A 53,888-nucleotide genomic window follows, 5' to 3' on the forward strand; every position below is an offset into this window, starting at 1 on the left:
ACTTCTAGCAATGCACGAGCGATACCATGACGGATAGCTCCTGATTGTCCAGCGTAGCCTCCACCGTTTACGTTAACAAATACGTCATAAGCGCCTTTTGTTTCAGTAACAGCGAAAGGTTGATTGATTACTTCACGCAAGTCAGCATGTGGAATGTATTCTTCAACATCTTTTTTGTTTACAGTAATTTTACCAGTTCCTGGTACTAAACGTACACGAGCAACTGCATTTTTACGACGGCCTGTGCCGATATATTGAACTTGTGCCAATGAAATTCCCTCCTATTAGATTAAGTTTGTAATGTCTAAAACTTCTGGTTGTTGTGCTGCATGTGGATGCTCAGCTCCAGCGTATACATTCAATTTTGTAAATTGTTTGCGGCCTAAAGTATTTTTAGGAAGCATTCCTTTTACAGAAGTTTCGATCAAACGACGAGAATTTTTAGCACGCAATTCACCAGCAGTGATTGATTTCAATCCTCCTGGGTAGTTGCTGTGACGGTAATAAATTTTATCAGTCGCTTTTTTACCTGTTAATTTCACTTTATCTGCATTGATTACGATGACGAAATCGCCAGTGTCCAAATGAGGTGTGAAAGTTGGTTTATTTTTACCACGTAGTACAGATGCAACAACTGTTGAAAGACGTCCCAATGGAACATCAGTTGCGTCTACTACATACCATTTACGTTCTACTTCGCCTGGTTTGGCCATATATGTTGTACGCACGTTAGTTTCCTCCAATTTAAGTTCTGATGTTTGACATACACTTCGAGTTTCCGGGGCTCTTTGTGGGGCAAACAATACCATTTAACATATTACCTGCTAATCCCCTTAATGTCAACGTTTTTTCTTAGCAATCCAAAACTTTCGTTTTTATTGCCCGTATCCTTGTGATGCACTCATTCTTTTTTAGAACGAAGAACGTTTCTTTCTCTTCTAAAATAAAAACTGCAAGGAAAATAACTTCCCTCGCAGTTTTTCTACTATTATATAATATCATCAGCTGATGATCATTTTACGCATCGATTTCTGGAGCTTTTCCTAAATGAGCTTGAATCATCCAGATTCGTTTTTCAGTCGCTGTTTTAAATTCGATAAAAATATCTTGTGTTGGGTCGTCGCCTTCCTCGCCAGCTACTTCAATTCCTTTTTGGTAAAGGTCTGCCAAATAGCGGTAGCCTTTCACAAGAATTTCCAAGCGTTCTGGAATAGTCCGATCCCAATTGCCTACTTCGTCAGGAATATTGGTGTTGTCTGCAAATTCACGTAAGGTTGAATAAGGAGAACCATCTAGTGTGATCAAACGCTCTGAGATTTCATCTAATTGTTCATTCAAGTCATCCATAAATTCATCCATCATTGGGTGCAATGTCAAGAAACCTGGTCCACGCATATACCAATGTGTTTGGTGAACAACAACAGACATTTGACTCAAGTCTGCAACTAATTGATTTAATACTTCTTTTGTTTGTGGAAATTTCATTTTCTTTTCTCCTCCTAACTTTTGTCTACAATAAAAGCATAGTAAACTTTGAGACAAAAGTACAATAAAACCAATTAGTTGAGAACGATTTTCATCCTATCATTTCTTAGAAAAGACTTTCTATTGCTTTAGTCGTTTTTTCTAGTTCTTACACTATTCCTCTCTTATTCCGTCATTCTACTTTTTCATCCTATTTTTCATCCATAGTACTTAAAGTTTGACGTAAATGTGCTAAAGGCTGATAAGTTGCCGCTACTTGTTTTTGTGTTTCAACAAAAATCGGAAAGATTTTTTGATATGTCTCTTTGACCGTTTGTTGAACTGGTACTTGTGAAGCAAGCTGTACTTTTTCTATAGCTTCGCTTAAGTCAGTGATCTTCCCGATACTTTGCCACCCTAAGAAAACGGCTCCTAAAGCGGAGGCTTCAGACACCGCCGGGAAAATGAGCGGATACCCCAAAACGTCAGCCATTAATTGGCGAAAGACAGGCGATTGTGAGAATCCGCCTGTAGCTCTGATTTCTGTTAATTGATCTTCTGAACAAACTCCTGTCAAAATCCTTTTTAAATTGAAACAAATTCCTTCTAGAATAGCTCGCATCATTTCTTTTTCCGTGTGGTCTCTTTGCAAACCTAAAAAACTCCCAGAAGCTTCTGCCTCCCATAGAGGAGCTCGTTCTCCTAATAAATAGGGCTGAAAGAGTAATCCGTTCGCTCCTGGTGGGACAAACGTAATTGCTGAGAAAAGGGCATCGTAAGGATTTTCACCTTGGTCAATAGCTGCTTGTGTTACTTCTTGCATCAAAGTTTGACTTGCCCAATCAAAAATCCCCGCACCATTACTTGTTGCGCCACCGACTACCCAGTGTGTACGATCCAGTACATAACAGAAGGTTTCCATCTCGGGATGTAGTTGTGGTTTGTCTGTAATAAATCTTAATGCCCCACTGGTACCGACTGTTAACGCAGCTATCTTTTCTCCAAATGCTCCCAGTCCTAAATTAGATAGCGGTCCATCTGCACCACCTAAAACAAATGATATATCATTTTCTAATCCTAGGATTTCTTGCATTTCTTTTGATAATCCATTGAGTATCGTGGTTGACGGCATCACTTCAGGTAGTTGTTCTTGAGTGATTGATAAGTAAATTAACGCTTCTTCTGCCCATTTGAATTGATGGATATCAAAATAACCTGTGCCTGAAGCTGTACTGTAGTCACAGACTAGTTGCCCAAACAAACGGTAAAAGATATATTCTTTTATGCTAACATAGTATGCCACTTGCTTCGTTAGTTCTGGTTGGGTTTCGTTTAACCAATGGATTTTAACTAGTGGCGTCATTGGATGGATCGGCGTGCCTGTCTGTTGATAAAAGTGAAACCCTAGTTGGCTGTTTTTTAGTTTTTCAGCCTGTACCTTCGCACGATTATCTGCCCAAGTGATCATACGGGTCAAAGGGTGTTTATTATCATCTAACAGAATCAAACTGTGCATCGCTGATGAAAATGCAATCACTTCTATAGTTATCGACTTAGGTAACTGTTTGACGACTTCTTTGATTACTGTACATACACCGTGGAAGATCAATTCTGGGTCTTGTTCTGCCATTCCTGGTGCTTCTTGGATCATCGGATTAAGGAAATAAGCTGAAGCGATGACTTCAGCTTGTTCGTTGAATGCCACTGCTTTTGTTTGTGTCGTACCGATATCGACTCCGATCGAAATCTTCATTTTGTCACCTCTACTAAAAATAAATAAAATGGTTGTTATTGGCGTATCTTTCTTTAAAAGGAGGCCCTCGCTATGTTTCTCTATTTTATCATTGGTTGTTGCATTGGTTCGTTCTTATGCTTAATGGCACAACGCCTGCCACAAGGACACTCTATTATTTACCCACGTTCTCATTGTGTCAACTGTCAGCATGTATTGGCTTGGTATGAATTGGTCCCATTGCTTTCCATCTGTTACCAACGTTTTCGTTGTCGAAACTGTCGTTGCAAGCTTTCGCCGATTTATTTTATAGCAGAATGTATCGGTGGTTGTTTATCTGTTTGGCTATTTTATTTTTCACAGCGCCCAGACGGGTTACTTGTTTTTTGGTTTTTGTCAGCCTTTTTACTATCGTTAATGGATAGTTTTTATTTGATGATCGAGGGAAGAACACTTTATTTTATCTGGTTTATCTTATGGATGACTTGGTTGATCAAAGGAGAGTTTCAATGGCTTAGTTTTGCTGTTTTATTCTTGATCAGTTTTTTCCTTACTCGTTACGGGAGTGAATTTTTAGGTTTAGGTGATGTTTTATTACTTTTAAGCTGGAGTGGCGGTCTAACTCTCAATCAACTGATGCAACTCCTCTTTCTTGCTAGTTTATTGGGATTACTTTTTTTCTTTATTTTTCTCTCTCACGATAAAAAATCTAAAAGAGTACCTTTTGTGCCTTTTTTGAGTGTCGCACTTTTTCTCCTTCATGTGTGGTAATTTAGTTGTCTATTTATTGGTTATCAACGATGCGAGCCTTTTAGCTGATGATGATTAATGACTTGACGGGCTTCGCTTATTTGCACATCATTACGTACGCTTTTGATAGCTTAGTATCTTTTTCTGCTTGCTGTCATTCAACAAACGATAATGAACCTTGATTTATAAAAAAATGGATCAACCAGATGGCCGATCCATTGACACTTAGATAACTTTACCTAAAAATTATAAAAACCACTAAATTCACAGCAAGCCAAAGCATGACCAGCTTTTATCCCTAACTGAAATTCTTCAAAATGCAATGTGTCTTATTTTCCAGACCAATGTTTACGTAAAAAACTCCCTCGTCCAGAGCCTTCTCGGTAAAGATTATAGTGGATTTTATTCTTCTTATAATAGTCTTGATGATACTCCTCAGCGGGATAAAACTCACTTCGGGGTTCGATTTTTGTGACAATCGGACGATCGAATCGACCACTTTCTTGTAGTTGTTTCTTTGATGCTTCAGCGATTTCACGTTCTTCTTCATTGCTATAATAAATGACCGGTCGATAAGAGTCTCCGCGATCAGCAAATTGACCGAAAGCATCCGTTGGGTCTGTTTGTTGCCAGTAGATTTCGACTAACTGTTTATAAGAAATAAGAGACGGATCATACTCGATTTCTACCGCTTCCGTATGGCCTGTCGTACCCGTGGTTACTTGTTCATAGGTAGGATTTGGGACATGTCCCCCCGTATAGCCAGAGGTTACCGCTATGATTCCTGGCTGTGTTTCAAAAGGTTTGACCATGCACCAAAAACAACCACCTGCAAAAACTGCTTTTTTCGTCATATAAAATCCTCCTTTGTCTTTCATCATACCTTGATTTATAAAAGGGTGATACTGTTTTGCTTACCTTCGAAACGAATAAACAAAGAATCGATATTCCTATACTTACCTGCTTGCTTTATTAAGATAGAGTATTGCAGCATTTTCTTTTTTACTAATCTTTTCATTGATTTGATTTTTTTATCCATCTATTTAAAAGTATATACAATACTCCTAAGACTTAAACCTAAACATCATTTATTGTTCTCACATTTTTTACATTTATTGAAAGAAACACTCATTTTACCCCCTCCCGGTATTTTTATCAATTTTTCCTATTTCCATTCTATTTTGTGGATAACTTTCTTTTTTCTCTCAACTATTTTTTCCACAGGAGAGAATAAACGATTTTTCTTTTTCCTTGTGGATAGTTCTTTTATATTATACTTTTCCACAGATTTTGAATTAACAACCGCTAAAATTTTTAACTTCATGGGGACACGTTATGCCAAAAAACTAATTTCACTGATAAAATTCAACAAATTTTACCAAGTAAGTCAGTAAAGAATTCAGATACGCTAGTAGATCAAGACAACCCAAAAAATCTACTTGAAAAATTGATTCTCAATACCACACATCCTTCGTCCTCACATTCCCAACTACAAGAAGAAGTTTTTATACTTCAAGCTCAACAAGCACTCGCATCACTTACTGAAACGTTTGGTTCAAACTCGATCATGTATCGTTTATTATCTGAAAAAATCTCAACCCATCCGCTCCTACATAGCAGTTTCACCTGAACGATGAACAAACCTGATCTAGCATAGCAACCTTTAGCAAGTTTTGCTAAGCAATTCAATGATTCATGGACCTATTTTTCTAGAAGTACAAAAATAAGAAAAAATGCTCGTCCGTAATGAACAAATTCTCAAATTCGTTTGTTTCTATCAACTTTAGTACGACAAAAAAAAACAGAGCTAAGATGTTCATCTTAGCTCTGTTTGGTGTCACATTATTTTGTTTGTTCATTCATTGCATCTTCTGCAGCCATTTGTGCTTCGATGTCTGAAATGCTATAAACATTTTCACTTGCAACACCGACTTCTTTTGGTTCCATGTTACGGTAACGTGCCATACCAGTACCAGCTGGGATGATTTTACCGATGATAACATTTTCTTTCAAACCAAGAAGTGGATCTTTTTTGCCTCGGATCGCAGCATCAGTCAAGACACGAGTTGTTTCTTGGAAGGATGCAGCAGATAAGAAGCTGTTTGTTTCTAATGATGCTTTGGTAATACCTAGTAGGACTGGGCGAGATGTTGCAGGTACGCCTCCAGCTACCAATGTATTGTAGTTTTGGTCTTTGAAGTCAGCAATATCCATCAATGTACCTGGTAAGATATCTGTATCACCTGGATCCATTACACGGACTTTACGTAACATTTGTCGAACCATTACTTCGATATGTTTATCGCCGATTTCTACCCCTTGCATACGGTATACACGTTGTACTTCACGCAGCAAGTAGTTTTCAACTGATAATACATCACGAACTTGTAACAATTGTTTAGGATCGATTGAACCTTCCGTTAATGGCGCACCACGGTGGATCATATCGCCTTCAGCGACTTTCATACGTGCTGTATAAGGAACAGTATACGTACGTGTATCGGTTTTCCCTTTGATTGTTACTTCTTTTGTACGAGTTGAAGCATCTTCTGAGATATCGATAACGTCACCAGTTACTTCAGTGATCACTGCTTGCCCTTTAGGATTACGTGCTTCAAAAATTTCTTGGACACGAGGAAGACCTTGAGTGATATCGTCTCCGGCTACCCCACCGGTATGGAAGGTACGCATTGTCAACTGAGTACCTGGTTCTCCGATTGATTGAGCGGCGATCGTACCAACTGCTTCACCAACTTCAACGTCAGATCCAGTTGCCAAGTTACGTCCATAACAGTGTTTGCAGACACCATGTTTCGTGTTACATGTGAAGACAGAACGGATCGTTACAGTTTCCACACCTGCATCCACGATTTGTTTTGCAATATCTTCTGAAATCAATTGGTTACCAGCGATGATCAATTCGTTCGTTTCTGGATCACGTACTTCTTTACGTGTGTAACGACCGATCAAACGATCTTCTAATGATTCAATGATTTCGTTTCCTTCACGAATCGCTTGGATTTCAAGACCGCGGTCTGTTCCACAATCTTCTTCACGAATAATAACGTCTTGGGCAACGTCAACCAAACGACGAGTCAAGTAACCTGAATCGGCTGTCTTCAAGGCAGTATCGGTCATCCCTTTACGAGCCCCGTGAGTAGAGATAAACATTTCTAAGACAGAAAGTCCTTCACGGAAGTTTGAGATGATCGGTAATTCCATGATTCGACCATTCGGAGCAGCCATCAGTCCACGCATACCAGCAAGCTGAGTAAAGTTGGAGATGTTACCACGGGCTCCAGAGTCAGACATCATGAAGATTGGGTTTTTCGCTTCTAACCCTTCCATCAGTTTTTGTTGGATGCTATCTTTAGCAGCATTCCAAACAGCGATTACTCGTTCATAACGTTCGTCATCAGTAATCAATCCACGACGGAATTGTTTTGTAATTGTTTCAACTTGTTTATGGGCATTTTCAATGATTCCTTGTTTTTCATTCAGTACACTGATATCTGCGATACCTACTGTGATACCAGCATGTGTAGAATGTTTATACCCTAAGTCTTTCATTCGGTCAAGCATCTTAGAAGTTTCAGTTACTTTGAAACGTTTGAAGACTTCCGCAATGATATTTCCTAGATTTTTCTTCTTGAATGGTAGGACTAATTCTTGCTCTTTGATATGCGCAGGAATATCTGTACCTGCTTCAACAAAATATTTATCCGGTGTTTGTACCGTTAAGTTGAAGTCTGTTGGTTCATTCAAGTAAGGGAACTCTGGAGGCATGATCTCATTAAAGATGATCTTACCAACAGTTGTAATCATCGTACGTTCTTTTTGCCAGTCAGTAAATGGTTTTTCACCTAATGAATTAGGGTTCACACCGATACGTGAGTGTAAATGAACGTAGCCGTTACGCCATGCGATCACAGCTTCGTTTTGGTCACGGAAGACCATTCCTTCGCCTTCACGACCTTCTTCTTCCATTGTTAGGTAGTAGTTACCTAAAACCATATCTTGGGAAGGTGTTACAACTGGTTTACCGTCTTTTGGATTCAAGATGTTTTGAGCAGCTAGCATCAACATACGAGCTTCCGCTTGTGCTTCTTCGTTCAATGGTACGTGAACGGCCATTTGGTCTCCATCAAAGTCGGCATTATAAGCTTCACATACAAGTGGGTGTAAACGAATCGCACGACCTTGTACTAAAACAGGTTCAAATGCTTGGATACCAAGTCTGTGTAGCGTAGGTGCCCGGTTAAGTAATACTGGGTGTTCTTTGATTACGTCTTCCAAGACATCCCAAACTTCGTCTTCTTGACGTTCGATTTTACGTTTCGCATTTTTGATGTTAGAAGCTAGTTCACGTTGAACCAATTCACGCATCACAAATGGTTTAAATAGTTCGATCGCCATTTCTTTTGGCAATCCACATTGATACATTTTCAAGAAAGGTCCTACAACGATAACGGAACGGCCTGAATAGTCAACACGTTTACCAAGTAAGTTTTGACGGAAACGACCTTGTTTCCCTTTCAACATGTGAGAAAGAGATTTCAATGGACGGTTACCTGGTCCAGTAACTGGACGGCCACGACGACCATTATCGATCAACGCATCAACAGCTTCTTGTAACATCCGTTTTTCATTTTGGACGATGATTCCTGGAGCATTCAAATCTAACAAGCGTTTCAAACGGTTATTACGGTTGATTACTCGACGATAAAGATCATTCAAGTCACTTGTTGCAAAACGTCCACCTTCTAATTGCACCATTGGTCGTAAATCTGGTGGAATAACTGGAATAACGTCCATAACCATCCAACTTGGTTCATTTCCTGAAGCACGGAAAGCTTCTAAAATGTCCAAACGGCGGATCGCACGAGTCCGTTTTTGCCCTTGGGCAGATTTCAATTCTTCTTTCAATTCAGCTGCTTCAGCATCTAAATCAACACTATCTAGTAATTGTTTGATTGCTTCTGCACCCATTGCTGCTTGGAATTCTTGTCCATATTGTTCACGTTTTTCGCGGTATTCACGTTCTGTCAACAATTGTTTTTTCTCTAAGTTGGTATTTCCTGGTTCGATAACCACATATGAAGCAAAATAAATGATTTCTTCTAAGGCACGAGGACTCATGTCTAAAACAAGTCCCATACGAGAAGGAATTCCTTTAAAGTACCAGATATGTGAAACAGGTGCTGCTAATTCAATGTGACCCATACGTTCGCGACGAACTTTTGAACGTGTCACTTCAACACCGCATCGGTCACAAACGATTCCTTTATAACGGATACGTTTGTATTTTCCGCAGGCACATTCCCAGTCTTTCGTAGGACCAAAAATCCGCTCACAGAACAACCCTTCGCGTTCAGGTTTTAAGGTACGATAGTTAATCGTCTCAGGTTTTTTTACTTCACCATAAGACCAGCTTCTGATTTTTTCGGGAGAAGCCAAACCTATTTGCATACTTTCGAATTTATTTACATCGATCAAAAGGGGTTCCCTCCATTTCGTTTAATGGCAAAACCGCAAGGCGGCTGATCATCGACCGCCTTACAGCTCATAGACCGGATTAGTCTAAGTTATCTTCTGCGGTTTCAAAGTTTTGGATGATATCTTGTCTTTCATCTTCCACTTGTTCAGCAGCTTTCTTTTCTAATTCTTTGGCTGTTTGCTGTTCAGCAAATTTTGTCAAAGCATCTACAGTGATCAAATCATCATCTTCGTCATCCATATCACGGAGTTCGATTTCAGAATCTTTGATATCCAAGACACGCATGTCTAATCCTAGTGATTGTAATTCTTTTACTAATACTCGGAATGATTCTGGTACACCTGGTTTTGGAATTGGTTCGCCTTTGACGATCGCTTCATAAGTTTTCACACGACCAACTACATCATCTGATTTGTATGTCAAGATTTCTTGTAAGGTATAAGCGGCACCGTAAGCTTCCAAAGCCCAAACTTCCATTTCCCCAAAACGTTGTCCACCAAATTGTGCTTTACCACCCAATGGTTGTTGTGTAACCAATGAGTAAGGTCCGATTGAACGAGCATGCAATTTATCATCAACCATGTGAGCAAGTTTGATCATGTACATGACACCGACAGACACTCGGCCGTCAAATGGTTCACCTGTACGTCCGTCATAAAGGATGGTTTTCGCATCGCTGGCCATACCAGCTTCACGAACCGTTTCCCAAACGTCCTCATCACTTGCACCATCAAATACTGGTGTTGCAACATGGATACCTAACTGACGAGCAGCCATCCCTAAATGCAATTCCAATACTTGTCCGATATTCATCCGTGATGGCACCCCTAAAGGATTCAACATGATATCGATTGGTGTTCCATCTGGTAAGAATGGCATATCTTCTTCCGGCATGATACGGGATACAACCCCTTTATTACCATGACGTCCGGCCATCTTATCTCCTTCATGGATTTTACGTTTTTGAACGATATACACACGTACAAGCATGTTTACGCCTGGTGATAATTCATCGCCGGCTTCACGAGTAAAGATTTTTACGTCGTGGACGATCCCGCCACCACCGTGTGGTACACGTAATGAAGTATCACGGACTTCACGAGCTTTTTCACCAAAGATCGCATGTAAAAGACGTTCTTCAGCTGATAACTCGGTTACCCCTTTTGGTGTTACTTTACCAACTAGCAAGTCACCATCTTGGACTTCCGCACCGATACGGATAATACCCATCTCGTCTAGATCTTTCAAAGCATCTTCCCCAACGTTAGGGATTTCACGAGTGATTTCTTCAGGTCCTAATTTTGTATCACGAGCTTCTGATTCATATTCTTCGATGTGGATCGAAGTATAGACATCGTCTTTCACAAGACGACGGCTCATGATGATCGCATCTTCATAGTTGTAACCTTCCCAAGTCATGAAACCAACTAAAACGTTTTGTCCTAGCGCCATTTCACCTTGTTCCATTGAAGGTCCATCTGCTAAAGTATCGCCTTTTTCAACTTTTTCGCCTAAATGAACGATTGGGCGTTGGTTGTAGCTTGTTCCTGAGTTTGAACGACGGAATTTTGTTACAGCGTATTTATCTAATGCACCGTTGTCACGACGAACACGAATCTCAGAGGCATCCACAAATTCAACGACACCATCATGTTTACATAGCAAAGCAGCTCCTGAGTCATGAGCTGATTTATATTCCATACCAGTACCAACCCATGGTGCTTGTGGATTGATCAATGGCACTGCTTGACGCTGCATGTTGGCACCCATCAAGGCACGGTTGGAGTCATCGTTTTCCAAGAAAGGAATACATGCTGTCGCTACCGCAACTACTTGTTTAGGTGATACGTCCATATAATCGACTTTATCGATTGAAACTTCTAAGTTTTCACTTTGCGCACGAGCCATAACCACGTCTTGTGCAAAAGTACCATCTTCATTTAATGGGCTATTTGCTTGGGCAACGATGTAGTGGTCTTCGATGTCAGCTGTTAGATAGTCGATTTGATCCGTTACACGACCAGTTTCACGATCAACACGACGGTAAGGAGTTTCGATAAATCCAAATTTATTAACTTTCGCATAGCTAGATAAACTATTGATCAACCCGATATTTGGTCCTTCAGGCGTTTCAATCGGACACATACGGCCATAGTGAGAATAGTGAACGTCACGAACTTCATAACCAGCTCGGTCACGAGTCAAACCACCAGGTCCTAAGGCTGAAAGACGACGTTTGTGTGTCAATTCCCCAAGTGGGTTCGTTTGATCCATGAACTGAGACAACTGAGAAGAACCAAAGAATTCTTTGATACTTGCAACCACTGGACGGATATTGATCAATTGTTGTGGTGTCAAAGTTTCTGTATCTTGGATCGACATTCTTTCACGTACGACACGTTCCATCCGAGCTAAACCGATACGGAATTGGTTTTGCAGTAATTCACCGACTGAACGGATACGACGATTTCCTAAGTGGTCGATATCGTCCACGTTGCCGATCCCTTCCATCAAGTTTAAGAAATAACTCATTGATGCGATGATGTCTGCCGGACGAACAGTTTTCACAGCTGATTCAGGATAACCGTTACCGATCACATTCACTTCACGTTCTGGATCTTTTGGTGAAAAGACTTTGATCACTTGAACAGTCATTGGATCAGTCACAACACCATCTTCTGATGGATAGTAAGTCACTGAATTCAATCCATTATCAATGAAAGGTGCTAATGTTTCCATCACTTGGTGAGTCAACACAGTTCCTTTTTCAACGATGATTTCACCAGTTTCTGGATCAACCAATGTTTCTGCTAATGTTAAGTTCAATAGACGTGTTTTCAAGTCTAATTTTTTATTTACTTTATAACGACCAACGTTGGCTAAGTCGTAGCGTTTTGGATCGAAGAAACGAGCATTCAATAAGTTCCGAGAACTATCGGCTGTCTTAGGCTCGCCTGGACGTAGACGTTCGTAAACGTCTTTTAATCCTTCTTCTGTTCTTGAATCACTTGCATTTTTGTGCAAGTCTTTTTCAACTGTATTACGTAACGTTTCACTGTCACCAAAGATTTCAAAGATGGTATCATCCGATCCAAACCCTAGGGCACGAACTAACACAGTCAAAGGAATCTTACGGGTACGATCAATACGTACGTAAGAAATATCTTTTGCATCAGTTTCCATTTCTAACCATGCACCACGGTTCGGGATCACAGTTGAACCGAAACCTTCTTTTCCGTTTTTGTCTACTTTTCCATGGAAGTACACACCAGGTGAACGCACTAACTGAGAAACGATTACTCGTTCTGCTCCGTTGATAATGAATGTTCCTTGTTCAGTCATTAATGGGAAATCACCGAAGAAGACTTCTTGCGCTTTGATTTCACCTGTCTCACGGTTTGTTAGACGTAACGTTACATGTAATGGTGCAGAGTAATTTGCATCATGTGCGCGTGCTTCTGCTACCGTATACTTAGGTTCTTTCAATTCATAATCCACAAATTCCAAAGATAGATTGCCATTGAAGTCATCAATTGGCAAAATGTCTTCAAACATTTCTCTTAGTCCTTCATCTAGGAACCATTGGTAAGAGTCTGTTTGAATTTCGATCAAATTTGGTAATTCCAACACTTCACTGATTCGTGCGAAACTTCTACGTTCGCGATGTTTTCCGTACTTTACTACGTGTCCAGCCAAGCTCTTCACCCCTCTAAAATGTCATTCAAAAAGACTACCCGATCAATTGTTACAATAATATTAAAAATATTATATTTAGATAACAATAGACATTTTTTGCGGCTTTTAGGCAAAAAAAAACCAAAAATAGAGCATTCTTTTGAAACCATTTCTTCATGCGCTTCTATTTTTGTTTCCTTATTATAAAGCCGAAACGGACAATATTTCGTTTCTGCCTTTACTTCATCAGATAGTTTTTGCAACTTCATATATTACACTCTTTTTTCATAAAAGTCAACACTTCCTGGCGTTTCCCTCCTCTTTTCATCATCTTTTCTTAAACTTTTCTTACTATAATATATCGAATAAACATTCACGGATTTTGAGAATTTTCTGAATGTTCGTCTTGACAATCCCCTTACATCTCCGCTATACTTAGGAAAATTTATTATTTGTGGAGGATTTATTTATGCAAAAACCGAATATACAACTTATCCCGACACAATTGAATAACTTTTACTTTAGCTACTTTAGATAGGTTTGTATTCATGAATTATGGATACAAACACCAAACAACTGGTTTGTATCTATGATGGCTAAAGAACTTTGTATTACGCAAAAGCCACGTAGACATTACGTTAAGTGGCTAAGCGAAAAGTACAAAGTAATCACGATTTCTTACTTACATACTCTTTCGATACTCAATCCATTTAGACGTTTTGTCTAAATGGATTTTTTGTTTTCAAAATTGAAGGAGGAAAAAGAAATGAAAAAAAATTTATTGATCGGATTAGGCGCAACATTATTACTAGCACTTGGTGGATGTGGAACTGCAAATAGTTCCGCAGCAAAATCGGATGACTCGAAAACAATCGGTGTTTTACAACTGGTTCAACACAATTCATTAGATGCTACATATAAAGGGTTCAAAGAAGGGCTAGCAGAAAATGGCTATAAAGAAGGCGACAATTTAACAATCAACTATCAAAATGCGCAAAACAATCAAGACAATCTAAAAAGCATGAGTGAAAAATTAGTGAAAGACCAACCCGACTTATTATTAGGGATTGCAACTCCAGCTGCGCAATCACTCCTTAATGAAACAACTACGATTCCTATTACAGTGACAGCAGTTACCGACTTAGAAAAAGCACACTTAGTTTCTTCTAATGACAAACCTGGTGGAAATGTGACTGGTACAACGGATATGGTACCGATCGAAAAACAAATCGAACTATTATTACAGATCGTGCCAAAAGCAAAAACGATCGGGATCATGTACAACAACGGGGAAGCAAATTCCAAAATCCAAGGAGACTTAGCCGAGAAAACATTGAAAAAAGCCGGAGTGAAAGTCAAAGTATTGACGGCAAACTCCACCAATGATGTTCAACAAGTGACAAAAAGTTTAGCCAAAGATGTCGACGGTATCTACATCCCAACGGATAATACATTCGCCAGTGCTGCTAGCGTTATCGGTGAAGTAGCCAAAGAAACAAAAACACCGATCGTTGCTGGTTCCGTGGATCAAGTCAAAGAAGGTGGCTTAGCGACTGTTGGGATTGATTATGAAGAGTTAGGGCGGCAAACAGGCGAAATGGCTGCTAAGATCTTAGCTGGCAAAAAACCAAGTGAATTACCGGTTGAATCAGCAGATGATCTTTCCTTATATGTCAATAAAGACATGGCCAAAGCCCTTGGGATCGATCCAACAACAATCAAAGAGACTGAATAATTTTACAGGAGGACAATCATGACTAATTTAATAAGTATCTTTTTATCTTCTGCTTCACAAGGCGTGCTTTGGGCATTGCTGGCAATCGGTGTCTTCCTTACTTTTCGTATTCTAGATATCGCTGATTTAACAGCTGAAGGCAGTTTCCCTTTAGGTGCTGGGATTGCTGCTGTCAGTATCACTAATGGACTTTCCCCGATCGTTGCTTGCCTCTTAGGATTTTTGGGAGGCGCAGCAGCTGGCTTAGTTTCAGGATTGCTCCATACCAAACTTAAGATTCCGGCACTTCTAGCTGGAATCATCACGATGACTGGCTTATATTCCGTTACCTCACGGATCATGGGCGCACCTAATCTTTCATTATTAGGACAAAAAACCGTCTTTACATGGGCAGAATCACTCGGTGTTTCAAAGGAAAATGCTGTATTGATTGCTGGCTTACTTGTCGCATTGATCGTTGTCACGTTGCTTGTTTTATTTTTACGGACAGAAACGGGGTTGGCGATTCGAGCGACTGGCGATAATTTAGCAATGAGTGAAGCAAACGGCATCAACACCGATACGATGAAAATCATTGGGTATATGATCTCAAATGGCTGTATTGCTCTATCTGGTTCGTTGCTTGCACAAAACAATGGCTTTGCTGATTTAAACTCTGGGATCGGTACGATCGTGATTGGCTTGGCTTCAATCATCATCGCTGAAGTCCTCTTTCGAAACCAACCATTGCTTCTTCGATTATTGACAATTATTTTAGGCGCCGTGATCTATCGTTTTATCTTAGCGTTAGTTTTTGAGTTGAACGTTCAACCAAGCGATTCAAAATTAGCTTCTGCACTTGTTCTGGTTATCTGTTTATCTTTTCCACAAATCCAACAAAAATTAAAGTTACCTAAGCGTACGAAAGCAAAAGGAGGATCTATCAATGACTGATGTTTTAACACTTCAATCTATCCACCATACGTTTGAAAAAGGAACCATCAATGAAAACCATGTGCTAAAAGGAGTTAATCTCTCGTTGAAACAAGGCGATTTCGTAACAATTATTGGCGGAAATGGTGCAGGTAAATCGACACTATTGAACAGTATTGCTGGTTCTTTTCCAGTGGATCAAGGGAAGATTTTATTGAATGGCAAAGATATCACCAAAAAGTCAGTGGTTGCTCGCTCCAAAGAAATCAGTCGTGTCTTTCAAGACCCTAAATTAGGCACTGCTGTCCGATTGACGGTGGAAGAAAATTTAGCACTAGCAATGAAACGTGGTAAAAAACGTGGCTTTTTCCGAGGAGTCAAGCCGCAAGATCGTTCCTTCTTCAAGGAACATCTCGCACGCTTGAATCTTGGGTTAGAAAATCGTTTGACCACTGAAATCGGCTTGCTTTCTGGAGGACAGCGTCAAGCGATCACTTTATTAATGGCTACTTTACAACGTCCTGAATTGATTTTATTAGACGAACATACTGCAGCCCTCGACCCGGCAACTTCAAAAACGGTGATGGAACTAACGGACAAATTAATTAGCGAACAGCACTTGACGGCTTTCATGGTCACCCATGATATGGAAGATGCCATCCGCTACGGAAATCGATTGATCATGCTACACCAAGGGCAAATCGTCGTGGATATTCAACAGGCAGAAAAACAACATTTGACTGTCCCTCAGCTACTAGAAATGTTCAAACAAAATAGTGGCGCTGCATTGAAAGACGACCAAGTACTTTTAAGTTAGCAATCATCTGTTGTCACTTCCATAACAACTGACAAATTTCTCATTTGTTTTCTGCTTTCTTATTGATACAATACTACATGAAAGGAGTTGCAATGGATGACGACAAAAGACAAAGTACTCCAACTATTAAAAGAATCTCCTGATTTTTTATCAGGTGAAAAAATGGCCCAGCAATTACAAGTGTCACGTACCAGTATTTGGAAAGCAATCAAAGAATTAGAAAAAACAGGTTATCGTTTTGAGCATCAAGCTAAGGGATACCGTTATCTTCCTTCTGATGTGTTAGATGCCCAAGAAATTCGCCAAGCATTAGAACCTTGGATACCAGATTTAACGGTGTCGGTACAAGAACGATCAGAATCTACGATGAAAGATGCTAAGCTTGCGGCAACCAAAGAAATCGGACCCGCTCTTTTTATCGCCGATACCCAAGAACAGGCACACGGCCGATTTGGACGCCCTTTTTTTGCAGCCCCTGGACAAGGCATTTATATGAGCTTATTGATCCATCCCAATCAACGATTTGATGAATTGCCCCAATATACAGTTATTGCAGCAAGTGCATGCGTGAAAGCCATTCAAGAATTGACTAAAAAAGACCCTTCGATCAAATGGGTCAATGATCTTTATTTAAATGGAAAAAAAATTAGCGGGATTTTATCTGAAGCAATCAGTGACATGGAAACTGGCGGGATCAGTTCGATCATTATTGGCATTGGCCTAAATTTTTCCATCCCGCAAAAACAGTTTCCTGAAACCATTCAAAAGAAAGCAACGTCTCTTTTCCCTGATGGTCAGAAATCCATCACACGGAATCAATTGATTAGTCAAATTTGGAAAAATTTCTTTCACTATCTTTCAGAACCCACAGACGAATACTTAACACTTTATCGTGAAAAGTCTTTCGTTCTTGGAAAAAAAGTACAGTTCACCCAGAAAGGGCAGCATTATACTGGGATTGCTAAAGAAATCGGAGAACATGGAGAGTTGATCGTGCAAGTAGAAGACCAATTTCTCACTCTTTTTTCTGGCGAAATTAGTTTAACCTCCATTGAGTAAGTCAAAAAGAAAGGGATGGGCAAAAATGCCCATCCCTTTCTTCATCAATGGTGGTTCCTTTTTTATGTGATCTCGCAGAATACTTCATAGCCCCTTCATTTAGCGAGTTGTAAAATGAAGTTGTTATTCTATGTGCTATTGCTGTTCATAACAAAAATGCTACACAATTTTTAAACCTCTATGTGCTTTTTTATACAACTGCAATATCATTGATCTGATGTATCGAATGCTTCAATCAAAAGCCACAGACAAACTTCCACCTATAAAAGGTCTGTTTTTCTGATGCTATTCTGTCATATAAGTATGACTTCTACTTACTATTTGTCGCTTCCCCAATATATAATGTTTCATTAAACGGATTTCCCCAAAATCTTGTTCAATCAAACATGCTACTTCTTGATCCATACACAACAACACTTTTTCTTTCCCAGCTCTCCTCCTTTTCTCTTTCTGGTTCTATCTTACCTTATTCTTTAAGGTCTGTGTTATTTTGTATGGTATTGCAACATTTTTGATTTTATTATGTACAAAAAGGACTTACAAACACGCTTCTTTGTTTACACGATAAAATTTTAACTGATTAGATGAAAGATATTCTACATTCAGCTTAAATTTTTTGACAACAAGTGTCCTAATTAGAAATTTATCCGCCGTGGTTAACGGTTTTTGACATTCTTTTTCAATATCTTCAAATGAGAAATGATTTTTTTTACTGATCATTCGGGTTAAAATCTTATTTACATCTACTCTGGTTAAATCCGTTGTTAATCGTTTTTTCACTCAACATCTTCCTTTCTAATTGTATTTCTTCACTAGTGAATATAACATATTTTTAGTCTTGGTCCAGAACAATTATTTTCAAAATTAGGAAAGATTGTTTCGCAAAATAGTTGTTTTAATGAATAATACACGTTAAAATTTCTTTTTTTCACTCTTACCTTTTAGATTTGTCATCCAGTTATAAAAAAACCGATTTCCTAAATAGAAAACCGGCTGAATGTTATTTAAAATCTATTCGTCGTTTCCCCCAAAACTACGAATAGTCAGTTAAAGATTGTAACCTATAGTCTGATCCCTCCTTTTATACAGATAACGACTTTCTGTGTATACAAAGTCTCACTTATAAGTACATGCCTAAAGTTAAGTAAATTTCAGACAGCAACAGCAAAGTCCTCTGATTTCACTGGCATCTATTATTAGCATACTTTCTTCTCAATACTCTTTGACAACTATTTTTTCTAAAAATAAAAAAAATTGGTAAAATTAAAGAATAAACTTTAGACCGATCTTCCAAATAAAGAAGTAATACAAATTATTGGAAAAAAGCCAAAAGAAGTAAAGTGATTGAAATAGATCCAATATTTTTCTAAAATAAAAAAGAGACTGAGCCAAAACTTTCCTCAATCTCTTCTGGTATATCTAAAAACGAATAAACGGCGTTCAAGAAGCAACTCCTCAACAATAAGGTTCTCAAGTTCAACCATCACATGCCTACTCTTTTTACTTCTTGATTCTTGAAATAGAATATGCCATTGTAGCGGCTGATTTCCGATATTTTTCTTTAATTTTCCCTATCTAAAATCAACTCAGTAACTGACAAAAGAATCTCACGTGTATCAAAGGCTGTATCAGGGAGCTTACTAATTTCCTTTAAGGCTTTTTTTGTGTAATCTTCCGCTAATTTTTTGGCTTTTGTCACACCATTGACTTCTCTGACAATCTGACGAACACTTTCTGCTTCCTCTTGTGTCAACTCAGTTTTTTTATCCAAGTATGCAATCAATTCTGCTTTTTTATCTGTTTGTAATGCGTAAATCAATGGTAGAGAATACACGCCTTGACGCATATCTTCTAATACTGGTTTACCAATATCAGTCGCATCTTTTGTATAATCAAGGATATCATCAATGATCTGAAATGCCATCCCGACAGCTAAACCGATTGAACCTGCTTTTCGAGCAAACCGTTCATTCATTCCACTTTCATAAGCTCCGACTGAACAACTTAATTGAAAGAGTTCGGCCGTTTTCCCTGAGATGTTTTCTAAATACTCCGGCACAGTTAAATGATAATTGTAACGGTCGTCCATTTGTCCAAGCTCACCATCTAATACTTTTTCCATACTCCGAGAATTAGATTGTAAGCTCTTTAGCGAATTAGAATAATTTGAAAGTAATTTGAAACAGCAAACAAATAAATAGTCTCCTGCATAAACAGCTACCGTATTCCCAAATCGACCACGTAAATTAGGCTGACCACGTCGAACATCTGCCTCATCAACGATATCATCATGGATCAATGTAGCGGTATGAAGCATTTCGATCGAAGCAGCTAGCGCAATCGCCTTTTCACGATCTTGTTCTGGACCAAATTGAGAAAAGAGCAATTGATAGGCAGGTCTTAGCAGTTTACCTCCCGCATGAATCGTCTCTTTGATTGCTTGTTCGACTGGCTTGTTCTTTAAGCGGACAACATCTTCCATCTTTTTCAACGTCTCGTTTAATTCGTTTTTCAAAGTTGGATACTCACTCCACATTGGATGTAGCTTCATAAAAAAACTCCTTGTATAACCATTATTTTTTCAAAAAAAGCGGTTGCCATTTCTCTTTTTGTTCTTTCTCATAGTCTCTTTGAAAAAGTTGTAATGTACGTACATGTTGCAACAAATAATTGGCTGCAATCCCGATCGCAATTCCAGACAGAATACCTAAGAAAGATAGAATCGGCAGATATAACATGACTGTCCATGATTGAGCAATGAACGAAGCCATCACTAGTTGTCCGACATTATGCATAAAGCCACCTGTTGCACTGATTCCAATAATGCTGACTCGCTTAGGACCTAACTGTTTCACTAACAGCATTCCTACATAGCTGAGTAACGCGCCGCTCATACTATAAAGAAAGGTAGAGATCGTCCCACCTAACAAAGTTGTTAAAAATAGGCGAAGCCATAACAATAAAAAACTATCCCGTTTTTTCATCGTAAAAATCGCTACAATGGTAATCAAATTAGCAAGTCCTAACTTTGCTCCAGGAGCAAATGAAAAAGGATATGGGATCATGTTCTCAATTAATCCAATGATGACTCCTTGCGCCACTAGTAAAGATATATAAATCATTTTTTGTAATTTTGTCATGGTGTGGATAGCCTAATAGATCAGACCATCTTTGTCACTCCCATCTGTTGACCGAACCTCGATCACTAATTTATGAGGCAAGCAAACAATCGTTTCGCCATTCTTAGAAGCCCACCCTCGTCTCACACAAATCTGATCGCCACAATCTGCTTCTTTTATGCGTATCTTGTCGCCATCAACTTCGATTAAATTATAATCACCATGTGGATCTTCATAAGTATACGTATATTTTTTACTCCCAGCTACTAATGGGAAGGTTTTGATTTCATCACCATCAACGCGGAGTACAGCTTCTTTATCAGGAGCTACATTGTCTTGTTGATAACTAAATACGATGATGGGTAAAAAAGAAAGAGCAATCAAAAGAACGATAATGAAAATATCCCAAGGTTTAAGCAAACTTTTCTTGATAAATTCTTTCATCTTTTCGCACGCCTCCTCTTGCTGAACTGTTCTCCAATTTTAGCATGAAACAAAAGAAAGTCCTAGGTTTCCCTAGAACTTTCTTCAATCAGCCATTATTCTCAAATTGTTCAGTTTAAGCTCTAGGCTAATTTTTTATTTTGATCCATATCGGGATTTAGGTCTCCCATACCACCAATTGCCTAGTGTTTTTTGTAACCACGGAATCACCCAGCGATCAAGACCAATTGCACGACCTGAACCGTTCATCAATGCAAAAGCAACAAAGATAAACCAGATGTTTACCCAGTAGAACATTCCAGATAGACAGAAAGTAATCACTAAAACAATAGTCGTTGCACTACATAACCAGGTAAATAAACCAGCAATCAAAGCGAGTGCTAAAGCAATTTCAAAGAATACCATGAATTTTTGGAAAAACATTGCTACATCATTATTTGGCATGATCACTTGCATCATTTTTGTGAACCAGTCTGGTGATTTTTCAATCACGGCCATAGGCTGTTCACCATAAGCATAACTTAGACCAAAGTGAGTAGCTTGTGTCGCTGCTTCTCCTGCACCACTGGTTGCTGCACCAGTAGCTGCTGTTGTTGCATCGCCAGCAGCGGAAGCCCCACTTGCTACATCGGTCACATTGTATTCCCAAGTCCAAGGGAACACGCTGTTACCTGTAAACCATGAACCTTCACCAAACCAAGTACCTGGTTTCAACACTTGCCCATCACCAACAATTTTTTTGAAGGCTTCGATAAACCAAACCAGACCATAGAACACTCGTAAAGGCACACTCCATAAGACATTTCCATAACGGGAAGAATGGCCACGTGTCACATTACGATCGTCTTTGATATGGAAGAATTCGTGCATCATGTATTGGAACATATAATAGCCAGAACGAATATCAAAGAAATATTTCAAATTGACGATGTGTTTCATCACAATTGCTAAGAAACCACTTAAATGGATCTTATCAAATAAATTGGCAACGCCCCATTTGGCACCGATCGATACCATGAAACCTTGATAGTTTCCTTTAAACTTATGCTTTTCGCCGCCTTTGATGGCAGCTACGATATTGGCTGCTGCTGTATGACCTGTTTGTTCAGCCGCTTGAACGATTTGTGGCGTTGGTGTTCCAGGAAATTCTTCATAGAAAACCAAGTCTCCGATAATATAGATGTTTTTATCTTCATATCCTTTTGCCTGCATATATTCATTCGCTACCAAACGTTGACCACGAGCGGACTCTAAGCCGAAATCAGCAGCATCAGAAGTTCCCTTGACACCAGCTGTCCAGATCAATGTGTGGGTAGGAATCTGACGACCATCTTTTAACTTGATATGGTCTTTCGCTACTTCCACGATTGGTGCATTCAATAGTAGTTCTACTTGATGTTTCTTTAAATAGCGCTCTGCTTTGGCTGCATCATTACGATCCAGCATATTTAAAATCGTCGGCATTGCTTCTACAACCATCAGTGTAATTTCACTTGGGTCTAATTTGTAGTCTTTTGCCAAACGGTTTTTCCAATCAATCAATTCACCAATCATTTCGATTCCGGTGAATCCTGAACCACAGACCACAAACGTCAGCATTGCTTTACGTAACGCATCGTTAGGTTCTAAAGCTGCTTTTGCCACGGTACGTTCAATGTGTTCACGTATTTTAACTGAATCTTCAAATGACCATAAGGTAAAGCCGTTTTCTTTTACTCCAGGAGTCCCAAAGTCATTTGGTTCTCCCCCCATTCCCAAGATCAACTGATCGAATGGGTAAGTGCCTAATTTTGTTTTCACAACTTTTTGTTCTTTATCGATACCAGTGACCGTATCTGTCACTAATTGAACATTTTTTTGTCGAGCAAACAAGTGCTGTAGATCATATTGGATTGCTTCTGGTTCAACCCGTCCACCTGCAACTTCGTGTAATTCTGTCATCATCGTGTGGTACGAATGACGATCAATCAAAGTGATTGTCACATCTTCTTTTTTAAGTTTTTTTGCCAAGTATTTTGTTGCTGATACCCCGGCATAACCTGCACCCACAACGACAATATTTTGCTTTGTCATTGTTCATCCGCTCCTTATTGGTAATCCTTTATTTGAAATGATTAACATTTGTATTAGTTTGCTACCTATTACACAATCTTTATACATTATATAGATGTTATTCCCTTTTGTCTAACTCATTTTCATTATTTTTAAAAATTTGTGGTTAAGCTCTTTTTCACGAAATTTACAGAAAGAAAACGGTTTAAAGATTACACTAGTTATTTGACGAAAACGGTTGACTTATGGCTGATTTTCATTAGAATGTATAATGAATCACAAAGAATATTGTGTACTAAAAAAGGAAACGGTGGGAGTAAAATGAAGAAAAAACGTTTTATTACTGGATTTGCTGTATTAGCTTTTTCAGCTTTAATGTTAGGTGCTTGTGGTGCGGATGATAACGGAAGCTCTAACAGCTCAACAGAAGCTTCAACTGCTAAGACATCAGAAACAAAAACAACTGAAAGCTCAGCGCAAATCGTTGCTGGCGGCGAGTTACAAGATGGTACTTATAAATTAGAAGAAAAAAATTACTCTAACGGTTATCGTGCAGTCTTCGAAATGGTTGTCAAAGATGGCAAAATCACTGAATCTAAATATGACAACATCAACGAAAATGGCGAGTCTAAAACCAAAGATACAGAATACAACAAAAACATGGAAGCAAAAGCTGGTACTAGCCCAGAAAAATTCATTCCACAATTGAATGAACAATTAGTCGAAGCACAAAGCGCAAGTGGAGTTGAAGTTGTTACTGGTGCAACTCATTCTTCAGAAAGTTTCCAAAACTATGCACAACAATTGATCCAAGCTGCTCAAGCTGGTAATACTGATACAATTGAAATCAATAACGGTGCAGATCTTCAAGATGGCACATACAAATTAGAAGAGAAAAACTATTCTAATGGTTACCGTGTCCAATTTGAAATGACAGTCGCTGATGGTAAAGTATCTGAATCTAAATTTGACTATGTCGACAAAGACGGCAACTCAAAACAAGACGATGCAGACTACAACAAAAATATGAAAGCAAAAAGTGGTACTTCTCCAGAGACATACATCCCTGAATTAAACGATGAACTTGTCAAAGCGATGGGCGAAGAAGATGGTTCACCTGCAGATGTTGAAGTTGTCACTGGTGCGACTCACAGCTCACATTCATTTGTAATGTATGCACAACAATTAGTGAATGCTGCTGAAAAAGGCGACACTCAAACAATTCAAGTTGACAATATCGTAACAAAATAAATTTTCTATAATTATCCGTGGAAGAGACGATTGCACAAGTTGTTTCTTTGAGATCCAAGCCGAGATGTCCAAAATTTTTCTTTGAAAAATTTTTGTGATGTTTCGGCTTATTTCTCAAAGTACACTTTTTGATTTCTCAGCAACCGTCCCTTCCACTAATGAAATGAGGAAACACATGTTAAAGAAACGATTACTCTCTTTCGTAGCCTTTTTAAGTTTGTTCACGTTAGCAGCTTGCAGCACAGCGACGAAACAAACGACCTCTGAGAGCAAAACGACCACCAAAATTTTACAAGAACCTTATTCTGATGAACAGTTCTTATTAGGGACTTATGTTCGGATTCGAATCTATGATGAAGGCAAAGAAGCAGCATTAAAGCCTGCCTTTGCTCGGGTCAAAGAACTAGGTGATAAAATCACGATCAATCAGGAGGGTTCCGAAATCGACGCAGTGAACCAACAAGCGGGTATCAAGCCAGTAAAGGTTTCTGATGATATCTACACGTTACTAAAACGTGCTTATGAATATAGTCAAGATTCACAAGGTGGTTTTGACATGGCAATCGGTGCTATTACTCAATTATGGCGTATTGGGTTTGACGATGCGAGAAAACCGGCCCAAGAAGAAATCGATCAAGCATTAAAGCTGGTTGATTACCATAAAATTGAGCTGAACGATAAAGACAAAACTGTTTATCTGAAAGAAAAAGGAATGATCATCGACCTTGGAGCCATTGCTAAAGGCTATATCACAGATGAAGTTGTCAAAGTGTTAAAACAGCAAGGTGTAACGACTGCTATCGTTGACTTAGGTGGAAATGTCTATGTTTTAGGTCATAGCCCACGTGGTGAAGATCAAGACTGGACAGTTGGTATCCAAGATCCGAATCTAGCACGTGGTTCTGTTTTAGGGACGATCAAAGAACGGAACAAAACATTAGTGACTTCTGGCATCTATGAGCGTTATTTAGAAGTAGATGGTAAAAAATATCATCATCTATTTGATCCAGATACTGGTTATCCTTTTGACAATGATATTGCTAGTGTAACAATCATCACAGATAAATCAATTGATGGTGATGGCTTGTCGACAGCTGTCTTCTCAATGGGTGTGAAAAAAGGATTGGAATACGTCGAAAGTGAACTGAATGATGGAACGGAAGCCATTTTTGTTACCAAAGAAAACAAAGTATACGTGACCGATCCGATCAAAGATACTTTCGTTTTGGACAAAGATTCTAAATATACGATGGGCGATCGTTCTGAATTGAAATAAGGAGTATGAACTATGACACTAAAGATCTTTTTAGAAGTAGTAGAACTACGAACAAAGGTGGCTAGTGTATTTCCTTTTGCGATAGGGGTTTTATTCTCTATCGCTTTTTTTCATGAAATACATTGGCTTAATACAGGGTTGTTTTTTATTGGTATGTTGGTTTTTGATTTAGCAACTACCGCAATCAACAACTATATGGACTACCAAAAAGCCCATTCGAAAACTTATAAATACCAAGAAAACGTAATTGGACGAACTGGCATCTCACCAAAACTGATCCAAAAAATGATCCTAGGAATGATTTTCTTTGTCTTACTGATTGGTGTAATCCTAACCGCTAGAACTGGGATTTTATTATTATTGATGGGCGCTACTTGTTGCTTCATTGGCATTTTTTATACCTTTGGGCCCATTCCCTTATCACGAATGCCTTTAGGGGAAATTTTCAGCGGTGTAACAATGGGGTTGGGAATTTTTGCCATGGTCATTTACATCAATACTTACAGTACGAAAGTATTTGATCTGATTCTTTCTTTTCAGACAGGAACCTTCCGTTTAGAAGGAAACATTTGGAGTATCCTGACGATCATCCTAGCTTCACTCCCCTTGATTTTTACGATTGCCAATATCATGTTAGCTAATAACCTACGGGACTTAGAAAGAGATATCGAAAATCATCGCTATACTTTAGTTTTTTATATTGGGCGTCCCATTGGACAATTGTTGTTCCAGTTATTGATGTATGCTTGTTATCTGGTCGTCTTGATTGGACTATTGAGCCATGTCTACCAGTGGCCAATCTTGTTGACTTTTCTCACATTACCAACGATTTATCGTAACTTGCAACAATTCAAACAATCCTTGCCTCACCCCATCAGTTTTAGCTATGCCATCAAAAATATGATCTTGTTCAACAGTAGTTATGCATTGGGCTTACTTTGCAGTATTCTGTTGTCTTATGTTTAGAGATCCATTGATTTTTCAAATAAAAATAAAACCCATGAAGTCAATGAAAAGCTGTGACTTCATGGGTTAATTTTAAGTTATCTTAGAATGCTAATCTTTTACCTTACAGGCGCTTGCAAAAGCTGTCCCTGTAAACCTTTCGTTAGTGTATTGCCGCCGTTTATTCGTTGGTTTTCTGCAGTTAGTCTTGCAGCCTTTGGTATTGCACGTTTCGTAACATCAGCAAACGTACTTAGTTCTCCTTTACGAGACATGGTATTACCGACGTCAAGTGCGTTCACTCTCTTTTTAGCATTTTGAGCCTGTATCTTTGCATCTATTAAATTAGTTTTATATTTTACTCTTGCAACTGGATCAATCGAACTCTTGAATTTGATATGACTATTGACTTGATTTTCAATTGCCTTAGTATCATCTTTAGCCATGAGGTCTTCTAATGCTAACTTATTAAATGTTTTTAGTGGTCGTTGGAGCAATTCTCTTTGCCTAGCTTCTGGCGTAATACCTCTCACTTTATCAATTATTCGCCCAAGCCAGCCTCTTTTTTTCGGACCGTTTAATTTAAGTAATGGTGAGTTTTGTTTTTCCAGTGCCTTTACTACCTCTGGATTCCCTGCACATAGTTGCGTAACGAAAGCTCTCTGATTAGTTGTATCTTTTAGAGTGGCTTGATAAACTTTTCTTGCATTTGGATCAATCGAACCCAAGAATCTGTTCTCACTTAGGACTTTATCGCGAATGACCTCATGATCATTCATGAGTGGTTTTAATAGGTTCTTATCAAATTTATGAAGTGGTTGTTGGAGTAGTTTATTCTTCCTATCTTCTGGGGTGATCCCTCTCCATTTATCAATCGTTCGTCCAATCAAACCTCTCTTTTCCGGTTCGATTAATTTAGCTAGTTTAGGATCTGCTTTTATTATTTTTTCTATTTCACTACCGTTTTTTCCTTCACATAGTTGAGTAAGAAAAGCTCGTTGTTGATTCTCTTTCCGTTTATTCCATAATTTTTTCCCAGCTCGCCCTACGCGTATTAGCGTTCTTCCAATAAAAAGTGTCGCAGTAACAGCCCATCCTGGCATCTTTTTAAAGAGTCTTTCGGTATAATCTAGCTCTCTTTCCGTTCCCGGTTCCATCATATATTTTCACCTCCTTCTTATTTTTCATCTGAATCAGACATTCTTTTTCGTTGCTTCTTCACGTGTGGTCCCATCTTGAGTGGGAGATACCGCTTCGTATTCTTTCTCGTATATCGTAATCCAATTAAATGAACCAGGGTCGCCTCTTAGGGCATATTTCGAGCCTTTTTCTCCAATAGAGAAAGAAACTTCTTCTTTTCTACCGTTATCGTCGATTTTCGTGATGACAAATACTGCACCGTCTTGATCTGGGTTGACGGTGACAACACGATAATCATAAGTGAGCTCATTGACCGTTTTGTCTTCTTCGATTTTTTTCTGGATTAACTTACCGTCTTTAAATTCTAATGTAAATGTTCGATCGGTATTCGTATTTTCCCATGCGCCTTGTTGTAAGACGTCTAACCAAGCTTGTGAAATCACTTGTTGTGCTGCTTCTGCTTGTTCGGTGATTTCTTCTTCCATTTTGACTTTAACTTCTTCATTTGGATAGAAGTAGATTTCTTCTTTATCTTCTTTTAAATAAAAGATTGTACTTCCCATACGTGATTGTAATTTGAGTTTTTTCATGGTTCCTTCTTTGTCTTCTAGCACTAAATACCCGTTATCGACTAAGTAATATTTACCAGCTGCTAGCCAAGAAGAAGCACGATAGGTCCCGTCGGTTTTTAATTCTAGTACCATTTCGTCACTTCGATTGGAGTACCATTTACCACTATAAGTAGTGGCACTGTATTCTCCTAGTCGTTCCTTACTTTCCGCTGTTTCTTCTGTCTGACCTTTTTTGTTCGTCTCTTCCTGATTGGCTGTGTTTGAGAACAATGAATAGCTTGTCAAACCCAAGACCACAACGAAAAAAACTGTTACCCCTATTAAAAAATTTCTGCCTGTTTTGGTTTCTAAAAAATTTTTGATCATATTTTTTCCTAAAAATAAAGATTTTCGTTATTTTTAGGAATTACTCACCACCTTTACTTTTCACGAATTGACTGATGAATCATTAACTAGCTAGTCGAAAGATTAAGGCACCCCATATCCAGAGATTGCTGAATGATCGAGTGTATAGGTTCTTCTTCGAACCATATTTTCTGAATTACCTTCAATTACTTGAATCGTATTTCCACCTGTAAATTCGACGATCCCCACTTGGTCTTTCCCCGTTTTATTACCTTTCCAATCAAAGAAAATCAAATCCCCTGGTTGCGGGATATAGCCTATATCAGTGGCTTTGAATTTATTATTCTTTTTGTACCAATTGAACATATCTAACGGTCTTACAGTATTCGGTACACGACCTTGACTGAGATATCCTGCTTGTTCTGCTACCCAAGTAACAAAGATCGCAGACCATTCCATTCGGCTCTCATAGCCAGCCCACTCCCAATATTTATTGCCATTTAACGTACCGATTTCTTTAGTTGCCACCTCTACCAACTTGCCAGTAGAGTTTGAGAGGTTGTAAGAAATTAAGCGTGCATAGAACATATCACCAAATGCGTAACGCCAGTTATAGCCAAGATCTAAAGCCACGCCCTTATTATAAGAAACAACTTCCCCATTACTTCTTTCTTGCGCATAAGCTTTGCTATGCTCAAATGTATATTTACTATCTGTACGGATCAACTCGTCCAAATAGTCTTCCCCATAATTGTAAGCTTGGATCGCTGCTAAGTTACCTAATTGATACATTTGTGCTTTTCTTATTAAATTTGCAAAATAAGCTACACCTAATTCAATTGACTTTTCTGGGTTGATCGTTTGATTCAAATTTTGTGCTTTAGCAATTCCCATAATATCCGGAACGGTTTCACCATCCCCACCACTTTCTACCCAGATTATGGATAGTATGACATTGGTAAATGATTCAATGTTCTGTTTTTTTGCTTCTGTTACTACTTTTTCTCGCCATTGAACCACTTTTTCAGGTGGATAAATAAGCTCACCTTGCGATTGTTCTCGATCATACTGACTTAATTTCGTACGATTTCCATAAACCAAATTTTCAATAAAAATTGTCGGATTGATTTCTGGATTGCGGTAGAGGAAAATTCGTTTTTCTTTCATGATCATCAATAAATTACCGTCAAATTTGTCACTTGTGTAACCAATCAAATCTCCGCTTTCTAAAGAAGCTCCTTCACGTATGATCGGCGTCACATTAATATAATAAGCTTGGTATTTTCCTGTTTCCGTTTTGATACTTGTTGTCGTTTGCTTTTTCCCATTGAGATCTCGAGCCGTACGTGTACTGATCTCTGTTACCTTCTCGTTTGTTGTAGCATAGACAGGTGTTTGTGGTTTCGCATCAATGATTATTTCATCATTCATATTGGCATCGTCCCGACCGCGATAACCATAATTACCGATAACAGAAGCATACGAAACTTTCCCTAAAGGATTATCCATAAAAATCTTATCCTGAAAACGATCGATTTCTAACACAGGATAATATTTATCGATTTCATCTTGTGAGAATGCTGAGATCGTTCCTATCACTTTATTGTTTGAATAGAGTTCGATTTGAGGATCTAAATCAAGAAATTCAGCAATCGTTTGTACTTTGACATTCAGCGTGACGCTGTCTTTGTCTTTTTCTTCTTTGTCTTCTTCTTCTTTGTCTTTGTCTTTAACTTTTTCTTCTGTATCTTTATCTTCTTCAAATTCGACTTTGTATGTAAAAGTGCCATCATGGATTGCGCGAAGTTCATCTTCTACTTTTGCAATCTTAACTGGCTCTTCCTCCATTGGTGAATACTTATCTTTAAACTGGGCATAAAAAGACATATATAATGGAGGACTCATGGATGTTTGGTCTTTTAGTCGTTTCAGATAATTAGGAAGCGCACTATTTTTAATATTATAATTTTCATATTTGGCATTTAAGTAATAGATATAGTTATCCCCATTTGAAGCAAACGAAAATTGTTCCGGATCGGCAACCATTCCATTCACTTCAAAATAAACTTCATCATGTTCTTCAACTAATTGATTGTAACGATTATAAACATCTCTATTTTTAGAGGCATCCAAATAGGAAATATACTCAAATGCTTCAGCGATCGCCATATCTTCTGTTTTCAATGTGAACAAGGCGACAATAAAAGTCCAAATCGCTAAAACGACCGAGATTACCACGAGAATGATCGCCAGTATAACGATAACTATCGCGATGATCAATAGCGCCTTGATTGTAATCACTAAAAAAATCAGCGTAATGAGGATCCCGATAATCGTTAAATCTCCCTTTTCATCTCGCCCACCAAGCATTTTCATAGCCGCTTCTTTTGCTTGCCCTTTTGGTGACAGCTTTTGAGCCATATCTAAAAATTTTGACGCTGATTTTTTTTTACCTAGAAATTTCTTGAAGAACCCACCCTTTTTGCCGACGCCTTTTGTAGGATTTACATAGACAACTTTCGTCTTTTTACCCTTACCAAAAATATTGTACCATTTTTTTTTGGTGGATTTCACTGAATCTTGAGGTGCAAATCCTTTTTGATCTTTGTAAGCAGTGTAGCTGTAAGGGGTACTATACTTAGAAGAACGAGCAACCAAATTGCCTTTTTTTGTTTCTTCTGCTACTTTTTTTAACTGTTCTTTTTTTAGCCGTTTCTTTTGCACATTCACTTTTGGTTGATCTGTCGACTGTTTTGTTCCCTGGATGTTATTCTGACTTTTTGAATCAGATCGTAATTCCTGTCGCACTTTTTTTTGATCATTTTTGCGTTTTAGGCCTAAAACTTTACGGAACCTATTTTTAGCTAATACGACGGTTTTATTACCAAATTCTTCAACGTCTCGTTTTATTTTTGAAATTTGTTTCTTAGTCAGTTTAATCTTTTGTTTCCCTTGTTTAATGACTCTTTTTAAACGAGATTTTTTTTTAATGATTGGTAATTTATCATTTCTATGGACAATTATCGTTACTTTAATTGTCTGATTGTTTTTAAGGATCGCTTTTGTTAGTTCTGAACTTTTTTTTTGGTCTTTAATGAGACCTTTGGTTTTTTCTAATCCTGTGCTGATAATACTATTTTGTGATTCCTGCTGTTCGTTATTGGGTTCATTCAAATCGGGCACTGTGACGTATCCTTTCTGATTCCATTTTCGTTTTAGTCTTCACCAGGTTTGGTTGACATCATCTTATACAACTGCGTATCTTTCGGAAAATGATCATAAAAAGGTAAAGTTGTATCGCCAAATACCATCAGTCCATAACCTTCTGGTGAATTCACAACAAATTTTTCTTGTTCTTCTGAGATATCAAATAACCGGACTAATTGTGAACGGTCAGATTTTGCTTGATTGAGCATCATGACGAAATCACTATTTGAAAGCATCCGCCGTGCAAGGTCCGAAAGTAAAAGTGTCTCCACATTCTGTGTAATCCCAGTTGGAATTGCCCCCCACTTTCTGGCACGACTCCATAATTCAAAGAAATAATTTTCAGAATACTCATTTGTAAACAGTAATTGCATTTCGTCGATATACAACCAGGTCCGAACGCCTCTTTCCCGGTTGGTGGTGATCCGATTCCAGACTTGGTCCAACACGATCAACATCCCCATTGTTTTAAGCTGTTTCCCTAAATCTTTGATATCATAGACAACGAGCCGTTTGGTAATATCGACATTTGTTTCAGAGGAGAATACTGACAAACTTCCTTCGATATAAATTTCCAAGTCCGTCCTCAATTGGTGCGCTTCTTCTTCCTCTTGCTCTTGTAAGATGTGGTAGAAATCTACAAAAGTTGGCATCCGATCGCTAACTGTTTCATACGTTCGACGACATACACGGTCGATCAACGTTTTCTGGGTAGAGGTTAGCCCCAATGCACCGCCAATAATCAAGTCGAACAATGAAATCAAAAACTCCGACTTTAAAACAACCGGGTCACTGTCATCTCCATAGTTTTCGTTGATATCCATTGGATTGATCGTGGTAGCGGAATCACTAGCGATCTTGATAATCTCACCATTGAAATTTTTACCGATAACGGAATACTCACGTTCAGGATCAATGATGATGACTTCATCTTCGGCATCACGCAATAGTACATTTACGATCTCACGCTTCACCGAGAAACTTTTACCAGAACCAGGAGTTCCTAGAACAAATCCATTGGGTGCTTTTAATAATTTCCGGTCAAGAGATAAAATATTCTTTGAAATAGCATTTACGCCATAATATTTCCCATTTTCTTGAATTAGATCTGAAATAGTAAACGGCACAAATATCGCAGTGCTGGCAGTCGTTAGTGTTCGATCCAATGGCAATATATTATTTCCTAAAGGTAAGGTTGCGTTCAGCCCAGCCTCTTGCATAAATTCTAACTCGATGATCTTAAATCCAAATTGTCGACCAATAGAAGATACCTCGTCATGTACTTCTGTTAATTTTTCAACTGTTGGGGCATGGAAATGGATACTTCCAGTCATCGAATAAAGCTTTTGACCCTTGTTCTGTAAATCATCAACTAAATTTTTCGCTTCTGTTAACGAATAAGTCAAATCATAGGAAAGCATTTCAAAATCGTAGCCATTTTGTAGGGCTTTTTTCTGTTCATCCACTTTTTGTTGTTCCATAAAAGCTAATTTGGTCTTCACTAAGTCAAATGCTTCATCTTGTTCAAGTGGCTTAATATGTAATGTAATCACCAACTCTTGAGGGATTTCTAACAGTTCAAAAATAAAGGTATCTGCTAGTTCCGATGGATATTCTTGCAAATAAACGGTTTTGGCATAATGATCATCCATTTTCAAGTAGTTTTTGTTTTGTTTCAGTTCAATCACTTCTGGTAGGATATCCTCAATCTCGGGTTCTTCCTTATCGCTTTTTGTTAATAAAATATCAGACAAAATTGTCAACATCTGTTTTTTCTCAAGACGGTTGATCCCACTACCTAATCGACTCGCAAACATTGCAAAGCGATCTACAACCATTTCCAGCTCTTTATGAGCAAGTTTTTCTGTTTGATGTTGCTGGATGAAGGTAAACAAAATCCGTTTCTTATAGCCATTTTTTTCTTCATCCAGTTTTCTGGAAATAACATCATTCATTTCTACGCGATAAGGGTCTAAAAAATCATTCTTTTCTTGGTAGTAGAGAATTGATTGCAATTCACTCAACGGTCGTTTCTTTTTGTAGACAGTTAACTGTAGCTGGGTTTTACTACTTAAAGAATTAAGGAAATCACAATATTGCGAGAAAATCTCAATCTGATTCTCTTCTGATGAAAGCTGATAGTTGATATCTTCTAATTCGACTGTGATGGAGTACGTATTATCATCCAGTTGACAAACACCGCTGGGAAAAATTGTTTTAAAGTAAAAAGTATCGCGCAAAAAATCCACATCTTGTGGATTTTTTTTCTGTTGTTTCTTTATATTTTTAGAAGTCTTCTTTAAATTTTTATGATTATTCTTTATTTTTGACTTTAATTTCATCATCGTTCTTGTCCGCCTAATTCTTTACTTTCTGACATATCTTGTTGACCATCATTCTTTTTTCGTTTCTTTTTTCTAGTTCCTGTCGAAATATGGTATTTAAAAAATTGCTTAACATAAACTTCAAATGATAAGCCATTTCGTTTGAACCATCCAAAAGACACGATTGGAATAGAGGCAATGATCATCAACCAACTGATGATTTCGATTGGCATTTTTAACCATGCAATGAATATCAGTGCGATCGCGACATTTACCCCGCCAGCAATACAAAGACACAATAATTGTTTTAGATTCATTCCTGCTATTACTTTTTCTTTGTATTCTTTGATATCTTTTGGAACTTTTACTTCTATTGCCATATCTCCCCTCCTTATGATGCAGATATTAGTGTTTTGGCCCATCCTTTAGTTTTATTGATAGCTAGTAAGATTCCAATCATATAGATCGTTAATCCTAAAATAATCCCAAACATATGGGTGCCAACGTCTTCCATTATTCTCATGAATAGCATTGGATATGTAACTAAAACCAGGGCGATAAAGGTTGACTGCAACCCCGTGGCGGCAAAATTTTTAAAGAAGCCTTTGGTCATAGCAGAAAATTCTTGGCTTGGTAGAGCCCCCATCGGAATTGGTGCCATCGCGCTAAAAATATAAAGCTCCATAAATCGTAAATAAATCGTTACCTGAATCAACGTCCGTACAACAAGTGACACTAAAAATAGAATGAACATAATTAATAGCACAGCGATTTGTGACCAGAAATCTAGATCATTTACCGCCTGTTCTACTCTTGCTGCTACATTCGCTACAGTTTTTTCGTCACCTACTTGTAAAATTTTATACGTCAAATTAGAAGTAATCACTATGATTCCGTCTAACAAAACTTGGATTTTTAAAATAACCACATAACAAATCGCAAATTTAATAAATGATTTGATGATCATTTCAAACCCAAGCATTGGTGCTCCTCCAGCTCCCTCAACCTTAAGTGAAATTTTTTGAAATTCCAAAAGAATAAAGATGGCTAAAATAGCCAATGAAAGCGGAATAACAACTAGTTCCTGTAAATCTACTACTAATTTATATGCATCATACATGTATCCTGATAGATTCTTACTCAGAGTGTATTTTAAATCATCTCCATTCAAATAAAACATGATTTGATTAAAGAGCCACATTATCGCTGATGTCATAAATTAAATCCTGCTTTCAGTGTATTATTGTAAAAGTGAAGAGAAATCAAATTGAGTTGCGAACCAGCCTGCAGCAACTAAAATCAATCCACCACCGACAATTTGCCAAATTCCTTGCTGTAATTGCGGACCATTTTTATCTTTTAATGCACCAGCTAAAATGACCGTTCCCCAAATTAGCCAAAGACCTCCACCTACTAAAGTGAAGTTTGATACTAAACTAAAAACTTTTTCTAATAAAGCTGCATCTTTCATTTAAACATTTCCCCTTTTTTGAGTTATTTATTATTTGTTACTACTTTTAGTATATGGTAATTTTTCAACCGATGTTTGCCAGTTATTTCTAAGTTGAGAAATTTTAGAAACTCCCTCTCTCAAATTTTATAATTGACTAATTTAGTCAATATATGTAAGAGGTCTTTATCAAAAAGCAGACTAGCTGAGAAGAATAGTTACTCTAAAAAATTTTAAAATTCGTTATTTTGGACACAATAAATTGATTCATCTATAAAACTTGGAACATCTATCCATTTTTTTCAAACAAATGCACAGCGCTTAAGAATTGATTCCTGAAAATAAGTCAAAAAATCAAAAATGCTCAAAATAACAAGAAGTCAATTTTGGATTTCCCATGATTTTCGAGTGCCAGACAGTCCTTATATCATCTTCTACTAGTTTCACTCAGCATCATTGACAAGGATTAAATTCCTATTACATATGTATGTTACGTAGTGGAAGGTGTAGAGAGATTACGTTCATACATATATGAGTCTGTCACATCCCCTAATTTTTTATAGTTTTTATGTTTGACAATGTCATATTTTTCAGACAGGAAAGGATTTGCTCCACGTATTTTTAAAATACATTGTTGCCCTTTCAAACTGGCTACTTCATCGGGGTCCATCAAATTACGCCCCAACTTTTGGAAACTTTCATTGAATGATCCATTTGAGCCTTTAGTGACACTGATATTTCTTTGTTCGATCGTTTCTTTACCTAAAAGTTTAGAAATATATTCATGCGTACTTTGTTCCATCCCACCTAAATATAAAAAGACGTCACTCGTACCGATGATGGTTTCCCAAGTGTCTTTATACAACGTTTTTAACTGACTAATATTTTGTAAGATCACATTTGTTGAGATTTCTCGACTTCGAATAACCGAAATAACTTTCTCAAAATCCGGAATTTGACCAATATTGGCAAATTCATCTAGAATACAGCGAACATGACATGGTAAGCGTCCTTTATAAATATTATCTGCTTTGTAGACCAGCATATCAAAGAGCTGTTGGTACATCATACTGGCTAAGAAGTTAAAACTGGTATCTGTATCTGGCAGTAAGATGTACAAAATCGTTTTCCGATCCCCAATGGTGTCCAATTCTAATGTATCTTTAGAGACCAAGTCTTTGATACTAGGAATATCAAACGGAGACAACCTTACCCCTAAACTAACTAAAATACTCTTGGTCGTCTTATCCCCTGATAGTTTGAAAATTTTATATTGCGCAACCGCGAAGTTTGTTGGATCTTTCTCTTCTAACTCATTGAACAGCACGTCTAAAGGACTGACGAATCCAGGAACATTTTCGTCAATATCTGCTAGACGTACCAATTCAATCACATTTCCTAATGTGCGATCTTCTTCAACGACTTCTTGGATCAAATAGCTAAAAATTGCCATTAATAAAGCAGTCTCTGCCTTTTCCCAGAAATCATCGCCACCTTTTTTATCAGGATTTGAAGTGTTTTTAATCAAATTATTTACGATTTTTAGAATATCGTCTTCCGTTCTTATGTATTTAAATGGATTGTAGTGATGGGTGTCACGCCGATTGATCAAATCAAAGACTTTGATATTGTAACCCGCTTCCTCAAACATTTTTCCTGTTTCCATCAATAACAATCCTTTGGAATCACTGACGACATAGGAAGAATGCATTTGCATCAGATTCGGTTTTACATAAAATCGCGTCTTACCACTACCGGCTCCTCCAACCACAACGACATTTTTGTTACGGTTAAAATTATCTTTACCAGTAATTTTCATTCGTCCTGACAGGGATAAACTCTCTGTTTTAGTCAATATGATATTAAAACTCTTTTTCTTCGCCAAAAATGGTTTGATATCTCGAAATTTCCCCCATTTTGCACTTCCATATTCTTCATTTGGGCGTACTTTTTTTTCATCAAACGTTTTGTATAATACTAGTAATCCATAAGAAAGAACAAAAGCGAGCCCTCCCAGTAATGACTTTACGTTAAATGAGAATTGGAAGGAAAAACTAGCTATTTCATCAACTGCGTGAAGAAAAGATCTAGCTATTTTTTCCACAAATGTTACGGTTGTATTTTGATCAATCGTAAATAAAAAAAATGTACGATTCCCTATATACATTAATGTACTCACCACAACTACGTGGACTACCCATAAAACATATTGAGACTTTTTCAAGTGGTTGTTCATCCCTTTCGTTACTTAATTTGAATATAGCGTTTATGTGATATTATCACTAACGTCCGTAGCCCTCCGAGCGCTGGTGATCATTTTTACTGCTCACTGATGCTCGTCCACTAGATTGTTTTTCATTAGTTGGATTATTCAGCACTCTATTAAGAGAATCACTTAATCTTCGTTGTTTGACATTTTCTGGCTGTTTATTCAAAGTAGAAATGGAAGATATACTCGTCCGAGCTGATTCTTGTTCTTGCGTTTTTTGGCTCGTCTGCGTTTTCTGTTTTTCAGCTGTTTGCTTTTCATTGTCTATCTGAGCCACTCGTGCTACTCGCGTATTAAAGTCAGGGGTAAGAGAGTGGTGCTGTCCTAGTTCTTGCACTTTAGCTGAGCGTTCGGTAAATAACTGTTCACGCTTCTCATTTTCTCGATTAGCTAATCGATTTTGCAGAGGTTTCAATAAGTATTTATCAGCAACCCACACACCTAGCAACGTAAAAAGGGCAGGAACTGCTATAGCTGCTACTGAAGCAATAAGTGTACCAGAAATCGCTGGAAGAGCTGCGGTTAACAGTAAAGGTAAGCCGAAAGTAGCTAACCCAACAAATAGGGCGACTCCAATTAACGTTTTCACTTTATTTCTCCATAAACGTTTGGCGAAACTGGTTGTCGTCATCAATGCCGCATTTTTTACTCGAGTAGCAAACGGCAACCGCTGTCCGTTAGCATCCAATCCTTTTTTCAGTTTTTGGTTTTCTTCTGATGAACGTTTTTCAGAATGGGCAATATCGAATGTTTCTTTTATTTTCTTTCCGATTGGAACAAAGGTTTTAGCGTTAAGATTACTTAATTTTTCCTTACCAAATTTATATGGTCTAGCCACTACTTTACCGACTGGTTTTAAAGGTCGACCAATTGTTCTAGCTGTCGAGCGCACCGATTTTCCGATGGATTTAAATGGTCTAGCAATTGTTTTTGAACCTTTTTCTAGCGCTGCCACTGTCTTAGGAAATCTTTCCTTAGCAAATCGCTGGACTCTCTTGGAAGTACGTGGAATGATTTTAGGTACGGCATTTACTAAACGTTGACCGACATAACTACCAATAATCACGCCTCTTAACCAGTTGACTACAGCGGATCCGTGTAATATTTGTGTGCCAGTAGGCATTAGCGGAAGAGCGCCAGCCATCGCACTAAAAAACGCCATCGGTGCAACCCACAGTACTTGTCTTGCTAAAAACAAATAAAATGAAGGGCGGGTCAGCACCTGATACCATTTCTTTTTAAGATCTTTATAAGTAACTTCTTTTAACTCTTCGGCTTTTTCTTTCAACTCTGCCGTATCTTGCTTAACATTTTCGAGTTCCTTAGCTAGCCCCTGAGGATCCTTTGGTTGTATCTCTTCTAAAAATTCAGCTAATTTTTTTTCATCGCCAAGAATTGTCTTTAAACCTTCACATAGTGTTTTATTTTTAGTAAGATCGATTTCTATCTTAGATCTTGCTGCTTTAGACTTCTTCGATTGATCAAGGAAAAAATTATTGTACGGTCCATATTTTTTTAATTCTTCATCGTGCTTTATCTTTTGTTCGACAAACGCGACCTGAGATCGTAATCTTTCTACGTATGCTAACTTTAGATCCTCAACCGAAACTGATTTTTTCACACTATCTGTTTCATCTAATGTACTGTTGACGTTTTCCGGCATAAAAGTTTGGTTCATGTCACCTTCTGATACTGAACGTAAATCTGAAGAATCCTTTGGTAGTGGAACTTGATTTGTAAGATTATTTATTTCTGAATCGCTATTGGGTGTAGACGGTTGGTTTAAGGAATCCCCTGGTGTTAGAACTTGGTTTGTAAAACTGCTTAATTCTGGAAATTTATTGAGTTCAGCAGTTTGATTTGTAAATTCCTTTGATAAACTAACTTGACCATTAACATAACGCAATTTAACTCTTGGTATAAGAATTCGGTCAAATTGGTCAAAACTGTGACTTGGTATAGCCTGTTCCGTCATTACTCCGGGAGCCGAATTTCTACGAACTAACTTGTCATGAGTCTTTAAATCTTGAGTTGTAGATAAGGATGATAGTACACGTTCTGAATTGGTTAAATTCCGTAACTTTCCAATGTAACGCAATGGAATATCATTTTCAAACCTTTGAAATTTGTCAAATTGTGTATCATCAAATGGTTTTTTCTCTGGATCTAACTCAAAATCTGATAATTTTAAATGCCGAACATGAAGACTGTCATCATACATGGGTGAAGATGTTTCTCGATCTTCTGAACGTAATGGAGATTCAGATGGCGTAGTGAGTTCTGGTGCACTATTTCGGCGACCTTTATCTGTTTGTTCTCTATGTACTTCATGTAATGTGTGACTAACTGATCTAGATCTTGCTATTCTATTTGGTCTACGCTCCTCTTGTTGGCTAAGTCCATGAATAAAATTTGCTTTAGGACCTTTCCGGAGCACGAGGGAGTCTTTTTCTTCTATATTATTAAATTTATGGATTAGATTTTTCACATGGCCAGGGCCAGGGACAGGTCTATCATTTGCCGAATCCTTTTCTGATACACTATTTGCGAGACTATTAGTAGCTTGAATTTCAGGCTTAGCTTGCTTTCGCAAATCGTCTTCTGATCGATTGAAAGAATTATTCGTTTGCTGCTTGTTTCCTTGTGGTAGATTACTTCCATTTTTATTAGGTGTTTTTACTGATACTGTTTGGTCGGGTTTTGACTCTCCATTCTTTTCAAACGTCGAAACTATTTCTGATACATTACTTAGGCGATTGATAGATTTAGATTTAGTTTCAGGTTTTGCTTGATCTCGCAAAACGACTTCTGATCGATTGAAAGAATTATTCGTTTGCTGCTTATTTCCGTTTGGGTTAGACACTTCTTGTGGGTCTTGTTGGCTAAGTCCTTGATTGAATTTTATTCTAGGACCTTTCTGAAGCTCGTGAGAGTCTTTTTTTTCGCTATTAAATTTATCGATTAGCCCTCGCACATCGCCACTGTAAGGTCTAGCATTTGCCGAATCCTTTTCTGATGCACCATTTGGGAGACTATTAGTAGCTTGAATTTCAGGCTTAGCTTGTTTTCGCAAAACGACTTCTGATTCATCGAGAGAATGATTCGTTTGCTGCTTATTTCCGTTTGGTTTAGACACTTCTTGTTGGTCTTGTTGGCTATGTCCTTGATTGAATTTTATTCTAGGACCTGGCTGGAGCTCGGGAGAGGTTTCTTTGTTGCTATTAAATTGATTGATTATACTTTGCACATCGCCACTGACAGGTCTATTATTTGCCGAATTCTTTTCTGATGCACCATTTGGGAGACTATTAGTAGCTTGAATTTCAGGCTTAGCTTGTTTTCGCAAAACGACTTCTGATTCATCGAGAGAATGATTCGTTTGCTGCTCGTTCTCTTTTGATAGATTACTATTACTTAGGCGATTGATAGGTTCAGGTTCAGGTTTTACTTGATCTCGCAAATCGTCTTCTGATCGATTGAAAGAATTATTCGTTTGCTGCTTGTTTCCTTTTGATAGATTACTTCCATTTTTATTAGGTGTTTTTACTGATACTGTTTGGTCGGGTTTTGACTCTCCATTCTTTTCAAACGCTGCAACCCTTTCTGATACATTCATTTGGTCTTGATTTTGTTCTAATACACTCCCCCTATCCTGTCTTTTTTTCCTCCTTATAGTGCCTGTCTCTACGAGAACTTTTTTCGCCTTGTCCTTTCTGTTTTCTACTTCCTCCCTCGTAATATCAACTGCAGTAGCTTTTGCATACATCTCTTCCAAAGTATCCGTTTTTATTATTTCAAAATTCTCAGTTCTCATGAATTCTTTAACAAGCTTCTTAATTTTATCAACAATCACAGCATCTGTTATTGTTTGGCCTCTAACCTTATCTAGCGCATTTGGCGTATTTAGCGTATTTGGCGTATTTGACATCTCTTGCATCATTTTTTGATTTTTCTGACTAACATTATTTAATTCATTTAATTTTTTGTTACAATCTGCTACTTCGTTTCGTTTGTGCTGCTTAAGCCCAGTAAGTTTTTGTTTCGATTGACTGATCTCACTAGCTAATATTTCGGCCAGATCTTTATTCTCAAAGTACTTCGTTTTTTCATCTTTTGCGATGGCTCCAAGATAATCATTACTTTCATGACTATTATTAGATAAAAAAACGTCCTTTGTTTCTAATTCTTCTATTGTGGCCTTATCCCTTTCATGCTTTACGATCTTCGTTTCTTGTTCCTTTTCTAATACATTAATTTTTTGTTGAAGTTGCTCCCCGCTGATTTTTCCCTCGGCGTGTTCGATTCTTGCTTCATACTCAGTTTTTTCACTTTGTAATTCAAACACTTTACGATCCCCAGCCATCCGTCGAAGTACTTCAAATTTAAAGTCATCTAACATATCTTGCACTTTTAAAAGTGCAGTCTTTTCTCCATGATTCTCTTGGATTGACTTTTCACAAAGAGTAAAGACATTTTCTTTTTTGACAGAAAACGACGATGCTTCTTTGATAAACTCGGACTTTAAATTAGATTTATTTTGCCATTCACCGGTTTCATTCTCCAATATATTCTTTCTTACCAAGTAGTTCATTCCTCCTTCATCCTTCTTGGATCATTCTACTAGATCTATACTAATTGCGTAATAGCGCAATTTGATTAAAGCTGATGTGCAATTGCACTATGACCGTTGTTTATTTGGAAACCACTTGTTAGACTATTTTTAGTATTTATACTGGTTCTTACTGCTCCCGTAGTGACATCTTTCATACTCTTTTTGTCATCTACTTGTTTAATTGGTACTGGTACTCTCTCAGGATTTTGTTGTTGCGCTACTACCCAAATTGGTTGTAATTTTGGAACTTGTTTATCAATTGGTTGTAATTCTGGAACTTGTTCATCTTTAAGTAATGGGACCTTATCTGTTTCTTGGCTTAGGTCTTGTTTTTCTTTGGCCAATGCCTTTCTTGCTTGCCGTTCATCCCATTTGTTCTTAAGAACTTTATATCCTTCTCGAAGTTTAACCCCAGTCCATTTTGCTCCGTTCCAAAGCTTAGCTCCAGTCCACTTCGCTACTTCCCAAATAACCTTTGAGATTTCCCAAGTCCATTTTAATAATTTCACAGTCAAAAATCCCAAGCCCCCAAATAGACAACATAAAAGAAACAACATACTACGATCTTCAGAATCCATCACTTTTTCCTCCTTTAAATTTTTTTATTTTTTTGTTTATTTTAATCATACCTGACTTTCTTGCTAGCTCTATCCTATTTTTTCCAAAAAATAAAAAAAGATGGCACTCGTAAAAGTTGTCCTTAGGAAGAATATAAACACGCCTCAAAATTCGACCAAAAAATTGGCGTTGGCACTTTTGAAATTTTTAAAATATCCGCATTGATTCGTTCAAAATTCAGGGAGAGATCTGTTAGTATCAAGTCATATTGATTCAACACCTGGTAATCAATTGAAAAGACATCTTGTTCATAAATATCAATCTGCTTAAAAAAAGGATACTTGTTTAAAATAATATTTTTATAAAGTAAAGCGACACCAATTTCCTGTGTACTTAAAACCAAAATTGACTTTTCTTTCACTTGTGGTTCGATCATATGTACTAATTGATTGGAAGAAATAAGTAATTCCAAAAATAAGTCTTTATGTAATAATTCACTTTTTTCAATAAAGCTCAGTTCTGCAACTTCTAGCGAATGATGATACGCTTGCCAAATCTTAGGATTGTTTTGCATCACTTTTTGATAAAATATATCCGCATAACTGACTTTAAAGATCATTAATTCTTTATAAAAATTGATAAAGTCAGATAAGTAGTCGATTGTCCTTTTACTGATCGATCCTTCAATATTAAGTAAATAATAAAAATGAGTAAGAAAAGTTTCAATTTTCTTAGGCATGATTGTCTGGCGATTAGTATCTGTTGTAAAGAGCAAACCGAAATAGGAACTTAAGACATTTGCTACATTATTTCTAGTTACATTAAACTTATATTTTTGACTCATCAACGTTGTAAAGACCGTATCTTTTTGAATTACTGTTAAAAGCTCAGTGACAACCATTTCTTTATTCTCCAACTCATCTTCCGGTACAAAGTGTTTGTGACCTATACGAATGATCGAAAGAAAAATGTAATACACCGAATAAATAATTTTAGGAGCACTAGCCGTTTTATTTTGTGCTTTGAGACACCTACGTATTAATTGATAGATAGAATCAAAATAAGCAAACTCTTGTATTCGATACATCTCTTTAAACATACATGCAAATAAACGTCTAATTTCCGTTTCATTGCCAACTACCATTAATTTTGCTTGTAAATCGATCTGAATATTTATGGTCTCTGTATAAAAATAATTGTTTATTTTTGACACAATCCTGCGAATACTTGTTTTACTCAAAAATAAAGATTGAGAAATTTCAGTTAGTGTTGGTTCGTATATGACTATGTATTTTAGTATTTTGACATTAATTGAATTATTCAGTATTTTAACAAAAATATCATCTAAATTGACATTGTTCGGTATCGTCAAACTCACTTCTTTGTGATTATTTACCTCAATATGAACAGGAAAATAGGAATCATTGAAGTGTTCAATATCAGCAATTAGTGTTTTATCGGTAATTGTCAGCTTCCTTGCTAGTTTGTTAAGATTGGAAGACCTAGTATTTAACAAATAAAGTAAGGTAACTTGCCTTTCTAATTGCTTTTCAAGTAACCCCATAAGTACAAAACTCCCTTCTATTAAACATCATGTAAGAGTATCGTACAGTCAATTCCTTTAATTTCCCGTATGTTTTTTTCTAGTTTTAGAAATTTAAGTTCTCAAAAATATTTGAATTGTGTTAAAATATAAAATTTAAAAATCCAATCATATAGAATATATCTATTCCATTTTTTAAATAACAATAACTAAATACAATAATAACCAATGTAACAAATAACCATGAACGATTTACTATAAAGTTAATAAAAAACAAGTATAGAAATTTATAAAAAAAACACTAACATAACAAAAATATATGATAAAATAATTTATATACCATAAGAGAAAGGTGGGAGGAAGCGATTTCTAAGATTTTGAAATCCAAAATGATGATGAAAGAACTTAATATACTGGAAAAAACTTCAGAAAGACAAGTCAAGTTAGCATTACTTCTGGGTATGTCATCAATTGAGTGCAACACGCTAACAAAGCAATTAAATGTGACAAAAAAAACATTATTAAGTGACATTGTTTTTTTTAACCACACCTATTCACCTGTTGTCGTTAAAATTGATCAGTATCAAATCATAACATTAAAAATGCCTAATGATATGAATCTGGAAGACTTAATCAAAAAAATACTAAATCATTCTACGAACGTTCAAATCTTAAAAACTATTTTTATCAATGAACCTGTTTTGTCAAAACTCGCTGAAACATTATTTTTAAGTGAAACCAGTATTCGGCGAATTATTTTTAAAATCAATGAATATTTTTCTGAAAGAAACTGGCCAATCATGATTAAAGTTGCTTCTCAGTTACAAATTACAGGTGACGAAAGTTTTATACGGCATTTTTTTTGTAGCATGTTTCGTGAAATTTATACCCCGCAGCAACTACCACATTTTGACTATATATTTGACTTGTTACAACGTTATCATAATAAAAACCATACGTTTTCTTCAGTAAGTACATATAAGTTAATTTTAAATAGTTACTATTTTTATACGTCCATTATTCGTATCGGACAACGACACATAATTGATTACCCTTTAAAAAAAGAAACCGAAAGTGAACGATTATTTTTTGACTTATTGACAAAAAGTACCGTTCTTTGTTCGATCATTGAAAAGAAATATAATTTTAGTATTACAAAGTCAAATGTCCATAACCTATTAAGTTCATATAGTCATTTATATTTTTTTAATTCAAAAAATGATGAATTAATGGAGCAAAAGAAATTACAAAATTTAGTTCATAGTTTTTATCATTATATGGGCATAGATATTACCTTATCTCCTAATGACATACAAAGACTAAATGACTTTATCCATTTTAATGAACGATTGCAATCCTTTAAGACGACATACATAGATCTTTTGTCACAAACATTTATCAAAGAATCAGAAAAACTATTATCAGCTTATGAAAAGTCAATCGAACAAGCCGGTTTGACTGAAATCAAAGAAAACCAATTGCTTTATGAAGAATTATTTTTAGAACTGATTACATTATCTCCACAATTATTATCAACACTCCTTCCTTATAAAAAACATTTATCCATCGTCATTGTTTCTTATCAGGAAGAACGGATTTTGTCTTTCTATAAACAACTGCTGTTAAAAAAATTTCCGTCGTTATATAAAATTGATATGTATCAAGAAAATATTTTCTCTGTTGATTATGTGAAAATCAATCAATATGACCTAATTTTAACTGATATCGAGCTAAATCAAACGAAGATCTCGACTAATATGTTAAAAATATCAAAAATTCCCACTTCTGCTTTTTGGAGCAACCTAAAAGAACTTCTTTATGCATAAGGGAGTTACATCATTGCTCGTTTAACATCGGTATCACAGCATAAAAATATAGTGCGACCTGAAGTTAGTCTAAAAACTAACTTTGGACTCGCACTATAGTTATACTTTCTATCGCATAGTAACAAACTCTTCTGCACCAGTTGGATGGATAGCGACCGTATCATCAAAATCTGCTTTTGTCGCGCCCATTTTAATTGCAACAGCAAAACCTTGTAACATTTCATCGACACCAATACCAATTGCATGTAAGCCAATGATTTTTTCTTCTTCTCCTACGCAAATCAATTTCATCTCACATTTTTGTCGATAGTCATTCAATGCAAAATACATAGGTGTAAATCGTGAACGATAAACTTTGATCTGATCACTTCCATAGGTAGCCAATGCTTCATCTTCTGTTACACCGATCGTTGCAATTGGTGGATGGGTAAATACAACTGTTGGTACTAAGTGATAGTCTAGATAAGAATTTTCTTTCCCATTAAATAGCCGTTCAGATAAACGGCGACCTGCAGCAATTGCCACTGGTGTCAAATCAATTTTACCGATCACATCTCCCACCGCAAAAATATGTGGATCTGTGGTATTTTGATATTTATCAACTTTTATAAAACCACGTTCATCTAATTTTACTTGGGTATTTTCTAATCCTAATTGATCGGTATTAGGCACTCGACCACCTGCGAACAATACACAATCACCAGAGAGTCGTTCACCATTTTCAAATACAACTGTATACTCATTGTCGTTTTTGATGATTTCTTTAGCTATATGTCCAGCGTAAGTTTTGATCCCAGCTTCTTGATACATCTCAACTAAGTTATCAGATAGCATTTTATCAAAAGTTCGTAATGGACGTTCTTTTCGATACGCCCACATTACCTCACTACCTAGCCCGTGTAAAACACCAGAAAGTTCTGCGGCAATATAACCTGCTCCTAAAACAATTGTCCGTTTTGGCAATTCTGTCATCTCAAAGAAGCCATTTGAATCAATTGCATATTCGCCACCAGGGATCGTCATTTTGCTAGGCTTACCACCAGTTGCAATCAGAATTTTTGTTGCTTGATAGGTTTCCCCATTTACTTCCACGGTTTGACTGTCTATAAAGGTAGCATATCCTTTAATTGCATCCACTTGATTGCTATCTAAGCCACGTTGATACGCACCATGTAAAAAGTCAATATATTTCTCACGCTTTTCAACTAACTCTCTAAAATCTACTTTTTTTACATCTGCTTGGATCCCATAACTTGAAGCATCTCGTTCCATTGTTTCTAGGATCGTGCTGGCTTGCCACATTACCTTTTTGGGTACACAACCAACATTCACACAAGTCCCACCAAGTTCATTTCCTTCAATTAATAAAACTTTTGCACCGTGCATTCCGGCACGATTCGCAGAGGCGATCCCTCCAGAACCACCACCGACAACTATATAATCATACGTTTTCATGCTATACCTCCTAATTTAAGAAGATGCTTGCTTTTCTTCTTACTTTGGATAAATTTTCAAGAAAAATTTCTTCTCTACTCTTTTTGTCCTTACAAAAAATAAGTTTAACACGTTTAAACAGATAATATAACTTTGATGCTTTATTTTTATTCGATTGGTTAGCGTATGCTTTTATTTTCTTTTCCGAATCATATCTCCTGGTTTTACAGGTTGTGTCACTGGCATAGTTAAAATCATCATCGGATTTGGTGCCCGATCAATGGATTCATTTTCTTCATTGTACATTACCTCAACCGTTTGGCTAAAATGAGTGAATCCTGGACCATAAAATTCGATCTCATCTCCCACAGAAAATAGATTTCGTTGACGGATCGTTGCAATTTTGGTTTTTTCATCATAAGACATTACTTCACCTACAAATTTATAAACAGGGATCTTACGACGTTCCCCAAATAATTGTTCATTTTCTGTTGGTGTATTGTAATAAAATCCTGTAGCAAGTTCCCGTTGTGCCACTTTCCATAACTCATCAATCCACTCTTGCTTGCAGACATAATTTTCAGGGTCTTCCATATAACTGTCGACCGCAGCTTTATAAACATTAGAAACTGTAGATACATAGTGGATTGATTTCATTCTTCCTTCAATCTTAAAGCTATCTACCCCATTTTCAATCAATTCCGGGATATGCTCGATCATCGACATATCTACTGCACTCATTGAAAATTCTTCTTCTATTTCGCCGTTTTCTGTCAGATGATTTCTTTCTTGGCCAAAAGGCATATCAAATAATCCATATTTCCAACGACAAGATTGTGAACAGCCCCCACGATTAGCATCACGCATTGACATGTGATTAGATAAGGTACAACGGCCAGAATAAGAAATACACATCGCACCATGGATAAAGGCTTCAATTTCCACATCCGTATTTTTACGAATCTCAGCCACTTCTTCCATAGAAACTTCACGAGCTAAAACGACACGCTCTAATCCTTCTTCTTTCCAAAATTCAAGAGTTTCAAAGTTAGTGGCAGATGCTTGTGTCGATAAATGGATCGGTAAGCCCGGTGCTTCTGTCGCACATATTTCAATCAGCGCTGGATCTGAAACAATTACGGCAGAAATTCCGACATCACGTAATTGACGGAAAAATTCCCCAGCACCTTCTTCATTTCCTTCATGTGTCACCATATTTGCAGCAACATATACTTTTGCGTTATGTGCTTTTGCAAAAGCTACGCCTTCAGCCATCTCTTCATAGGTAAAGTTACCTGCGCGACTTCTTAGTCCATAAGCATTTCCGCCAATATAGACTGCATCTGCGCCATAATGAATCGCTGTCTTTAATTTTTCAAGTGTCCCAGCTGGAGCTAAGACTTCGGGTCGTTTCAATTTTCTTTTTGTTGTCATTTTTTCTCGTCATACTCCTTACTTGATGGCTTCAGGATCAATATAGAAGAAGCCAGTATCTAATTCACGATTTTGAGGATGTAATTCACTTATCTTTTTGCTTAATATTTCAGCACTTTCCTCATTCCAAGTACCTGCAAGGATTTGTTCTTTCGCTTCCACAAATGCTTTGGTAATTTTTACAAAATTTTCTCCTGGGGTAAATAAACCATCAAGTTTCCATGTACGGAACTGATGTTGATACAATAACCCTAATTCTTTTGACAGGTTGATGTCATTGCTGGCAAAAATATGGGTCCCATGAGTGTCTTCATAGATGGAATAATGTGTGTCGTCTTTCTTAGGTTCTGAAATAAACAATCCCCGATCACGATCTACTCGCTCTTCTTGTTTGGTAAAATGATAATAATTTTGCAATAAAGGACGTTTTGATTGATGAATGCAAGTAGCACCATACACTAGAATTTCTACAGGAACATTTAGTTTTTCTTCCATCGCTTTCATTTCTTCAAAAGGAACTTCTCTAGCCAAAACGGCTCCAACAGCTCCTCTTTTCGCCCAAAAATTGATTTGTCTAGCACTAGTAACTAACGTTTCTGCATCAAAAATGTAGGGAATACGCCATTCTGGATGTTTCTTCATGGTGTATATGATACCTGTATCACCTACTGTCAGTTGATCTACCCCAATTTCTTTCAGGAATTGTAGATATTCAGGTACTTTTTTCATTTTTTCAGGATGAATAATCCCATTCATCGCAATATTTACTTTTTTACCATATGTGTGCGCCAATTCAACTAATTGACGTTGTTCTTCTCTTGTAAACGACGCAGGTAATCGTAAACCAAATAGTTCCTCGCCAAAATACAAAGTATCTGTTCCTGCTTCAAGTAATTCTTTTGCTTGTTCAAAAGTTTCTACCGTAGTTATGATTTCGATCATCATTTCCTCCTCCTACAACTCCATAATAGTAGCATAGCTTAAAAAAGTTGCCAACACTTCTTACATTTATTGGTGGATTTTTGAATTTAAATTCACAAGAAAAAAAGTTAAAAAAATAAAAAAGTGAGAGCCTTTTGCCCATAACCTTCAATCGTTATGTGGAACAAAATTCTCTCACTTCTTTTTTAACTCCTATGATTCAACTACATACTTTTTTGGAAGACGTACATTCAAAGTGATTTTTCCTTTGGAGGCTCCCACTGTCACTTGATCGCCTAAATGGATTTCTCCACCTAATAATGCTTCACTTAAGCGATCTTCTATTTCTTTTTGCAACGCTCTTCGTATTGGACGAGCGCCATATTCAGGATCAAAACCAGCTTTTCCGATCACATCTATTGCTGCCGGAGTAATCTTCACTTGGATATCCTGTTCTTTCAAACGTTTGACGATTGCTCGACTCATAATTTGAACAATGGAGTGGATTTCATCCTTGCTTAATGAATGGAAGACAACTGTTTCATCTATCCGGTTCAAGAACTCTGGGCGGAATGTTTTCTTTAATTCTTCTAAAATACGCTTTTGCATGGCTTTATGATCTTTGGTAATGTCTTGGACATTGAAGCCAACGTTTTTTTCTTCTCGAATTTGGGTTGCACCAATATTGGAAGTCATAATCATGATCGTATTTCTAAAATCAACTTTCCGACCTTTAGAGTCTGTTAAATGGCCATCGTCTAGTACTTGTAATAACAGATTAAATACATCTGGATGGGCTTTTTCTACTTCATCTAATAAGATGACAGAGTAGGGCTTTTGTCGAATTTTTTCTGTTAATTGTCCACCTTCATCATACCCAACATAGCCCGGAGGTGACCCAATCAACCGACTCGTGCTGTATTTTTCCATAAATTCAGACATATCAACCCGAATCAAGGAATTCTCGTCCCCAAACATCACTTCCGATAAAGCTTTGGCAAGTTCCGTTTTACCAACTCCTGTAGGTCCTAAGAACATAAAGGAGCCAATTGGTCGATTTGGATCTTTTAACCCACTACGAGCCCGACGAATTGCTCTTGATACTGCTTTGACTGCTTCATCTTGTCCAACAACACGTTCATGTAAAAGTGCTTCTAATTCCAATAAACGCTGACTTTCTTTCTTTTCCAGTTGTTGTAATGGAACACCTGTCCATTCAGAAACGACTGTGGCTACATCTTCTTCAGTCACACGATCAGCATAACCATTTTCCTGCTTTTCTTCTAGTATCAATAGTTTTACTAATTTTTTGTGTAATGCTTTTTCTTGTCTTCGCAATTGTGCTGCTATTTCAAAGTCTTGTTTTTGGATTGCTCGTTCTTTTTCTTTGACTAATTGTTCGATTTCCAACTTAATTACTGTAGATTCCGAAAGATCATCTGTTTGATCTAAGCGTACCTTAGCAGCTGACTCATCAATCAAATCGATTGCTTTGTCAGGTAATTGACGAGAAGTGATATAGCGTACAGAAAGATGAACCGCAGCTCTTATCGCATCATCAGTGATTTCTACACCATGATGCTCTTCATATCTTGAACGAAGACCACGTAAAATCTCTTCTGCTTCTTCAGGTGTCGGTTCATCTACTTGAATTCGAGCAAAGCGTCGTTCAAGGGCAGAATCTTTTTCAATATACTTTTGATATTCATCTAACGTTGTAGCACCAATTGTCTGTAATTCTCCACGAGCTAAAGCAGGTTTCAAAATATTAGATGCATCAATTGCCCCTTCTGCACCACCGGCACCGATCAAGGTATGCAACTCATCAATAAATAAAATGACTTGACCGTCGTTATAGATTTCGTCAATCACCTTTTTCATACGGTCTTCAAATTCTCCACGGTATTTTGTTCCCGCTACTAAAGACCCCATGTCTAACATCATCAAGCGTTTTTCTTGCATCTCTTCAGGAACTTCACCCATCACGATTTTTTGGGCTAAACCTTCAGCAATCGCTGTCTTACCAACACCAGGTTCCCCTACTAATACAGGATTGTTTTTAGTTCGGCGACTAAGTATTTGAATCAAGCGTTTTACTTCTCTTGAACGCCCAACAACTGGGTCAAGTTTTCCGTCTCTCGCTAACTTCGTCAAATCTCTTGCTAAAGAATCTAACGTTGGAGTACCTTTTACCATTTGACGCTTTTCTTGTGGGTTTTTACGACGGATACTATTATTACGACTATCATTTTTTATGCCCATTTTTTGTTTCAAAGATTGTCGGACTTTCGTTAAACTGATTCCCAAATTGATCATCATCCGAGTAGCCATGATACTTTCATCTCTTAGCATACTCAATAAGATATGTTCCGTTCCCACTTTTTGAGCACCCATTTTTCTTACTTCACTATTTGCCAATGCAAAAATTTGTTTCATGCGTGGCGAATAAGGTAAAAAGGTTCCTTGAGGATATGAAGTCATTGTACCGTAGCCAATCAAATGCTCAATCTCTTCGTAGATGTCTGTTTCAGTTAATCCAACTTCACGTAGTACTTTCCCAGCAATGCCATTCGGTTCAATAACCAATGACAACAAAATATGCTCAGAACTAACAGACTGATGCTTAAACTTTTTTGCTTCATCTTGTGCAATTTCTAATACTAATTGTGCTCTTTGCGTAAAAAGTTCTTCCATTCATCTTCACTTCCCATCTTCATAGCTTAATCGTTCAAGAAATGCTCGAAGAATTCGAGCACGAACATAATCTTCTAGCCCACCATCTACATTCAGTGTATTTTTGGCAATTGCGCTCAGCATTAAATTGCCTTCTTTTTTAGTAACAATTTGATCCTCATATAATTTTTGGATGATTGCAAAAGCATTTTTTTCACTAATCGTTTCATTGAATAGCTGATTCACTTGTTCCAACATATGCCTTTTATCAGAAATTCTTACTTTGGCAATCCGTATGTAGCCACCACCGCCACGTTTACTCTCAACCAAATAACCTCGCTGAATCGTAAAACGAGTATTAATCACATAATTAATTTGAGAAGGTACACAATTAAAGAGGTCGGCCAGTTCAATCCTGCGAATCTCAATCATTTCATTCTTTTCTAAAAACTTTTTTATATATGATTCAATTAAATCCGAGGTATTCTGATGCGCCATCTTACTCATTCCTTTGACTAATATTGACCTTAATTATAGCGAATTTAATATCAGAAAGAAAGAAGAAAGACTTTTCCCTTAGAAATCATTAAAAATATAAAAAAATACGGAATGCAGGATTCCGTATTAACGCGCCCAAGAGGAGTCGAACCCCTAACCTTTTGATCCGTAGTCAAACACTCTATCCAGTTGAGCTATGGGCGCATATTCAGTTCATTTAAATTATAAAATACATTTCTAGAAAAATCAATAAAAATAAAAAATCGGGAAGACAGGATTCGAACCTGCGACCCCTTGGTCCCAAACCAAGTGCTCTACCAAGCTGAGCTACTTCCCGAAAATATAAAAAAGACT

38 protein-coding genes and 2 tRNA genes (1 of these 40 only partly in view) are annotated in these 53,888 nt (G+C 37.3%); 9 read left to right on the forward strand and 31 right to left on the reverse strand.

Translation table 11 applies throughout. The annotated features are described in order from the left end of the window. The 4 genes from rpsI to AB5M32_RS10705 form a co-directional block, all read right to left on the reverse strand. Window positions 1-269 carry the 5' portion of a 30S ribosomal protein S9 gene (gene rpsI, locus AB5M32_RS10690; RefSeq protein WP_002287505.1) on the reverse strand. Its footprint begins 124 nt before the window's first position, so only the first 269 of its 393 coding nucleotides appear in the window; it begins with the start codon at window positions 267-269; its stop codon lies off the left edge, out of view. A gap of 15 nt (window positions 270-284) precedes the next feature. Beyond that, window positions 285-713, reverse strand: a complete 429-nt coding sequence (rplM, locus tag AB5M32_RS10695; protein WP_034686358.1) for a 50S ribosomal protein L13 — start codon at window positions 711-713, stop codon at window positions 285-287. A gap of 304 nt (window positions 714-1,017) precedes the next feature. Then, window positions 1,018-1,485 carry a DNA starvation/stationary phase protection protein gene (locus tag AB5M32_RS10700; protein ID WP_010720679.1) on the reverse strand — a complete coding sequence of 156 codons (468 nt, stop codon included), beginning with the start codon at window positions 1,483-1,485 and terminating at the stop codon, window positions 1,018-1,020. Between the two features lie 190 nt (window positions 1,486-1,675). Next, window positions 1,676-3,217: a gluconokinase gene (locus tag AB5M32_RS10705; RefSeq protein WP_178287021.1), complete on the reverse strand. Its 1,542-nt coding sequence runs from the start codon at window positions 3,215-3,217 to the stop codon at window positions 1,676-1,678. Window positions 3,218-3,289: 72 nt separating this feature from the next. Between AB5M32_RS10705 and AB5M32_RS10710 the strand changes: the two genes are divergently transcribed. Continuing rightward, the gene (locus AB5M32_RS10710) at window positions 3,290-3,967 is read left to right on the forward strand and encodes an A24 family peptidase (RefSeq protein WP_178287019.1); all 678 of its coding nucleotides are present in this window, start codon (window positions 3,290-3,292) and stop codon (window positions 3,965-3,967) included. 308 nt (window positions 3,968-4,275) lie between these two features. On the opposite strand, the gene msrA is transcribed toward AB5M32_RS10710, so the two are convergent. From msrA to AB5M32_RS10730, 4 genes are all read right to left on the reverse strand, one after another. After that, window positions 4,276-4,800 carry a peptide-methionine (S)-S-oxide reductase MsrA gene (gene msrA / locus AB5M32_RS10715; RefSeq protein ID WP_088745615.1) on the reverse strand — a complete coding sequence of 175 codons (525 nt, stop codon included), beginning with the start codon at window positions 4,798-4,800 and terminating at the stop codon, window positions 4,276-4,278. Window positions 4,801-5,788: 988 nt separating this feature from the next. After that, the gene (rpoC, locus tag AB5M32_RS10720; protein WP_010720683.1) at window positions 5,789-9,442 is read right to left on the reverse strand and encodes a DNA-directed RNA polymerase subunit beta'; all 3,654 of its coding nucleotides are present in this window, start codon (window positions 9,440-9,442) and stop codon (window positions 5,789-5,791) included. Between the two features lie 79 nt (window positions 9,443-9,521). After that, window positions 9,522-13,139, reverse strand: a complete 3,618-nt coding sequence (rpoB, locus tag AB5M32_RS10725) for a DNA-directed RNA polymerase subunit beta (RefSeq protein WP_010720684.1) — start codon at window positions 13,137-13,139, stop codon at window positions 9,522-9,524. Between the two features lie 5 nt (window positions 13,140-13,144). Beyond that, window positions 13,145-13,387, reverse strand: coding sequence for a hypothetical protein (locus tag AB5M32_RS10730; RefSeq protein WP_010720685.1), 243 nt, complete (start codon window positions 13,385-13,387; stop codon window positions 13,145-13,147). A 497-nt stretch (window positions 13,388-13,884) separates the two neighbouring features. Between AB5M32_RS10730 and AB5M32_RS10735 the strand changes: the two genes are divergently transcribed. The 4 genes from AB5M32_RS10735 to birA all read left to right on the forward strand — a co-directional run bounded on the left by AB5M32_RS10735 (window position 13,885) and on the right by birA (window position 17,641). Continuing rightward, a complete protein-coding gene (locus tag AB5M32_RS10735) occupies window positions 13,885-14,853 on the forward strand; it encodes an ABC transporter substrate-binding protein (RefSeq protein WP_178287017.1) in 969 nt (322 codons plus the stop codon). An 18-nt stretch (window positions 14,854-14,871) separates the two neighbouring features. Further along, on the forward strand, window positions 14,872-15,786 hold the full coding sequence (locus tag AB5M32_RS10740) for an ABC transporter permease (protein WP_010720687.1): 915 nt from the start codon (window positions 14,872-14,874) through the stop codon (window positions 15,784-15,786). After that, the gene (locus AB5M32_RS10745; protein ID WP_010720688.1) at window positions 15,779-16,582 is read left to right on the forward strand and encodes an ABC transporter ATP-binding protein; all 804 of its coding nucleotides are present in this window, start codon (window positions 15,779-15,781) and stop codon (window positions 16,580-16,582) included. The genes AB5M32_RS10740 and AB5M32_RS10745 overlap by 8 nt, the downstream gene beginning before the upstream one ends. A gap of 96 nt (window positions 16,583-16,678) precedes the next feature. Next, a complete protein-coding gene (gene birA, locus AB5M32_RS10750) occupies window positions 16,679-17,641 on the forward strand; it encodes a bifunctional biotin--[acetyl-CoA-carboxylase] ligase/biotin operon repressor BirA (protein ID WP_178287015.1) in 963 nt (320 codons plus the stop codon). A 537-nt stretch (window positions 17,642-18,178) separates the two neighbouring features. Here birA and AB5M32_RS10755 read toward each other — a convergent pair. The 5 genes from AB5M32_RS10755 to AB5M32_RS10775 form a co-directional block, all read right to left on the reverse strand. Beyond that, window positions 18,179-18,421 carry a hypothetical protein gene (locus AB5M32_RS10755; RefSeq protein ID WP_010737226.1) on the reverse strand — a complete coding sequence of 81 codons (243 nt, stop codon included), beginning with the start codon at window positions 18,419-18,421 and terminating at the stop codon, window positions 18,179-18,181. Between the two features lie 781 nt (window positions 18,422-19,202). After that, complete coding sequence (locus AB5M32_RS10760; RefSeq protein WP_178287013.1) at window positions 19,203-20,192, reverse strand: polyprenyl synthetase family protein; 990 nt, start codon at window positions 20,190-20,192, stop codon at window positions 19,203-19,205. 22 nt (window positions 20,193-20,214) lie between these two features. After that, complete coding sequence (locus tag AB5M32_RS10765) at window positions 20,215-20,781, reverse strand: Gx transporter family protein (RefSeq protein ID WP_010720692.1); 567 nt, start codon at window positions 20,779-20,781, stop codon at window positions 20,215-20,217. A gap of 12 nt (window positions 20,782-20,793) precedes the next feature. After that, entirely contained in the window at window positions 20,794-21,204 is a 411-nt protein-coding gene (locus AB5M32_RS10770; protein ID WP_010737224.1) for a NusG domain II-containing protein, read from the reverse strand. Between the two features lie 135 nt (window positions 21,205-21,339). Next, a complete protein-coding gene (locus tag AB5M32_RS10775) occupies window positions 21,340-23,277 on the reverse strand; it encodes an NAD(P)/FAD-dependent oxidoreductase (protein WP_034700146.1) in 1,938 nt (645 codons plus the stop codon). Window positions 23,278-23,577: 300 nt separating this feature from the next. Here AB5M32_RS10775 and pplA point away from each other — a divergent pair, with 300 nt between their 5' ends. From pplA to menA, 3 genes are all read left to right on the forward strand, one after another. Then, on the forward strand, window positions 23,578-24,507 hold the full coding sequence (gene pplA / locus AB5M32_RS10780) for an extracellular electron transfer flavoprotein PplA (RefSeq protein ID WP_010720695.1): 930 nt from the start codon (window positions 23,578-23,580) through the stop codon (window positions 24,505-24,507). Between the two features lie 175 nt (window positions 24,508-24,682). Further along, window positions 24,683-25,783: an FAD:protein FMN transferase gene (locus AB5M32_RS10785; protein ID WP_010720696.1), complete on the forward strand. Its 1,101-nt coding sequence runs from the start codon at window positions 24,683-24,685 to the stop codon at window positions 25,781-25,783. Window positions 25,784-25,795: 12 nt separating this feature from the next. Next, window positions 25,796-26,749 (forward strand): 1,4-dihydroxy-2-naphthoate polyprenyltransferase, encoded by a 954-nt coding sequence (menA, locus tag AB5M32_RS10790; protein ID WP_010720697.1) that lies wholly within the window; start codon window positions 25,796-25,798, stop codon window positions 26,747-26,749. A gap of 98 nt (window positions 26,750-26,847) precedes the next feature. Here menA and AB5M32_RS10795 read toward each other — a convergent pair whose 3' ends face one another. The 11 genes from AB5M32_RS10795 to AB5M32_RS10845 all read right to left on the reverse strand — a co-directional run bounded on the left by AB5M32_RS10795 (window position 26,848) and on the right by AB5M32_RS10845 (window position 44,769). After that, complete coding sequence (locus tag AB5M32_RS10795) at window positions 26,848-27,888, reverse strand: hypothetical protein (RefSeq protein WP_256736260.1); 1,041 nt, start codon at window positions 27,886-27,888, stop codon at window positions 26,848-26,850. Between the two features lie 33 nt (window positions 27,889-27,921). Beyond that, window positions 27,922-28,806 carry a hypothetical protein gene (locus tag AB5M32_RS10800; RefSeq protein WP_063627673.1) on the reverse strand — a complete coding sequence of 295 codons (885 nt, stop codon included), beginning with the start codon at window positions 28,804-28,806 and terminating at the stop codon, window positions 27,922-27,924. Between the two features lie 102 nt (window positions 28,807-28,908). Continuing rightward, on the reverse strand, window positions 28,909-31,968 hold the full coding sequence (locus AB5M32_RS10805) for a lysozyme family protein (protein WP_231105522.1): 3,060 nt from the start codon (window positions 31,966-31,968) through the stop codon (window positions 28,909-28,911). A 32-nt stretch (window positions 31,969-32,000) separates the two neighbouring features. Further along, window positions 32,001-34,337: a VirB4-like conjugal transfer ATPase, CD1110 family gene (locus tag AB5M32_RS10810; RefSeq protein ID WP_053765982.1), complete on the reverse strand. Its 2,337-nt coding sequence runs from the start codon at window positions 34,335-34,337 to the stop codon at window positions 32,001-32,003. Next, complete coding sequence (locus AB5M32_RS10815; RefSeq protein WP_010737216.1) at window positions 34,334-34,696, reverse strand: PrgI family protein; 363 nt, start codon at window positions 34,694-34,696, stop codon at window positions 34,334-34,336. Before AB5M32_RS10815 ends, AB5M32_RS10810 begins: the two co-directional genes overlap by 4 nt. An 11-nt stretch (window positions 34,697-34,707) precedes the next feature. Beyond that, window positions 34,708-35,532 (reverse strand): hypothetical protein, encoded by an 825-nt coding sequence (locus AB5M32_RS10820; protein WP_368024461.1) that lies wholly within the window; start codon window positions 35,530-35,532, stop codon window positions 34,708-34,710. A gap of 24 nt (window positions 35,533-35,556) precedes the next feature. Then, window positions 35,557-35,787 (reverse strand): hypothetical protein, encoded by a 231-nt coding sequence (locus AB5M32_RS10825; protein WP_010720705.1) that lies wholly within the window; start codon window positions 35,785-35,787, stop codon window positions 35,557-35,559. 469 nt (window positions 35,788-36,256) lie between these two features. Then, the gene (locus tag AB5M32_RS10830) at window positions 36,257-37,990 is read right to left on the reverse strand and encodes a VirD4-like conjugal transfer protein, CD1115 family (protein ID WP_053765983.1); all 1,734 of its coding nucleotides are present in this window, start codon (window positions 37,988-37,990) and stop codon (window positions 36,257-36,259) included. Between the two features lie 58 nt (window positions 37,991-38,048). Beyond that, window positions 38,049-42,626, reverse strand: a complete 4,578-nt coding sequence (locus AB5M32_RS10835; RefSeq protein ID WP_178287011.1) for a hypothetical protein — start codon at window positions 42,624-42,626, stop codon at window positions 38,049-38,051. 65 nt (window positions 42,627-42,691) lie between these two features. Further along, window positions 42,692-43,225, reverse strand: a complete 534-nt coding sequence (locus tag AB5M32_RS10840) for a hypothetical protein (RefSeq protein WP_063627676.1) — start codon at window positions 43,223-43,225, stop codon at window positions 42,692-42,694. 122 nt (window positions 43,226-43,347) lie between these two features. After that, a complete protein-coding gene (locus AB5M32_RS10845) occupies window positions 43,348-44,769 on the reverse strand; it encodes a helix-turn-helix domain-containing protein (RefSeq protein ID WP_063627677.1) in 1,422 nt (473 codons plus the stop codon). 356 nt (window positions 44,770-45,125) lie between these two features. On the opposite strand from AB5M32_RS10845, the gene AB5M32_RS10850 reads away from it, so the two are divergent. Then, a complete protein-coding gene (locus tag AB5M32_RS10850) occupies window positions 45,126-46,574 on the forward strand; it encodes a helix-turn-helix domain-containing protein (protein ID WP_228011925.1) in 1,449 nt (482 codons plus the stop codon). Between the two features lie 108 nt (window positions 46,575-46,682). Here the strand turns inward: AB5M32_RS10850 and gor are convergent, their stop codons facing one another. The 7 genes from gor to AB5M32_RS10885 all read right to left on the reverse strand — a co-directional run bounded on the left by gor (window position 46,683) and on the right by AB5M32_RS10885 (window position 53,871). Next, on the reverse strand, window positions 46,683-48,029 hold the full coding sequence (gene gor, locus AB5M32_RS10855; protein WP_053765987.1) for a glutathione-disulfide reductase: 1,347 nt from the start codon (window positions 48,027-48,029) through the stop codon (window positions 46,683-46,685). A 171-nt stretch (window positions 48,030-48,200) separates the two neighbouring features. Then, window positions 48,201-49,442 carry a U32 family peptidase gene (locus tag AB5M32_RS10860; protein ID WP_126342785.1) on the reverse strand — a complete coding sequence of 414 codons (1,242 nt, stop codon included), beginning with the start codon at window positions 49,440-49,442 and terminating at the stop codon, window positions 48,201-48,203. An 18-nt stretch (window positions 49,443-49,460) separates the two neighbouring features. Then, entirely contained in the window at window positions 49,461-50,384 is a 924-nt protein-coding gene (locus tag AB5M32_RS10865; protein ID WP_014834383.1) for a peptidase U32 family protein, read from the reverse strand. A 192-nt stretch (window positions 50,385-50,576) separates the two neighbouring features. After that, on the reverse strand, window positions 50,577-53,057 hold the full coding sequence (locus AB5M32_RS10870; RefSeq protein ID WP_010720716.1) for an ATP-dependent Clp protease ATP-binding subunit: 2,481 nt from the start codon (window positions 53,055-53,057) through the stop codon (window positions 50,577-50,579). A 6-nt stretch (window positions 53,058-53,063) separates the two neighbouring features. Continuing rightward, on the reverse strand, window positions 53,064-53,534 hold the full coding sequence (locus tag AB5M32_RS10875; protein ID WP_034700167.1) for a CtsR family transcriptional regulator: 471 nt from the start codon (window positions 53,532-53,534) through the stop codon (window positions 53,064-53,066). A gap of 130 nt (window positions 53,535-53,664) precedes the next feature. Continuing rightward, window positions 53,665-53,738: transfer RNA gene (locus tag AB5M32_RS10880), tRNA-Arg, on the reverse strand. Between the two features lie 59 nt (window positions 53,739-53,797). Next, a tRNA-Pro gene (locus tag AB5M32_RS10885) sits at window positions 53,798-53,871 on the reverse strand. Window positions 53,872-53,888: the final 17 nt, after the last annotated feature.

It is taken from the genome of Enterococcus sp. C57, assembly GCF_040887305.1.
In the GTDB taxonomy this organism is placed as follows: Bacteria; Bacillota; Bacilli; order Lactobacillales; family Enterococcaceae; genus Enterococcus_B; species Enterococcus_B hirae.

Coding starts and splice junctions, on each gene's coding strand:
- AB5M32_RS10770 (WP_010737224.1), bottom strand. CDS start 21,204: ATGAAAGAATTTATCAAGAAAAGTTTGCTTAAACCTTGGGATATTTTC.
- AB5M32_RS10710 (WP_178287019.1), top strand. CDS start 3,290: ATGTTTCTCTATTTTATCATTGGTTGTTGCATTGGTTCGTTCTTATGC.
- AB5M32_RS10700 (WP_010720679.1), bottom strand. CDS start 1,485: ATGAAATTTCCACAAACAAAAGAAGTATTAAATCAATTAGTTGCAGAC.
- AB5M32_RS10735 (WP_178287017.1), top strand. CDS start 13,885: ATGAAAAAAAATTTATTGATCGGATTAGGCGCAACATTATTACTAGCA.
- msrA (WP_088745615.1), bottom strand. CDS start 4,800: ATGACGAAAAAAGCAGTTTTTGCAGGTGGTTGTTTTTGGTGCATGGTC.
- AB5M32_RS10870 (WP_010720716.1), bottom strand. CDS start 53,057: ATGGAAGAACTTTTTACGCAAAGAGCACAATTAGTATTAGAAATTGCA.
- AB5M32_RS10825 (WP_010720705.1), bottom strand. CDS start 35,787: ATGAAAGATGCAGCTTTATTAGAAAAAGTTTTTAGTTTAGTATCAAAC.
- AB5M32_RS10840 (WP_063627676.1), bottom strand. CDS start 43,225: ATGGATTCTGAAGATCGTAGTATGTTGTTTCTTTTATGTTGTCTATTT.
- AB5M32_RS10760 (WP_178287013.1), bottom strand. CDS start 20,192: ATGAAGCTACATCCAATGTGGAGTGAGTATCCAACTTTGAAAAACGAA.
- gor (WP_053765987.1), bottom strand. CDS start 48,029: ATGAAAACGTATGATTATATAGTTGTCGGTGGTGGTTCTGGAGGGATC.
- rplM (WP_034686358.1), bottom strand. CDS start 713: ATGGCCAAACCAGGCGAAGTAGAACGTAAATGGTATGTAGTAGACGCA.
- AB5M32_RS10775 (WP_034700146.1), bottom strand. CDS start 23,277: ATGACAAAGCAAAATATTGTCGTTGTGGGTGCAGGTTATGCCGGGGTA.
- AB5M32_RS10800 (WP_063627673.1), bottom strand. CDS start 28,806: ATGATCAAAAATTTTTTAGAAACCAAAACAGGCAGAAATTTTTTAATA.
- AB5M32_RS10815 (WP_010737216.1), bottom strand. CDS start 34,696: ATGGCAATAGAAGTAAAAGTTCCAAAAGATATCAAAGAATACAAAGAA.
- AB5M32_RS10730 (WP_010720685.1), bottom strand. CDS start 13,387: ATGAAGTTGCAAAAACTATCTGATGAAGTAAAGGCAGAAACGAAATAT.
- pplA (WP_010720695.1), top strand. CDS start 23,578: ATGAAGAAAAAACGTTTTATTACTGGATTTGCTGTATTAGCTTTTTCA.
- AB5M32_RS10765 (WP_010720692.1), bottom strand. CDS start 20,781: ATGACAAAATTACAAAAAATGATTTATATATCTTTACTAGTGGCGCAA.
- AB5M32_RS10845 (WP_063627677.1), bottom strand. CDS start 44,769: ATGGGGTTACTTGAAAAGCAATTAGAAAGGCAAGTTACCTTACTTTAT.
- AB5M32_RS10875 (WP_034700167.1), bottom strand. CDS start 53,534: ATGGCGCATCAGAATACCTCGGATTTAATTGAATCATATATAAAAAAG.
- AB5M32_RS10785 (WP_010720696.1), top strand. CDS start 24,683: ATGTTAAAGAAACGATTACTCTCTTTCGTAGCCTTTTTAAGTTTGTTC.
- AB5M32_RS10860 (WP_126342785.1), bottom strand. CDS start 49,442: ATGACAACAAAAAGAAAATTGAAACGACCCGAAGTCTTAGCTCCAGCT.
- menA (WP_010720697.1), top strand. CDS start 25,796: ATGACACTAAAGATCTTTTTAGAAGTAGTAGAACTACGAACAAAGGTG.
- AB5M32_RS10740 (WP_010720687.1), top strand. CDS start 14,872: ATGACTAATTTAATAAGTATCTTTTTATCTTCTGCTTCACAAGGCGTG.
- AB5M32_RS10820 (WP_368024461.1), bottom strand. CDS start 35,532: ATGACATCAGCGATAATGTGGCTCTTTAATCAAATCATGTTTTATTTG.
- AB5M32_RS10795 (WP_256736260.1), bottom strand. CDS start 27,888: ATGATGGAACCGGGAACGGAAAGAGAGCTAGATTATACCGAAAGACTC.
- birA (WP_178287015.1), top strand. CDS start 16,679: ATGACGACAAAAGACAAAGTACTCCAACTATTAAAAGAATCTCCTGAT.
- AB5M32_RS10865 (WP_014834383.1), bottom strand. CDS start 50,384: ATGATCGAAATCATAACTACGGTAGAAACTTTTGAACAAGCAAAAGAA.
- AB5M32_RS10835 (WP_178287011.1), bottom strand. CDS start 42,626: ATGAACTACTTGGTAAGAAAGAATATATTGGAGAATGAAACCGGTGAA.
- AB5M32_RS10705 (WP_178287021.1), bottom strand. CDS start 3,217: ATGAAGATTTCGATCGGAGTCGATATCGGTACGACACAAACAAAAGCA.
- AB5M32_RS10810 (WP_053765982.1), bottom strand. CDS start 34,337: ATGATGAAATTAAAGTCAAAAATAAAGAATAATCATAAAAATTTAAAG.
- AB5M32_RS10745 (WP_010720688.1), top strand. CDS start 15,779: ATGACTGATGTTTTAACACTTCAATCTATCCACCATACGTTTGAAAAA.